Source organism: Flavicella sp. (genome assembly GCF_037132785.1).
Lineage (GTDB): Bacteria > Bacteroidota > Bacteroidia > Flavobacteriales > Flavobacteriaceae > Flavicella.
On record NZ_JBAHZZ010000071.1, the window covers coordinates 1 to 44,855 of the forward strand.

General features: G+C 32.9%; 25 protein-coding genes and 1 pseudogene. 23 read left to right on the forward strand and 3 right to left on the reverse strand.

Going from position 1 to position 44,855, the window contains the following annotated elements:
- Nucleotides 1–477: 477 nt before the first annotated feature.
- From V5787_RS04580 to V5787_RS04690, 23 genes and pseudogenes are all read left to right on the forward strand, one after another.
- Nucleotides 478–606 (forward strand): annotated as a pseudogene (locus tag V5787_RS04580) (IS1595 family transposase); the annotation flags it as partial.
- Nucleotides 607–719: 113 nt separating this feature from the next.
- Nucleotides 720–2,300, forward strand: a complete 1,581-nt coding sequence (locus V5787_RS04585; protein ID WP_336892092.1) for a sulfatase — start codon at nt 720–722, stop codon at nt 2,298–2,300.
- A gap of 194 nt (nt 2,301–2,494) precedes the next feature.
- Nucleotides 2,495–4,021: a sulfatase-like hydrolase/transferase gene (locus V5787_RS04590; protein ID WP_336892093.1), complete on the forward strand. Its 1,527-nt coding sequence runs from the start codon at nt 2,495–2,497 to the stop codon at nt 4,019–4,021.
- 12 nt (nt 4,022–4,033) lie between these two features.
- On the forward strand, nt 4,034–5,638 hold the full coding sequence (locus V5787_RS04595) for an alpha-L-fucosidase (RefSeq protein ID WP_336892094.1): 1,605 nt from the start codon (nt 4,034–4,036) through the stop codon (nt 5,636–5,638).
- A 13-nt stretch (nt 5,639–5,651) separates the two neighbouring features.
- A complete protein-coding gene (locus V5787_RS04600; RefSeq protein WP_336892095.1) occupies nt 5,652–7,046 on the forward strand; it encodes a hypothetical protein in 1,395 nt (464 codons plus the stop codon).
- A 63-nt stretch (nt 7,047–7,109) separates the two neighbouring features.
- Nucleotides 7,110–9,701 carry a glycoside hydrolase family 3 C-terminal domain-containing protein gene (locus V5787_RS04605; protein ID WP_336892096.1) on the forward strand — a complete coding sequence of 864 codons (2,592 nt, stop codon included), beginning with the start codon at nt 7,110–7,112 and terminating at the stop codon, nt 9,699–9,701.
- A gap of 398 nt (nt 9,702–10,099) precedes the next feature.
- Entirely contained in the window at nt 10,100–11,884 is a 1,785-nt protein-coding gene (locus tag V5787_RS04610; RefSeq protein WP_336892097.1) for an arylsulfatase, read from the forward strand.
- 33 nt (nt 11,885–11,917) lie between these two features.
- A complete protein-coding gene (locus tag V5787_RS04615) occupies nt 11,918–14,221 on the forward strand; it encodes a glycoside hydrolase family 95 protein (protein WP_336892098.1) in 2,304 nt (767 codons plus the stop codon).
- 10 nt (nt 14,222–14,231) lie between these two features.
- Nucleotides 14,232–15,602, forward strand: coding sequence for a sulfatase (locus V5787_RS04620; protein WP_336892099.1), 1,371 nt, complete (start codon nt 14,232–14,234; stop codon nt 15,600–15,602).
- Nucleotides 15,603–15,622: 20 nt separating this feature from the next.
- Nucleotides 15,623–18,310: a glycoside hydrolase family 3 N-terminal domain-containing protein gene (locus V5787_RS04625; protein WP_336892100.1), complete on the forward strand. Its 2,688-nt coding sequence runs from the start codon at nt 15,623–15,625 to the stop codon at nt 18,308–18,310.
- A gap of 6 nt (nt 18,311–18,316) precedes the next feature.
- A complete protein-coding gene (locus V5787_RS04630; protein ID WP_336892101.1) occupies nt 18,317–19,750 on the forward strand; it encodes a hypothetical protein in 1,434 nt (477 codons plus the stop codon).
- A 12-nt stretch (nt 19,751–19,762) separates the two neighbouring features.
- A complete protein-coding gene (locus V5787_RS04635) occupies nt 19,763–20,548 on the forward strand; it encodes an SGNH/GDSL hydrolase family protein (protein WP_336892102.1) in 786 nt (261 codons plus the stop codon).
- Between the two features lie 2 nt (nt 20,549–20,550).
- The gene (locus V5787_RS04640; RefSeq protein WP_336892103.1) at nt 20,551–22,407 is read left to right on the forward strand and encodes a family 20 glycosylhydrolase; all 1,857 of its coding nucleotides are present in this window, start codon (nt 20,551–20,553) and stop codon (nt 22,405–22,407) included.
- The gene (locus V5787_RS04645; RefSeq protein ID WP_336892104.1) at nt 22,404–23,897 is read left to right on the forward strand and encodes an arylsulfatase; all 1,494 of its coding nucleotides are present in this window, start codon (nt 22,404–22,406) and stop codon (nt 23,895–23,897) included. The genes V5787_RS04640 and V5787_RS04645 overlap by 4 nt, the downstream gene beginning before the upstream one ends.
- A gap of 27 nt (nt 23,898–23,924) precedes the next feature.
- The gene (locus V5787_RS04650) at nt 23,925–26,240 is read left to right on the forward strand and encodes a GH92 family glycosyl hydrolase (RefSeq protein WP_336892105.1); all 2,316 of its coding nucleotides are present in this window, start codon (nt 23,925–23,927) and stop codon (nt 26,238–26,240) included.
- Nucleotides 26,241–26,280: 40 nt separating this feature from the next.
- Complete coding sequence (locus tag V5787_RS04655) at nt 26,281–27,582, forward strand: alpha-L-fucosidase (RefSeq protein ID WP_336892106.1); 1,302 nt, start codon at nt 26,281–26,283, stop codon at nt 27,580–27,582.
- A gap of 11 nt (nt 27,583–27,593) precedes the next feature.
- Nucleotides 27,594–30,056, forward strand: a complete 2,463-nt coding sequence (locus V5787_RS04660) for a prolyl oligopeptidase family serine peptidase (protein ID WP_336892107.1) — start codon at nt 27,594–27,596, stop codon at nt 30,054–30,056.
- Nucleotides 30,057–30,067: 11 nt separating this feature from the next.
- Complete coding sequence (locus V5787_RS04665; RefSeq protein WP_336892108.1) at nt 30,068–32,368, forward strand: family 20 glycosylhydrolase; 2,301 nt, start codon at nt 30,068–30,070, stop codon at nt 32,366–32,368.
- A 235-nt stretch (nt 32,369–32,603) separates the two neighbouring features.
- Nucleotides 32,604–34,829, forward strand: a complete 2,226-nt coding sequence (locus tag V5787_RS04670; protein ID WP_336892109.1) for a GH92 family glycosyl hydrolase — start codon at nt 32,604–32,606, stop codon at nt 34,827–34,829.
- A 115-nt stretch (nt 34,830–34,944) separates the two neighbouring features.
- Nucleotides 34,945–37,179 carry an alpha-L-rhamnosidase C-terminal domain-containing protein gene (locus V5787_RS04675; protein ID WP_336892110.1) on the forward strand — a complete coding sequence of 745 codons (2,235 nt, stop codon included), beginning with the start codon at nt 34,945–34,947 and terminating at the stop codon, nt 37,177–37,179.
- Between the two features lie 70 nt (nt 37,180–37,249).
- Nucleotides 37,250–38,569, forward strand: a complete 1,320-nt coding sequence (fucP, locus tag V5787_RS04680) for an L-fucose:H+ symporter permease (RefSeq protein WP_336892111.1) — start codon at nt 37,250–37,252, stop codon at nt 38,567–38,569.
- A 104-nt stretch (nt 38,570–38,673) separates the two neighbouring features.
- Complete coding sequence (locus V5787_RS04685) at nt 38,674–40,989, forward strand: GH92 family glycosyl hydrolase (protein WP_336892112.1); 2,316 nt, start codon at nt 38,674–38,676, stop codon at nt 40,987–40,989.
- Between the two features lie 25 nt (nt 40,990–41,014).
- Complete coding sequence (locus V5787_RS04690) at nt 41,015–42,505, forward strand: alpha-L-fucosidase (protein WP_336892113.1); 1,491 nt, start codon at nt 41,015–41,017, stop codon at nt 42,503–42,505.
- A 1,010-nt stretch (nt 42,506–43,515) separates the two neighbouring features.
- Here the strand turns inward: V5787_RS04690 and rpiB are convergent.
- The 3 genes from rpiB to V5787_RS04705 form a co-directional block, all read right to left on the reverse strand.
- Nucleotides 43,516–43,947 carry a ribose 5-phosphate isomerase B gene (rpiB, locus tag V5787_RS04695; RefSeq protein WP_336892114.1) on the reverse strand — a complete coding sequence of 144 codons (432 nt, stop codon included), beginning with the start codon at nt 43,945–43,947 and terminating at the stop codon, nt 43,516–43,518.
- Nucleotides 43,948–44,171: 224 nt separating this feature from the next.
- The gene (locus V5787_RS04700) at nt 44,172–44,675 is read right to left on the reverse strand and encodes a transposase (RefSeq protein WP_336892115.1); all 504 of its coding nucleotides are present in this window, start codon (nt 44,673–44,675) and stop codon (nt 44,172–44,174) included.
- On the reverse strand, nt 44,653–44,855 hold a 203-nt coding region (locus V5787_RS04705), incomplete at its 5' end, for a transposase (protein WP_336892116.1). The genes V5787_RS04705 and V5787_RS04700, both read right to left, overlap by 23 nt.

The window sequence follows — 44,855 nt, forward strand, 5'->3', positions numbered from 1 at the left end:
TTTTGACTTGGTCAATGACGAATAATTTGTGCTCAAAAGTGTGTTTTTGATACTTGATTTTTGAACAGACTTGATTGTGTGTTTTCAGAAGTGACTAATTTAATTGTTTAAATTTTAGTCAACCTATTTCAGGAAAGTACATACTTGTTTTGTGTTTTCGAAGGTTCGCATATGAATATAATTCAATAATTTTTCGGTTTTCACCCCGTTGTGCATTTACAATTCTTAGTAAATATTACAATAAGTAACGAACGTCTTCTCAAACACGTTGTTGGTCGAACAAATTTCATTTCATTTAGTTTTATTATGAAATTTGAGTTAATTTTTTTTTTTATCTTGCTGTAGTTTTTCAGTATATAAACGTTATTAATTTAGTCCTTTAAATTTCCATAAATCAAAAGTTTATAAATATTGATTTATGGAAATTTAAAGGACTAGATAAACTTTATATAAGAACGGCTAATTATACTGCTTGTAAAAGCATATTTAGCCAAAATAAAAAGGCAAGAAGGATTTACTTGCATTAAATGTGGACATATCAAAGGTTGTGAAAAGTCAGGATATAGACACCATTGTTATGGTTGTCAACACGTAGAAAGTAAATCAAAATAAAATAAACAGGCGCTAAGCATGTAGCTCAAAAACTTTAATTAATATTTTGTTTTACTATGAAAACCAAAAGGAGAATAACAAAATTGATTTTATCAAGCCGAAGCTTGATGATTTATTTGTTTATAGTAACTTTTACGTTGTTTTATGCTTGTAAAAGTGATAATGACGAGCAAACTAAAAGACCGAATATTTTATTTATAATGAGTGATGATCATGCTTATCAGGCTATTAGTGCCTATGGACATGGTTTAAACAATACTCCAAATATTGATAGAATAGCCAATGAAGGAGCTGTTTTTAATAGGGGTTTTGTTACAAATTCTATTTGTGCACCTAGTAGAGCGGTAATGTTAACAGGTAAGCACAGTCATATTAATGGAAAGGTAGATAATATTAGACCTTATAATTGGGATCAAGAAAATTTCGCAAAAGCTTTGCGGAAATCGGGTTATCAAACTGCATTGGTTGGTAAAATTCATTTAGATGGTTTGCCTCAAGGTTTTGATTATTCTAATGTGCTTCCAGGTCAAGGGCATTACTACTATCCTGATTTTATTGAGAATGGAGTTGAAAAAACATATCCAGGTTATGTTACTCAAATAACCACTGATATTGCTTTAGATTGGTTGGAAAACAAAAGAGAAAAAGACAAACCATTTTTATTGTTATATCATCAAAAAGCACCACATAGAACATGGATGCCAGAAGAAAAATATTTTCACCTGTTTGACGATATAAATTTTGAACCACCATTGAGTTTCTTTGATGATTTTAAAGGAAGACCAGCGGCTTCTAAACATGAAATGGGAATCTATAAAGACATGGATTTGGTGTATGATTTAAAAATGTTGGACAAAGAAGGTGACATCAAAACGAGATATAGAGATGCTTTTGAAACCAAGCAATACTCGAGAATGGATTCCGCTCAAAAAGCTGTATGGGATGCATACTACGATCCTATTATAGCGGACTTTAAATCTAAGAACCTACAAGGAAAAGAACTTGCTCTCTGGAAATATAATAGGTATATGAAGGATTATTTACGTACTGTACAATCTGTAGATGATGGAGTAGGTGAAGTTTTAGATTATTTAAAGGAAAATGGATTAGAAGAGAACACGATCGTTGTGTATACTTCTGATCAAGGGTTTTATTTAGGAGAACATGGTTGGTTTGATAAACGATTTATGTATGAAGAATCTTTTAGAACACCATTATTAGTAAAATATCCCAAAGAAATTAAAGCAGGTACAGTCATAAATAATTTAGTCCAAAATTTAGATTTTGCACCAACATTTTTAGATTATGCGGGTATTGATATACCTAAACAAATACAAGGAAAGTCTTTTCGAGAATTAGTAAGTGGTGAAACGAGTGAATGGAGAGATGCTATTTATTATAGCTATTACGAATTCCCTGGAGAGCACCACGTAAAACGTCATTACGGGGTAAGAACAGATCGATATAAACTAATTCATTTTTATTATGATATTGATACCTGGGAATTATATGACTTAGATAAGGACCCTTCTGAATTGATGAATGTTTATAAGGATGCTTCCTACTCAAAAGTAAGAAAACATATGCATGAACAATTGAAGATTATTAGGAATAAATATGGTGATAGTGACAAATTGAATAAAAAACATTTAAAGCGTTTTTTAGACGAAAAGGGAATTAATAAATAACACACAATTAAGAAATGAAAAAAAGTTTCTAATTTTCACAGGAGAAAATCAATTATTTGGAAGAACCTGAAACATATTTTAGCACAAGATTGCAATGGTTTAATGAAACCAAATATACTGTGTTTATTAGTTTAGGCTTGTGTAGTTAGCTAGGAGGTATATACAAATTCAATTAAATAAAAAAGATCAAAAAGATGTTTAATAAAAATAAATTTTTACCCTTTAATAGTTTATGTGCGTTTATCTTATTAATTACTTTAGTTGGGTGTCAAAATGTAAAGAAAAATAAACAACAAAAACCCAATATTTTATTTCTATTTACCGATGATCAGCGAGCGGGTGCTATTGGAGCGTTGAATGTCTACGATGTTAAAACGCCCAATATGGACAAATTGGTTGATAATGGAACAACATTTACAAATGCTTATATATTAGGAGCAACAACAGCAGCAGTATGTTCACCAAGTAGAGCAATGCTTATGACAGGAAGGCATTATTTCAATATAGAGCCTAATGTGTATGCACAATTTGCTTTTCCTCTGGAAGAACGAGGAAAGAGTGATTTGTTAACCTTTCCTGAGTATTTTAGAGCGAATGGATATACGACGTTTGCAACAGGAAAACAACACAATGGTAAAGATTGGGTGGAACGTGGATTTAAACACGTGAAATCTGCATTCTTAGGAGGAATGACAACACATTTTGGAACTAAAGTTAAAGATTATTCTGCAGAAACTGGCTGGTCCAAACCGTATCAACAAAAAGAAAAATTTAGTAGTGAAGTGTTTGCAGATGCAGCTATAGGTTTTTTAGAATCCTATAAAGGTGAAAATCCGTTTTTAATGTATGTTGCTTTTACAGCACCGCACGATCCAAGAACAGCACCTCAGGAATTTCATGATCAATACCCAGTAAATGAAATAGAATTACCTAAAAACTTTATGCCAGAACATCCTTTTAATATTGCTGATGATAGAATTAGAGATGAAGTTTTAGCTCCTTTTCCAAGGACAGAAGCTATCATTAAAAAAGAAATTTCAGATTATTATGCAATGATAACAGCTACCGATGCTCAAATTGGTCGTGTTTTAAAGGCTCTGAAAGATTCTGGTCAAGAGAAAAATACGATAATTGTGTTAGCAGGAGATAATGGATTAGCAGTTGGGCAACATGGATTATTAGGGAAACAAAATGTTTATGAGCATAGTGTTGGTATACCCTTGGTAATATGTGGTCCGGATGTTCCAAAAAACGTAAAAACAGAAGCTTTAGCTTATTTGCATGATGTGTTTCCTACACTTTGTGGTTTAACAGGTTTAGAGATACCAAAATCTGTACAAACTATAGATTTAACCCCCGTAATTAAAGGAGAAAAACAAGAGGTAAGAAATAGTATGATGTATGCGTATAATTCTTGGCCTGGAGATATGTTAGTTAAAAGAAGAAAGCACAATCCAGGAGGTGGACACAGGGCTGTTAGAAAAGGAGATTATAAATTAATAATAAGTGCTAAACACGATGTGTTTACTTACCAATTGTTTGACGTAAAAAAGGATCCTTGGGAATTAATCAATTTAATTGATGATGAAGATTATGCAGACCTTAAAGAGGATTTAAAGATTGAATTAAAAAAATTGATCAAACAGGCTGGAGATACTGCAGATTTAGATAAAAAAGAATTTGGATTGTTTGATGATCTTGAGGCTTTCAGATTTAATTAAAATTTTTATAGAATGAAGTGTTTTAGAAGTTTTTGTTTTTTGATTTTCATAGCTGTAACAAATACAATTTTAGCTCAAGAAAAAGAATTGTCTTGGGACGAGCTTGCTAGTCAGTATGAGTGTCCAGAATGGTTTAGAGACGCTAAGTTTGGTGTTTGGTTTCATTGGGGGCCGCAGGCTGTTCCTGAACAAGGTGGAGGTTGGTATGCACGTCATATGTATATGCAAGATGTAGGTCGTCAAAAATTCGGTAAAATGGCAAATGCTTACCATTTACAAACGTATGGACACCCATCAGAATTTGGTTTTAAAGATGTTATTAATTCTTGGAAAGTAGAAAATTTTGACGCAGAAGCTTTGGTTCGATTTTCAAAGAAAAACGGAGCAAAGTATATTGTGGCATTAGCAAATCATCACGATCATTTTGATTTATTTGATTCTTCTTATCACCCTTGGAACTCAGTAAATATAGGTCCTAAAATAGATATTATAGGAGCGTTTTCTAAAGCCGCAAGAAACGAAAATTTAAAATTTGGTGTTACCTCTCATGATAATCGTCATTTAAGTTGGTGGAAACCTGCTTTTGGAGCTGATAAAGAAGGAAAGTATAAAGGAGTTCCTTATGATGGACATTTAACTAAAGAAGACGGTAAAGGTAAATGGTGGGAAGGTTTAGATCCTGCGGATTTGTATGGTCCAATTCCTGAAAAAAGAACGCCTGAAATTGTAGAAAAGATTAAAGAAAATTGGGAATTACGTCATTTAGAATTGGTAAATAAATACAAACCAGATATTTTATATTACGACGGTTTTAATTTTGCTTACGGAGAGCATGGAAAAGCTGTAAGCGCGAGAATGTATAATAACAGTTTAAAAGAAAACGGTAAAATTGAAGCTGTAATGTTGCTAAAAGCTCCTGTAGAAGGTACTGTTACCGAAGTTGAAAGTGGTGGTAGTAATACCCTTAGAGCGAAACCTTGGCAGTCAGAAATAACCTTTACAGATTGGTTTTATAAAAAAGATAAACATCTAACGCATAATGCAAGAACCATTTTAGAAATGTTGATTGAAGCGGTTAGTAAAAATGGAAATTTATTATTGAACATAGAATTAAAACCAGACGGAAGTATTCCAGGTGAGTTAGAGGTTATCATTAATAACGTAGGTGATTGGTTAAAAATAAACGGAGAGGCTATTTATAAAACTAGGCCATGGAAAGTTTATGGAGATGGTAAAAGTGTTCGTGGAGAAGTCGAAACGGGTATAATTGGTGAAATTAGAAATGCGGGTAATGATATCGCTAGAAAAACCAAAAAAGGAGAACACTACAATCAACGCACTACAGCTTCACCGTTATTTTCAGCAGATGAAGTTAGATTTACTACCAAAGGAGATGATTTTTACATTATTGTAATGAATCCAACAGAAGGCGAATTCACTATTCCTTCATTTGGGAAATCAAGTGATGTAAACCCAGGTAAATTGAAAGCTTTAACTCAGTTATATGATGGTAGAAAAATAAAATTCAAACAATCCAAAGAGAAGTTAATTATTAATATGCCTGAAGTAAATGGGAGGAGTTATCCAGTGGTACTTAAAGCAAATTTTATTAATTGAAAATATTTAATATATGAAGAAAATTGTTTTTGTTGTAGGAGTTGTTTTCATGATGATATTATCTGTCAATGCTCAAAATGAAGCGAAGGTGTATTATGTTGAGCTGATTGATGGAAAAAAAATTGAGTCAAACCCGATAAAACAAATAGAAGGGAAATCAACAAAAGAAGGAATATTAGTACGATTATATCCTGATATTACTTTTCAAACCATTGAAGGCGTTGGTGGAGCTTTTAACGAAATAGGTGGCGAAGCGCTAATGTCGTTGGATAAAGAACAGCAAAATGAAATAATGAAAAATCTATTTGGTAAAAATACCGCAAATTTTTCATTATGTAGAACAGCTATTGGAGCAAGTGATTTTGGAATAGATGCTTATAGCTATAGTGAAGTTTCTGATGATTTTAAAATGAAGAACTTTTCTGTGCAAAGGGAAGAAAAAAGTGTAATACCATACATACAACTCGCATATAAATACAACCCAGAAATGTCTTTGTTTGCATCACCTTGGAGTCCTCCAGGCTGGATGAAAGAATCGGGACTTATGGATAAGGGAGCTAGTAATCCGTCTAAAAATGTTTTAAAAGATGATTCTGAAATTTATAATGCTTATGCCTTGTATTTTTCTAAATATGTGGAAGCTTATGCAAAAGAAGGAATAGATGTAAATAGAATTGTGATACAAAATGAACAGGACCTATCTACCAAATATCCTTCGTGTAATATGCCTCCAGAGCAAATGGGAAAATTTGTTATCAACTATTTACGTCCTCGATTCAAAAAAGAGAATACAACAACAGAAATTTGGGCAGGTTCTTTTCGAACGGCAAAGCGGCTTGATGGGTTAGAATTTGTTACAAATGAGAAATGGAGAGAGGCTGTTGATGGTGTTGGAATTCAATATATCAACTCAAGACAAATAGAGAATATGCAGGCTGTTTTTCCCGAAATTAAATTTTTACATACGGAAGGAAATTGTTTTGGCGGAGAAAACAGTGTCAATCAAGCATTCTCGCGCTTTGATGAAGTTGCTTCGTATATCAATCACGGAGTCCCTAACTTCTGTTATTGGAATATGATTTTGAATGAAACAGGAACAAGTGGCTGGGGATGGAAACAAAACTGTCTGATTAATATTGATCGAGAGAACAAAACCGTCACCTACAACCCTGATTATGCTGCTATGTCTCTTTTTGGGAGATTCATGCAGGCTGGAATGAAAAGAATTGCGTCTGCTTCGTGGTACAACGGAACCATAACCTTAGCAGATGACAAGAACGTATATTTATTCATCAAGAATGATTCTGAAAGTGTTAAAACATTCGATATTTGGTTGAAAGATAATCATATTAAAGCAGTTGATATACCCGCACAAACTCTTTCGGTCGTAGTAGTAAATTACAATTAGAATAAAACAAAATATTGATAAGTAACTTAGCAAAAAAAAGGAAAATACATGATAAGCTTTAAAATGAAATTCTCTAAATTATCCATTCTGATTTTATCGGCTATATTGTCTATGAATATCAATGCCCAACAAAAGAGTTTACCTTATCAAAATCATAAATTATCGATAGATAAAAGAGTAAATGATTTGGTGTCGAGAATGACTTTGGATGAAAAAGTAGGACAGATGATGAATGACGCACCTTCAATTCCTCGGTTGAATATTCCAGCACATGAGTATTGGAATGAATGTTTACATGGAGTTGCTCGTGCAGGTAAAGCAACTGTTTTTCCTCAGGCTATTGGTTTGGCAGCTACTTGGGATACCGATTTGATTTATCGCTCAGCAGTGGTTATTTCCGATGAAGCGAGAGCGAAACATCACGAAGCTTTACGTAATAATTCTTTTGAGAGGTATGAGGGACTTACTTATTGGACTCCAAATGTAAATATTTTTCGTGATCCTCGTTGGGGACGTGGACAGGAAACCTATGGAGAAGATCCTTATTTGACAGCTCGGATGGGTGTTAATTTTGTTAAAGGGATGCAGGGTAACGATCCAAAATATTTAAAATTAGTTGCAACACCAAAGCACTTTGCTGTTCATAGTGGTCCAGAACCAGAAAGACATTTTTTTGATGCCACGACTACTAAACGAGATTTGTATGACACCTACCTGCCTGCATTTGAAGCCTGTGTTGTAGAAGGTAAAGCCTATTCTGTGATGGCGGCTTATAATAGATATATGGGGAAACCTTGTTGTGCCAGTCATGAATTATTAGATGATATTTTGCGTAACGATTGGGGATTTGAAGGATATGTGGTTTCAGATTGTAATGCGATTAGAGATATTCATGATTATCATAATTATGTAGATTCTAAAGAAGAAGCTGCCGCAGTGGCTGTTAAGGCAGGGTGCGATTTAAATTGTGGTTCACGGTATACATATTTGATAAATGCTGTTGCTATCGGAGATATTACCGAAAATGAAATTGATGTGTCTTTAAAAAGAATTTTCAAAGCACGTTTTAAGTTAGGGATGTTCGATCCTTCTGATATTGTGCCTTATGCAAGTATTCCTATGAGTGTGGTTAGTTCAAAGAAACACAGAGATTTAGCATTAGAGACTGCTCAAAAATCTATTGTTTTGCTAAAAAACAAAAACAATATTCTACCTCTTAAAAAAGATATAAAGTCTATTGCTGTTATTGGACCAAATGCAAATGAATTGGGTGTGCTTTTAGGAAACTATAACGGTTTTCCTTCTCGGTATTTTACCCCTTTAGTAGGGATCAATAATAAGGTTTCAAAAAATACAGAGCTGTATTATGAAGCAGGTTGTGAGTTGATTTCTGAAGAACCAGCAATGTCATTAATTCCTGCAAAATTTTTGAGCTTTGGAAATAAAAAAGGATTACAAGCAACATACTATAATAATCTAGATTTATCAGGAAAACCCATTGTTACAAGAGTTGAAGAAGTAATAAATTCTAATTGGAATGCAAATCCTGTTAAAGGATTAGATGAAGCTAAATTTTCAGTAGAATATACCGGAGAAATAAAAGTAGATGTTTCAGGAGAGTATGCCTTAGGTCTTCATAGTGTTAATGGTTATAAATTAATTATTGATAATAAAGTATTAATTGACAATAAGGATAAACCTAAGCGAAGTGTTTTAAAGGAAACAGTATTCCTGAAGAAAGGGAAATCATATCAAGTTTTAATTCAACACTTTCATAAAGGTTATCCTGCGAAACTAAAATTTTTATGGTCTTCACCTGATAAAACATCTTTTGAAAAGGCAATTGCATTGGCTAAAAAATCTGAAGTTGTAATTTTTGTTGGAGGTATATCTCCAGGAGTAGAAGGAGAGCAGATGCCTGTTAATTCTGTTGGGTTTAATGGTGGTGATAAAACAAATATTGAATTGCCACAGATTCAAAAAGAATTAATTAAAGCACTACACGCTACAGGTACTCCAGTTGTTTTAGTTTTGTTAAACGGAAGTGCTCTAGCTGTTAATTGGGAAAATGAAAATCTTCCAGCGATTATTGAAGCATGGTACCCCGGAGAGCTCGGTGGTAATGCTATTGCGGATGTATTGTTTGGTGATTATAACCCTTCTGGGAAATTGCCAGTTACATTTTACAAATCAGTAAAAGAATTATCTCCTTTTGTTAATTATAGTATGAAAGGTAGAACTTATAGATACTTTGAAGGAGAAGCATTGTACCCTTTTGGATATGGTCTAAGCTATACTAAATTTAGCTACGGAAAGTTAAAATTATCGAAGGTGAAAATGGAGTCAACAGATTCTTGTAGGATATCAGTAGAAGTAACCAATACAGGGGGATATGTTGGAGATGAAGTGGTGCAATTGTATATAGAAGATATTGAAAGTTCGGTAATTAGACCTCTAAAAAGTCTAAGAGGAATAAAAAGAATTACTTTAAAACCTAATGAATCACAAGTTGTACATTTTGAGATATCTCCAAAAGATCTATCGTTTTTTAATATTGAACAGCATAAAAAAGTAGTAGAACCAGGAGTTTTTGAAATTGGAATTGGTTCTGCTTCAGATGATTACAAAACAATCGAGCTAGAAATAACAAATTAAAGAAATAACAATGATCATTGTCAAACCCATTATTAAAATACAATATTCATGCTTCTTATTACTTCTATTTTTAAGTGTGTTCAGTTGTAAAAATAAGACAGAAGAAAAAAGTAAAGAAAGCAGTCCGAAAAGGCCTAATATTCTGTATATAATGCCCGATGATCATACATCACAGGCTTGGGGTTTTTATGATTTAAAAAAGTTCTAAATGAGATGCGAAATGCTTATAATGATTAAAATTATCAAGATATAATTAACAAATCAAAGCTGAAACCTTAAAGCAGCTCGAACTATTAGGAGATACAGGTTTAGAGAATAATGTAGGATTACAAATTATTGAAGATTATAGAAATAGTTAAATAGGAGACTAATAATAGATGATGCATATGAAGTTATTTATGAATGATACAAAAAGAATATCGATGTTAAACTTAAGTCTGTTTATTACCATTTTAGGTTTGGTCTCATGTGAAGAAAAAGTCGATTTGACTATAGAAAAACCGAATGTAATATTAATTATTACAGATGATCAAGGTTTTGGAGATATTGGGTATTATGGAAACCCAAATATAAAAACTCCTGTTTTAGATAGTCTTGCACGTAAAAGTGTTCGGTTTGATGAGTTTTTGGTTTCTCCAGTCTGTGCTCCTACAAGAGCCTCAATAATGACAGGCAAACATGCTATGAGTGTTGGAGTTCATGATACATATAGAGGAGGAGCTACCATGGCTGGTTCTGAAATAACGATAGCAGAATTACTTCAAAAATCGAATTATAAAACAGGCATGATTGGTAAGTGGCATTTAGGAGACAATTATCCTATGCGACCTCAAGACCAGGGTTTTGATTATACATTAAACCATTTGTCTGGTGGTATTGGTCAATACGGTGATTGGCCTAATACCTTAAAAAAAGATAGTAGTTATTTTAATCCTGTTTTATGGAAAAATGGTAAACAATATCAAAGTAAAGGCTATTGTACAGATGTTTTTACAGAAGCTGCTATAGAATTTGTTGAAGAAAACAAAAAAGATCCATTCTTTTTGTACTTGTCATTTAATGCGCCACATGCACCTTTGCAATTGCCAAAGGAATATTATGATATGTATAAAGATATAGATCCCGATGCTGGGTTTGATAAAGATGGAAGACCATTTCCGAATGTAACTCCGCATAGTAAAGAGAATGCAAGAAAGGTATATGGGATGATTTCAAATATAGATGATAATCTCGGTTTGCTTTTTCAAAAATTAAAAGAGCTTAAATTAGATGAAAATACCTTAGTCATTTTTATGACAGATAATGGCCCTCAACACCCTAGGTATGTTGGAGGAATGCGAGGAAAAAAGGGATCTGTTTTTCAAGGGGGAGTTAGGGTGCCTAGTTTTTGGTGCTTTCCAAAGAAATTTAAAAATCCTAGAGATATAATGAATCCTGCACATCATTACGACATTCTTCCAACTTTGGCAGAATTTTGTGGAGTCGAATTACCAAAATATTTAAATATAGAAGGGAGAAGTTTATTGCCATTATTAACAAACAAAACAAAAGAATTACCAGAAAAATTTATTCATAGATATTGGCATAGAAGTAGTCCTGTAAAATATAAAAATGTTTCGACTAGAAAAGGAAATTTAAAACTAGTAGGAAGAGGAAAAGACTCTATGGGTCAAGATCAATTCGAATTGTTTGATCTAAGCCAAGACCCGTATGAGCAAAATGATATTTCTGAAAAAAACAAACAAAAAACGCAAGATTTAAAAATAGAGATGGATTGTTGGTTAGACAAAATGATGGCAGAGGAACATATTATCAACTCACCTAGACCAATTATCGGAACCTCTTTTGAAAACCCTGTAATGTTAAATCAAAATGATGGCTTGTTTGTAAAAGATGAGCATCTAAAAAAAGAGTTGATTTATTGGGATGTTTTAGTAAGTAAAACAAAAACATATACGATAACTATACATTTGGATAGTCGTTTAAATACGGATGGAAAATTAGAATTAATTCTAGGAAATCAAACCAAGGTGTTAAATTTTAAAGGAAATAATCAGACATATTTAAGCATAAAAGATATTGAAATTCAAGAAGGGAAATTAACTATAATGCCTAAGATATTTATTAATAGAAACAATAAAATGCAGTATAAATATCCTTTTTATATTGAAATAGAAGGATAAAATAATATGTTTACGCAAAATTTAAATAAAGAAATGGATAAATTTAAAATTAAGAATTATCTGCAAATTTTTTGTTTTTTAGCTCTTCAAGGAGTTTATGGACAAGAAAGAATGCAATTGTTTTATCAATCACCAGCAGAAAAATGGACAGAAGCATTACCTATTGGTAACGGAAGTTTGGGAGCAATGGTTTATGGTACAGTTTCACAAGAGCATATTCAATTTAACGAAGAAACGCTTTGGAGAGGGAAACCACATGATTACGCACATAAAGGAGCGAGTAAATACCTTGCTGAAATAAGACAATTACTAGCAGATGGAAAACAAATAGAAGCTCAAGAATTAGCTAATAAAGAGTTTATGAGCGATCCATTAAGACAAATACACTATCAGCCTTTTGGAGATTTGTATATGCATTTTAATGGGCATGAAAATTATACAAACTATTCTAGATCTTTAGATTTAGAAAAGGCTATTAGTACAGTAGCTTATAACGTGGATGAGGTTGCTTTTAAGAGAGAGGTTTTTTCAAGTTATCCAGATCAGGTTATAGCTATTAATATTACTGCTAGTCAATTAAAAGCATTAAATTTTGAGGTTTGGTTGGATGCTATTCATGAACAGAAACAAGTTAAATCGGATAAAAACTCGCAAACCTTAGAAGTAAAAGTAAAGGATGGAGTGTTAAAAGGTATTTCTACCATAAAAGTAAAAACAGATGGTATTGTTAGTACTGAAAATGGAAAGCTAAAAATCATTAATGCCTCTACTGCAACTATCTATTTAGCTGCAGCAACGAATTATATAGATTTTAAAGATGTTTCTGGGCAACCTTCTCAAATTGTAACTACGACTTTAAAAAAAGTTAAAAACAAAAAATATAAAAATTTAAAAAAGAAACACGTTAAAGATTATCAATCTTTATATAATAGGTTTCAAATAGATTTTACAGATAACGGAAAATCTGCATTAGCAACGAGCGAAAGAATTTTTGAATTTTGGAAAAAGGCAGACGATCCACAATTAATAGCCTTGTATGTTCAGTACGCACGTTATTTAATGATTTCTAGTAGCAGGCCAGGAACAAAACCACCGACATTACAAGGTCTTTGGAATGATAAAATTAAACCACCATGGTTTAGTAGTTATACGACTAATATCAATTTAGAAATGAATTACTGGGCTGTAGAGGTTGCGAACCTAAGTGAATTGCACGAACCTTTATTTGATTTTATTAAAGATGTTTCGCAAACAGGTAAAATTGTAGCGAAAGAACATTATGATGCAAACGGTTGGGTGGTACATCACAACGTTGATATATGGAGAGGTGCTGCTCCAGTAAATAATGCCAATCATGGAATATGGCTTTCGGGTGGCGCATGGCTTTCTTCTCATATATGGGAACATTATTTATTTACAAAAGATGAAAAATTTTTAAAAGACAATTATTCTTTAATAAAGAATGCTGCGCTGTTTTATACAGAATTTCTTATGGAAGATCCTAAAACGGGTTATTTAATTAGTACGCCTTCTAATTCTCCAGAAATAGGAGGAATGGTTGCCGGACCTACAATGGATCATCAAATAATTAGAGCTTTATTTAAAAGTGTTGTTGAAGCTTCAGAAATTTTAGAGTTAGATAAAGAGTTCTCTGAAAAACTTCAAAAGATGATTCCTAGAATAGCTCCAAATAAAATTGGACAATTTGGGCAATTACAAGAATGGCTAGAAGATAAAGATAATCCAGAATCACATCACAGACATGTTTCTCATCTGTGGAGTGTATATCCAGGAAGTGAAATTAATTATGTGGAGACACCAGAGCTTATGAAAGCAGCCAAACAATCCTTGGAATATCGTGGGGATAATGGTACGGGATGGAGTTTGGCTTGGAAAGTGAATTTCTGGGCGCGTTTTAAAAATGGTAACAGAGCCTATAAGTTATTAGGTAATTTATTAAGTCCTGCAGAGATTCCAGATCGAAAAAATAAAGGAGGCTCTTACCCTAACTTATTCGATGCACATCCACCTTTTCAAATTGATGGAAATTTTGGCGCCGCAGCAGGAATTATAGAAATGTTAATTCAAAGTCATTTGGAGACTATAGAGTTATTACCTGCGTTACCAGATGCTTTGCCTAACGGAAGTGTTTCTGGTGTTTGCGCAAGAGGAGGATTTGAATTAAGTTTTAAATGGAAAAATTCAGCTTTACAAGAAGTTGAAGTTGTATCTAAAAAGGGAGGGATATGTAAATTAACGTATAATAATATAGATATAGTATTTGATACAAAGAGTGGTAAAAAATACAATTTTGATGCCAAGCTTCAAGCAAAATAAATTAAAACATATGAAATTTAATAATTTTTTTTTAATCAATTCAATAATTGCTTTTTTGTGTTGTACTATGTGTTTAGTAGCGCAAAAAAATTCGAGCCCTAATATTATTATCTTTTTTACTGACGATCAAGGTTATCAAGATGTTGGAGTTTTTGGCTCTCCACTAATTCAGACTCCAAATTTGGATCAAATGGCTGAAAATGGAATAAAATTTACAGATTTTTATTCTGCGTCATCAGTATGTTCACCATCAAGAGCTGCGTTATTAACGGGGTCATACCCTCCACGAGTAGGTGTGCCTAAAGTGTTGTGGCCTAATTCGCCAGGAGGTTTGTCTAATGAAGAATTGACTATTGCTGATATGTTGAAAACGAAAAATTATGCTACAGCCTGCATAGGAAAGTGGCATTTAGGGGATCAACCTGAATATTTACCATCTGCTCAGGGTTTTGATGAGTATTATGGAATTCCTTTTAGTAATGATATGTCGGTAAATCCAAATTCTAAAGTTTCTGAAAATATTGTTTTTAGAGAAGGAATGACGATTGACAGTCTTCGTCAAAAAAAATGGAGAGGGAGAAAAGTTCCATTAATGAAACAAGATGAGGTGGTAGAATACCCAGTAGATCAAACGACACTAACAAAACGCTATACAGAAAGTGCCGTAGAATTTATTACCAATAATAAAGACAAAGCCTTCTTTTTATACTTGGCGCACTCTATGCCTCATATTCCACTTTATGCATCTCCAGAATTTAAAGGAAAAAGTAAGCGTGGTTTATATGGAGATGTTATTGAAGAGATAGATTGGAGTATGGGACAAATATTAAAAACATTAGAGTCTCTAGGCTTAGACGATAATACTCTTGTCATCTTTACTTCAGACAATGGTCCATGGAAATTAGATAATGGAGAAGGCGGGAGTGCTTTGCCTTTGAGAGGATACAAATTTGAAACATTAGAAGGAGGTATGCGAGTACCGATGATTGCTCAATGGAAAGGTGAGATTAAAGCAGGAAGTGTTACAAGTGAAGTAGCCTCTACAATAGATCTTTTACCTACCATAGCCTATTTAACTGGAGCAAAAGTTTCTGAAAAACCTATCGACGGTAAAAACATTTGGAAATTACTATCAGGGTCTAATAGAGCAAAATCACCACATAATAAAGATGGATTTTATTATTACAAAGAATCAACTCTTGAAGCGGTGAGAAAAGGCGATTGGAAATTAAGAATTATTAATGAAAAAATTGCTTTGTACAATCTTAAAAATGATATATCTGAAAGTACAAATGTAGCTGATCAATATCCTAAAAAAGTAAAGAAATTACGTAAGATGATGGACGAATTTGATGCAGATTTAAAAGAAAATCAACACTAATTTTAATTAAGAAAATTTACATGATGAATTTAAGTCACATAAAAGATATAGCAAAAGGTTTAACGGTGGTTTTGATAATTACAAGCACACTAGCCTTTGTAGAAAAAAAAGATCCACCGTATAAAAACGCTAAACTACCTGTAGATGAACGTGTAAACGATTTATTGGGAAGAATGACATTGGAAGAAAAATTCTGGCAAATGTTTATGATTCCAGGAGATTTAAGCATTGGAAAAGAGAAGCTTAAGCACGGTATTTTTGGTTTCCAAATATCTTCAAAAGGAAAGAATGATAATGCTGCAGAGCAAATTATGGATTATGGTTCTACCGGTAGTGCCAAACAGATGGCAGAACAAATAAACGAAATTCAACGCTATTTTTTAGAAGAATCTCGTTTAGGAATACCTATTATTCCATTTAATGAAGCACTACATGGCTTAGCTCGTGATGGAGCTACAGTATATCCTCAAGCAATTGCCTTAGCAGCTACTTGGGATACTGCTTTAGTGGGTAATGTAGCAAAAGCAATAACTAAAGAAACTAAAACTAGAGGTATCCGTCAAATTCTTTCTCCCGTATTAAATATAGCACGAGATGTTCGTTGGGGGCGTACAGAAGAAACCTATGGAGAAGATCCTTATTTAACAACACAGATGGCGGTTTCTTTTATAAGTGCTTTTGAAAAAGAAGGTATTATCACAACACCTAAACATTTTGTTGCCAATGTTGGTGCAGGAGGTAGAGATAGTTATCCTATAAGTTATAACGAACGTTTATTAGAAGAAATATATTTTCCAGCATTTAAAGCTGTGTTTCAAAAAGCGGGAGCAAGATCTGTAATGACATCTTATAATTCTGTTGATGGTACACCTTGTACTTCTAACGAATGGTTATTACGTACAAAATTAAAAGAAGAATGGGGTTTTGATGGTTTTGTAATATCTGATGCTGGAGCAACAGGAGGTGCAAATGTATTGCATTTTACGGCGAAAGATTATGCGGAAGCAACGGAAGATGCTGTAGAAGCTGGTTTAGATGTAATGTTTCAAACCAATTATAATCACAAACCATTGTTTTGGAAAGCTTACGAAGATGGAATGGTAGATATTAAAGCCATCGATGATGCTGTAAGAAGAATATTAAAAGCAAAATTCGAATTGGGTTTATTCGAAGATCCATATGTAGATGCAGAGGAAGCTGCTTTGTGGAATGGTCATAAAGATCACAGAGAATTGGCGAGAATTGCAGCTTCTAAATCGATGGTTCTATTAAAAAACGAAAATAAGGTTTTGCCATTAAGTATATCAAAAAAAATAGCACTTATCGGTTATGATGCAAAAGCAGGACGACTAGGAGGCTACAGTGGTCCAGGAAACGATATTGTTTCTATGTATGACGGTATTATTAATAAAATAGGAAAAGAGAACGTGAACTATGCTTCGGGTGTTTCGTTTAAAGAAGAAACGCATAAAGTTATTAGTTCCGAATATTTATCTACTAGCAATAATGGTACAGTTGAAAAAGGTTTAAAGGCTGATTATTATGACAATATTACTCTTAGTGGAGAACCAAAAGTAGAACGTATTGACAAGAAAATTCAATTTGGTTGGACACTTTTTTCTCCTCATGAGGATTTACCATACGATTGGTTTTCTGTTAGATGGACAGGCAAGTTAAAAGCGCCAAAATCTGGAATGTTTAATATAGGAATAGAAGGTAACGATGGATATAGATTGTATTTGGATGGTACATTGATTATTGATAATTGGAAAAAACAATCTTATAATACATTATTAAAACCATTTGTATTTAAAGAAGGAAAATCATATGATATTAAAATAGAATTTTTTGAATCTGCAGGAAATGCAAAATTTAAATTAATATGGGATTTTGATATTGATAACAATTGGAAAAATCAAATAGCAGCTGCGGTTAAAACGGCTCAAAAAAGTGATGTTGCAATAGTGGTAGCGGGAATTCATGAAGGAGAATTTAGAGATCGTGCCTTATTGGCTTTACCTGGACATCAGGAAGCCTTAATTAAAGCCGTAGCGGCTACTGGTACACCTGTTGTAGTTGTGCTTGTTGGTGGTAGTGCTATTACTATGGCAAATTGGAAGCAAGATGTAAATGGTGTTTTAATGGCTTGGTATTCTGGTGAAAATGGTGGAAATGGTTTAGCAGATATCTTATTTGGAGATGCAAATCCAGCAGCACGATTACCAATAACTTTCCCTGTAGATGAAGCCCAGTGTCCATTGTATTATAATAACAAACCAACAGGAAGAGGAGATAATTACCATAATCTAACGGGGCAACCATTATTTCCTTTTGGATTTGGATTGAGTTATACCGATTTTGAATATTCTAATTTAAAATTCAGCAATAATAATATAGCCAAAGATGAAACGATAGAAATATCATGTACAGTAAAAAATATTGGAAAAATTGATGGAGATGAAGTGGTTCAATTGTATATCAGAGATGAGTTAGCTTCAGTAGTTAGACCTATAAAAGAGCTGAAAGGCTTTAAAAGAATATCTATAAAGGCAGGGAGCCAAGAGCAAGTAAGTTTTAAATTAGGACCAGAAGAACTCTCGATGTTAGATAAAGATTTAAAAAGATTGGTAGAGTCAGGAGATTTTAGAATAATGATCGGGGCATCTTCTAAGGATATTCGATTAAGAGGAATATTAAACGTAAAGTAATAAATTATGAAATCAATAAAATTAATAGCAATACTGTTTTTAGCTATTTGTTACGCATGTAACGAAAAACCTACCACAAAAGTAACTTGGGTAAGTTCTACTAGTACGAGTCTTTGGGAGAATAAGGTGTACAAAAAATCTCAAGAAAATAATCTTGTAGATGTGAATATTACCATCGATATCAATAAAAAACAACAAACTATTACTGGTTTTGGAGGTTGTTTTAACGAATTAGGGTGGGACGCTTTAGGTATGGTAACTCCTGAAGAAAAACAACAAATATTAAACGATTTATTTGATAAAGAAGAAGGCTGTAAATTTAATATTTGTAGAATGCCAATTGGAGCAAACGATTATGCGGTTGACTGGTACAGTCATAACGAAACTGCGGAAGATTTTGAAATGGCTAACTTTTCTATTGATAGAGATAAGAAACGTTTAATTCCTTATATTAAAGAAGCACAAAAAATAAATCCTGATATAGAGGTTTGGGCTTCTCCTTGGTGCCCGCCATCTTGGATGAAACACAGTAAACACTACGCTTGTAAATCAAACTCTAAGTTTAACGATTTGCCTTTAGAGTGGAGTTCTACAGAAGAGCTGGTTTCTCGTTTTATAATGAAACCAGAATATTTACAAGCGTATGCATTATATTTTTCGAAATTTATAAAAGCATATAGTTCTGAAGGAATAAATATCAGCTCGGTACATGTGCAAAATGAACCAAATTCTGCACAAAATTTTCCTTCTTGTGTTTGGAAGCCTCAAGATTTAGGGGTATTTATTGCAGATTATTTAGGTCCACAGTTTAAAAAAAGCAATATAGATGCTGAGATATGGTTAGGAACTGTAGAGCGTCCTCAAATTGAGCGAGTAAACGATGTTTTAGACTATAAAAACACAAAGGATTATGTAAAAGGAATTGGTTTTCAATGGGCTGGAAAAGGAGCTATTGAAGCAGTCCATGCAAAATATCCTGAGATGCAACTTATGCAAACAGAAACTGAGTGTGGTGATGGATCTAATGACTGGAAAGCTGCAGAGCATACGTTTGAACTTATGAAACATTATTTTGAAAATGGTGCAAATTCATATATGTATTGGAATATGGTTTTAGATGAAACAGGAAAAAGCCAATGGGGTTGGAAACAAAATTCTATGATTTCAATTGATAGCAAAACAAAAAAGATTGTTTATAATCCAGAGTTTTATTTAATGAAACATGTAAGTGCCTTTGTTGCTCCAGGTTCTGTGAAATTAGAAGTTGATGGAGATGATAAGGATACAATTATATTTTTCGACAATACGGCAAACGAAGTAATTGTTCTGGCTTATAATTCAAAGGATGAAGATTGTATGTTGAACTTGAATGTTGGTGATACGGCTGTAAATGCTCGTTTAACTGCTAAATCATTCAATACATTGACAATTAGTTTGTAATAATATGAGCATATGAATAGAAGAGAATTCGTAAAATACTTGGGAGCTACCTCTATTTATATAGGAGCGGTTTCATGTGCATCCACAGGAGTTTTTAGAAAAAAACATAATGAAGAAATATGTAGAGAAGCATGGAAATCGATTGCGAATAAAGGGGAAGCTTTTAATTACGTAACTCCAGATAAGAGTTTGCCAAATGTTTTTATTTATGGAGACTCAATTTCAATTGGGTATACATCAACTGTCAGAGAGCGTCTTTTGGGTAAAGCAAATGTGTTTCGATTTTATAAAAATGGACAATCAAGTGATAAGTTCATCTCTTTCATGGATAAAATGAAGAAAACTATGTTCCAACCCTATTTAAAAGAGGGATGGAAATTTGATTGGGATGTGATTCATTTTAATGTGGGTTTACATGATTTAAAGTATGTAAAAAAAGGAAAGCTTGATAAAATAAATGGGAAGCAAGTGAATAGAATAGAGGTGTACAAAACAAACATAGATAAGATTTGTATTTATTTAATGCAAGAGTTTCCTAAAGCTAAATTGATTTTTGCAACAACAACTGCTGTTCCTGAAGGGGCTAAAGGGAGATTTGTAGGAGATAGTATAAAATATAATAAAGCAGCAAGAGAGGTTTTAACCAAGTATCCTTCAATTGGAGTTAACGATTTATATGGTTTTACCAAGTCAAATTCATCTGATTGGTATATAAAGCAGGGTAATGTTCATTACAATAGTTTAGGAAAATTAAACCAAGGAAAGCAAGTGGAAAAAGTAATCGCTGAAAATTTATAATTATGAAGAGAGTATTATTAATAATATTAATTTTTCTTGTATCTAGTACGGGAAAGGCTCAAATAGGAGAAATGTTTTTTATTCCTCAACCAGAATCTGTAGTAATCAATCAAGGTGACTTTAAGCTTAGCAAAAGCACACAAGTTTTTATTCCTAGAAAGTATTATGCGGATTTTAAAAATATTGTAAAATCTACTTTAACAAATGATATAGGATTAAATATTTCTGTAAAAAAAGGACGGGTAAAAGTAAAATCAAATTATATAGTTTTTGAAAAATCTAACGATGCTGCTATAAAATCTGAGGGGTATATATTAGAAATCACTACTGAAAAGATTAGGATAAAGGCTAAAGATTATGCTGGAATGTTCAATGGTTTTCAAACCTTAAGGCAAACCATTCCTGTTGGAACAGTTCAAGGAACTTCTATACCAAGTATGGTTGTTCAAGACAATCCTAGGTTTAACTGGAGAGGAGTTATGCTAGATGTGTCTCGTCATTTTCAATCAAAGGAGTTTGTATTAAAGCAAATAGATGTTTTGGCAGCTTATAAAATTAATAAATTTCATTTGCATCTAACCGATGATCAAGGTTGGAGAATCGAAATTAAAAAATATCCTAACTTAACTAAAAAAGGAGCTTGGAGAGCTGAAAGGACTGATGTAACTTGGTGGGAAAGAGAAAAAGCTAGAGCTGATGAACCTAAAACTATAGGTGGTTTTTATACGCAAGAAGATATTAAAGAAATTATTGAATATGCAAGAGTTAGAAACGTAGAAATTATTCCTGAAATTGATGTTCCTGCTCATAGTAAAGCATTGATTGCTTCGTATCCACATTTATTTTGTTACGATGGAGAATCAGATGCCAATTTTGAAGTAGCAGTTGGAGGAAAAGCTCCAGACAATGCACTGTGTGCAGGAAAAGAAACAACCTATGAGTTTTTAGAGGATGTAATTAAAGAAGTAGCGGCATTATTCCCTTCAAAATATTTGCATATTGGTGGTGATGAGTGTAACAAAGGAAATTGGAAAAAATGTCCACATTGTCAAAAAGTAAAAACTGAAAATGGATTAAAAGATGAAGAAGAACTTCAAAGTTTTTTTATTCAAAAAGTAAATAAAATAGTGCTTGCTCAAAATAAAACCATGATTGGTTGGGATGAGATTTTAAGTGGTAAAGGAGCAAAAGGAGCAACGATTATGGCTTGGAGAAGAGGGAAACATACACCCGAAATTGATGCGCCACGAGCTGGTTATCCTACAATAATGACTTCATACGTTTATTCTTACATCAGTCAGGTTCAAGGTCCGTCATTTATGGAGCCAGAAGGACCCAAAGTAGTTTTGCCTTTATCTAAAGTATATAACCATGAACCAATTCCATCAGAATTGACCAAAGAAGAGGCGGGCAGAGTTTTAGGAAATCAAACTTGTTTGTGGGCAGAATTTACTCCTACACCAGAACATTTCGAATATATGTTATACCCAAGAACTTTAGCCAGTGCAGAGGTTTCTTGGAGTGATCCAAAAGTTAAAAGTTGGGAGCGTTTTCAAAATGCTTTAGAAACATCTCATTTTAAAAGGTTAGAAAGAGATCATGTAAACTTTGCAAAAAGTATGTACAGTGTTTATCCCGCATTTGCGATAAACCAATTGCATAACGAGGCGATTGTGTATTTAGAAACGGAAGCTGTTGGGTATGAAATCTACTACACACTAGACGGTAATGAACCAACAACCAATGCATTAAAATACCAAGGAAATTTTAAAACAGTTCCTAAAACACTTTTAAAAGCGGGCTTGTTTACGAAAAACGGAAAATTATTAGGCGAAATAACTGAACTAAGATTAAAATGAAAATAATTAAAATTATATGCGTTTTTCTTCTGTTAGCAAGTTGTTTAACAGCGAAAAAACAGACTAAGGTCGACAAGAAAATTGAGCAACCTAATATAGTCTATATCATTTGTGATGATTTAGGCTATGGTGATATTCAGTTTTTAAATCCTGAAAAAGGAAAAATTTTGACTCCTAAAGTTGACCAATTGGCAAAAGAAGCGATGAGTTTTACGGATGCACACACCAGCTCATCGGTATGTACTCCTTCTAGATACAGTATTTTAACAGGGCGTTATGCATGGCGTACTAAATTACAAAAAGGTGTATTAAGTGGAGGAGATGAACTAGAACCTTTAATAGCTAAAGATCGTTTAACAGTTCCAGTATTGCTAAAAGGGGTAGGTTATAATACAGCTGCTATTGGTAAATGGCACCTCGGTTTTAAGTTTGTAGATGACCACGGAAAGGCTCTTCAAATTTATGACGATAAAAAAGTCATTGGACCACCCATTGGAGCAACTGTTCCAGATGGTCCTATAACACGAGGATTTGACTCTTATATTGGTTTTCATCATTCTAGAGTTATGAAAACAATTATTGAAAATGATAAAGTAATAGCCAAAATGGCTCCTGTAAAAATGCTTCAATTTTTAGCAGATCATACCGAAAGATATATAGAAAAGGCAGCAAATAAAAAAGAACCGTTTTTTTTGTATCTAGCACTTAATTCTCCTCACAGTCCAGTAGTTCCTTCTGAAAAATGGCAAGGAAAAAGCGGAATGGGAGCTTATGCTGATTTTGTAATGGAAACAGATGATGTTGTAGGTCGTGTTTTATCTGCGCTTAAAAAAAATGACATTGAAGACAATACGATTGTGTTTTTTACTAGTGATAATGGATGTTCTTATCCGGCATCAAAAGCTCAAAAGTTAGAGGATAAGTACGGGCATTTTGTTAGTGGAGATTTTAGAGGTGCCAAATCTGATATTTGGGAAGGTGGACATAGAGTTCCTTTTATTGTGAAATGGCCGGGGAAAATAGAGGCGAATTCTACAAGTGATCAATTGATTTGTTTATCGAATTTAATGGCTACTTGTGCAGATGTTGTAGGAGTTGATATTCCTCAAACAGCAGGAGAAGATTCGTATAGTATACTTCCTATTTTAAAAGATAAAAACGCAAAAAGCGATCATGAATTTGTTATACATCATTCAATACATGGAAAGTTTTCTGTTAGAAATTCGGAATGGAAATTAGAGTTTACACCTGGTTCTGGCGGATGGTCTAGACCTAATGATAAAAATGCAAGAAAAAAAGGGCTTCCAAAAATTCAGTTGTATAATATGAAAAAGGATAAGGAAGAAACAACAAATTTGTACAAAAGTGAGCCTTTAGTGGTAAAGGGATTAACGGCGAAATTACAAGAAATTGTAAATAATGGAAGATCAACATTAGGTGAAAATCAAGAAAATGATGTTGAGATAGATATTTTTAAGGAAGGATTATAAAAACAGAAATACGTATAAATGAGAATCATGAAAAAACATATAATTAATATTATTACGGTTGCGTTGGTAACTATGATGTTAGCTTCCTGCTCTTCTTCTAAAAAAGAAGAATTAGCAGAAAAGGAACCTGTAGATTATATAGATCCCATAATTGGAGCAATTACCTATGGGAAAAAGTCTAAGGATGCCCATGGGTTTGGAAAAACATTTCCTGGAGCTGCAACACCTTTTGGGTTGGTTCAGTTAAGTCCAGATACATTTACTGGAGGAGATAATGGTTCTGGGTATTCGTATGAGCATCCAACATTAGAAGGATTTAGTTTTACACATATGAGTGGAGTTGGTTGGTTTGGTGATTTAGGTAACTTTTTAGTGACACCAACAACAGGGAAATTGCAAACCAATAGAGGTGTACCTAAAAATCCGGAAAGTGGGTATCGTTCTCGGTTTACGCATGATACGGAAACTACAGAAGCTGGTTATTACTCAGTTACCTTAGATGATTATGGAGTAAAAGCAGAATTAACTGCTGCTGCGAGATCTGGAATTATTAGATTTACATTTCCGGAGAATGATAGTTCTAGAGTTCAGATAGATTTATCTCGTAGAGTAGGTGGAACTTCTACAGAACAGTATATAAAAATAGAAAATGAAAACACCATTTCAGGTTGGATGAAATGTCCTCCCGAAGGTGGTGGATGGGGAGCTGGTGCTGGGAAAGCAGATTATACCTTATATTTTTATTGTCAGTTTAGTAAGCCCTTAAAAGAGTATGGTATTTGGAGTGCAGATATTCCGGATGTTCCTAGAAAAATGCGGTTTATAAGAAGAGAGAATTACCAATTGGCAGTGAAAAACGCTAAAATTATTACAGACAAAAAGGAATTTCAAGGCAAACACTTAGGCTTTTACACAAACTTTAAAACTAAAAAAGATGAACAGGTAATTGTTAAAAGTGGTATTTCATTTGTGAGTGTAGCAGGAGCAAAAGAAAATTTAGAGCACGATATAGCTCATTGGGATTTTGATAAGACAAGAAACCAAGCACGTAAACTTTGGAATAATGCCTTAAAAACGATTAAGGTTACGGGGAGTGGAGAAGACGAAAAAACTATTTTTTATACAGCCATGTATCATACCATGATCGATCCACGTACGTTTTCTGATGTAAACGGAAATTATATAGGAGCAGATAAAAAAGTACATCAAGCGAAAGATTTTACGTATCGTACAATTTTTAGTGGCTGGGATGTGTTTCGTTCGCAATTTCCGTTGCAAACAATTATAAATCCTACATTGGTTAATGATGAAATTAACTCATTACTTCAAATGGCAGAATTAAGTGGGCGTAATTATTTACCACGTTGGGAAATGCTAAATTCTTATTCGGGTTGTATGGTAGGAAACCCAGCTGTTTCTGTAATTGTAGATGCTTATCAAAAAGGAATTCGAAATTATGATATAGACAAAGCCTTTACCTATTCAAAAAACACCGTAGATCGCACTGGAAATGGCGATTTAGGGTATTCTCATAAACATATATCAAAAACCTTAGAATATGCGTATTCCGATTGGGCTTTAGCAACTTTGGCAAACTCACTTGGTAAAAAAGAAATTGCCGAAGAGTATTTTAGGAAAAGTAAAAATTACACTAATATTTGGAATGATGAGGTCAATTGGTTTAGAGCTAAAGATAGTACAGGAACTTGGCTGCCCTGGAAAGGTAAAGCAGTTCATGGACAAGGCTGTATTGAAAGTAACCCATACCAACAAGGTTGGTTTGTTCCCCATGATATTGAAGGATTGAAAGAATTAATGGGAGGAGAAGAAGCATTTAAAAATGAACTAATCTCATTTTTTGACAAAACTCCTAAAGATTTTCTTTGGAATAATTATTACAATCATCCAAACGAACCTGTACATCATGTGCCTTTTATGTTAAACGAAGCGGGAGTACCTCACTTAACTCAAAGAATAACACGTACTATTTGTAGTGATGCTTATGGTATTGGCGCTTATGGGTTGTGTGGTAACGAAGATGTTGGACAAATGTCTGCATGGTATGTGTTGGCTTCTATAGGAATACATCCAATCTCTCCAGGAGATAATAAATACCAAATTACAAGTCCTGTTTTTAACAGGATTAAAATCAATTTAGATGGGACTTATTACAAAGGAAAAACTTTTGAAATTATTGCAAATAACAATTCGAAAGAAAATATTTACATCCAATCTATAAAATTAAACGGAAAATTATTGAATCGTTATTGGATTAGTCATCAGGAAATTACACAAGGTGGTGTCTTAGAAATGGAAATGGGACCAGAACCAAAGATTCATTAATCAAAAAAAATAAATTATAATTAATATTAAAGAAAGAGAAATGAAAAAAATAACACTTATATGTTTGTTGAGTTTGTTCGTATTTGGTGTAGATGCTCAAAAATATTACGATTATTCTATGCCTGAATACACTCCAACTGAAGGGAATTTAGAAGCACGAGAAGCCTTTCAGGACATGAAATTTGGTATGTTTATTCACTGGGGTATTTACAGCGTTTTAGCAGATGGAGAATGGGTGATGCTTATAAAGAAAGTAAAAGCAGATAATTATGAAAGACTAGCAGATTTTTTTAATCCGCAAGAATTTAATGCCGAGGAGTGGGTTCAATTGGCCAAATCTGCAGGGATGAAATACATTACGATTACATCTCGTCACCATGATAGCTTTAGTATGTTTGATACTGATGCAAGTGATTTTAATATTGTTGATGCAACTCCATACGGAAAAGATCCATTAAAAGAATTAGCAGAAGCATGTAAAAAAGAAGGAATTAAATTAAATTTCTACTATTCTTTATTAGACTGGAGGCGTGATGATTATAAAAACGGTAAAAAAGGTGATGAAGAAGCTTGGAATAACTATATAACATTTATGAAAAAACAACTTACGGAACTACTTACTAATTATGGTGAAATAGGTTGTATTTGGTTTGATGGTCATTGGGATAGAAAAGAAGCGAATTGGCATTACGACGAAATTTACTCTTTAATTCATGAGTTAAGTCCAAATACATTAATTGCAAACAATCACCATATTCAACCAATACCAGGGGATGATATTCAAACTTTTGAAAGAGATTTACCAGGAGAAAACCATGGAGGTTTTAATAAAGGCGTTGAAGTGAGTCAATTGCCTTTAGAGTCTTGTGCAACAATGGCTGGTAAATGGGGGTATAGTATTTATGATAAAAAGTTCAAAAGCACTAAAAAACTTATCCAGTTTTTGGTAAATGCGGCTGGTAAAAATGGTAATTTATTATTGAATGTAGGTCCAATGCCAAACGGTAAAATTCAACCAGAATTTGTTCAAACTTTAAAAGAAATAGGAGAGTGGACAAGCAAATATGGAGAAAGTATTTACGGAACAAGAGGTAATGTAGTAAAAGCACAAACATGGGGAACTCTAACAAAAAAGGACAAAACACTTTATGTTCACGTTTTAAAAACGCTTGATGAACCTTATGTGTTTATATCTGGTCTTAAGAGTAAAGTTAGATCTGCTAGATCTTTTGATGGTAAAACTAAAATAAAATTTAAGCAGGTTAAGGAGGGTGTTTTCTTATATCCAGGAAAGGAATTTGATACTTCAATTGATGGTATTATCAAGTTAAAAATTAAATAATTCATATTAGAATGAAGTGTAAGGTTAGATTTTTATTAATAATCTCTTTTTTTAGTTTACAACTAAATGCTCAGGGTATAATTACTTTTAAAGAAGGTTTGGTAGTTGGAGCTACACAACGTGGCACGCGCTCGGTTGTTTTTACAGATCCCGTACTATATAAGTTTATTATTAATAAAGCTATAGAGCCTATTGAAAAGGATTCAGTTGGATTAGGAAGAGATGGTGAAGTACAGCGTTGGGAAAAAATAGAGGTTAACGAAAAAGGTGTTTTTAAAAGCAGAAAATTAAGAGGTGGTTATTTGTATATTACTTATAATGCAGCAGAAGCTGGAATTAAAATATTTTCGATTTCGGGACATAGTGAAGTGTATATAAATAGAGTTCCTCGTGGGGGAGATGTGTATAATAAACACCTTACATTTCATCCCGTTGAGTTAAAAAAAGGAAAGAACATCTTCTTTATAAAAGGAGGTAGAGGTGAAGTTTCTATAAAGTTATTACCTGTAGAAAAGGAAATTTCGTTTCTAAAAAGAGACATGACGATTCCTGATTTTTTAACAACGGAAACAGATACCAAGGTAGGGTCTATTCGTATTTTGAATAGTTCAACAAAAACAGTCAAAAATCTTAAGATTGTTGCTGAGAGCAATGGGCAGAAAACAGAGACGAACATTTCATCTATTATTCCATTGTCTATGAGAAAAGTACCGTATTATGTACAAGATGTTTTTACAAAAAAAGATACAGTACGTGTAAAAATTCAGTTGTTTCAAGGTTCAGAATTGATAGACGAATCATCGGTATTGTATAAAGTAAAAACACCAGAGCAATTTTATTCAAGAACTTTTATTTCTGATATTGATGGGAGTGTTCAGTACTTTTCTGTAAAGGAAGGAAATATAAAAGAGGGAGAACAACCTGCTATGTTTCTTTCTTTACACGGGGCTAGTGTAGAAGCTAGAAGACAAGCTGCTGAATACAAAGCCAAGGATTGGGGACATGTAATAGCTCCTACAAATCGTAGAGATTTTGGTTTTGACTGGGAAGATTGGGGACGTTGGGATGCTATGGAAGTACAAGAAATTGCTGAAAAAATGTATCAAACAAATCCTAAAAGGACTTATTTAACAGGACATTCTATGGGAGGTCATGGTACGTGGCAAGTAGGAGTAACGTTTCCTAATAAATGGGCTGCTATAGCGCCTATTTCAGGTTGGTATTCTCTATTTTCTTATGGGAATAAGACAAAAACAGACAAGCCTTCTCCTATAGAGAATATGATGGCTAGTGCCAGTCATTCTAGTCATACTCTGAAATTGTCAAAAAATTATTTGCATCATGGAGTATATATTCAGCATGGTGATGCAGATGATGTTGTACCTGTAGATGAAGCTAGGTTTATGCGTTCACATTTAGGCGAATTTCATCCCGATTTTGCGTATTTAGAATACGAAGATAAAAAACATTGGTTTGGTATAGATTTTAAGACCATTTTTGATTATTTCAAATGGCATACTATTCCAAATAATACTGATGTTAAAAATTTCGAGTTTCGTACTGCAAGTCCAGGAGTGTCTTCAGAAAGTAGATATATCACACTTTATCAGAAAGACAAACAGAATGATTTTTGTGGTATAAAGGTGAGTCAGAATGTTAGAACTGAAAAACAGATAAAGAAAAATGAAACTCTAAAAAAGAGAAGTATTACGATTAAAACAGAAAATTTAAAAAAATTTAAGGTCGATTTAAAACACTGCATCGCATCTGATTCTATTGAAATACAAATTGACACTAATTCTTTTAATGACTTAGCTTCTTATAAAGGAAAAGAAGTTTGGTTTGAAAAAGGAAATAATTCATGGGAGTTGTCAAAAAAGCCATCGAATACCTTTGAAAAAAACCCATTGAGATATGGTAATTTTAAAGAAGCTTTTAAAAACAATATGGTTTTTGTATATGCTACAAAAGGAACAAAAAGTGAAAACGAATGGTCCTTCAATAAAGCACGTTTTGATGCCGAAACTTTTTATTATAGAGGTAATGGTTCTATCGATATTATTCCAGATAAAGATTTTTCTCTTAAAAAATTTAAAGATAGATCTGTGATTCTTTACGGAAATGCATCCACCAATGCAGCTTGGGAATCGTTACTTTCTAAAAGTCCTATTCAGGTAAAACGAGGTGAAGTAAGGGTTGGTAAAAAAACAGTAAAAGGAAATGATTTAGGAGTGTATTTTACGTACCCAAGAAAAGATAGTAAAACAGCTTCAATAGGAGTTGTTTCAGGCACAGGTACTTTAGGCTTTAATGCCGTGATGCCAAACAGTTATTTTAGGTCTGGAGCGAGTATACCAGATATGATGATCTTAAGCCCTTCAGTCTATAATAAGGGTATAGAAGAAGTCAAGGCAGCAGGTTATTTTGGAAATGATTGGACTGTGGAAAATGGAAATATTGAATGGAAAAACTAAGAAATTAATAAATGAATAAATATAGTATTTTACTTGTTGTAGCAACACTTTTTGTGGCCTGCTTAAATCCGAAACCTACATTTAAACAGGAAGATATTTCTGTCATTCCTAAGCCATTAATGTTAGAGTTAAAGGAAAGTTCTTTTCAATTTAAAGCAGGTACAAACATTGTAATTCAAGATAAAAGTCAAGAAAAGGCAGCAAATTATCTTATTGGATTATTTAAAGAATCTGCAGGGTATACTTTTGATATTTTAGAAGAAAAAACAAATAGGGGGGTTGTTTTTAATAATGTTGAAGGGCTAAAGTCAGAAGCATATCAATTAGAAATTACTCCGAGTCAAATTGTAATAAAAGCATCAGATGAAGGAGGGTTTTTTAATGCCGTTCAAACTATACGTCAATTATTACCTTCCAAAATAGAAAGTAAAGAGCTAACAAATACCAAATGGTTTGTGCCTTGTGTTATTGTTGAAGACGAACCACGTTTTAGTTGGAGAGGTATGCATATGGACTTTAGTCGTCATTTTTTTAGTATAGATGAAGTGAAATCTTTTTTAGATTATATGGCACTTTATAAGTTAAATACCTACCATATGCATTTAACAGACGATCAAGGGTGGCGAATAGAAATAAAAAAGTATCCTTTATTAACAGAAAAAGGAGCGTGGAGAATTCCAAACAATCAAGATACAATTTGTATGGATAGAGCGATAGAAAATAAACTCTATATGATTGATGAATCTAATTTTAAAAACATTGATGGCAAACGCATGTATGGTGGTTTTTATACTCAAGAAGAGATAAAAGAAATTATAGCCTATGCAGATGCAAGAAATATAACTGTAATACCAGAAATTGATATGCCTGGACATTTAAAATCGGCCATAGACAACTATCCGTTTTTATCTTGTAATGAAGAATCAGGTTGGGATACCGTATTTACGTATCCCGCTTGTTTAGGAAAAGAGACAACTTATGAGTTTATGAAAAATATTTTGGCAGAGGTTGTCGAATTATTTCCTTCAAAATATATCCATATTGGAGGAGATGAAGTTAATATTTCCTCGTGGAAAGTATGCCCACATTGTCAAAATGAAATAAAGACAAATGATTTAAAAGATGAGCATGAATTACAATCGTATTTTAATAGAGATATAGAACATTTTTTACAGTCCAAAGGAAAACAATTAATGGGTTGGGACGAAATTGTTACGGGAGGTTTGACCAAAGACGCATCTATTATGTGGTGGAGAGGATGGAGGCCAGAAGCACCTAAAACGGCTGCTAAAAACGGAAATGATATAGTTATAACAACTACAGATGCTTATTATTTTGACTATCTAAACGAAGGAAATTCGTTAGAGAGAATCTATAATTACGAACCTGTTCCAGAAAGTTTTACTGCCGAAGAGACAAAACAAGTTTTAGGATTGCAAGCAAACCTTTGGACTGAACGTATTCCAAGTTTTAAGCGATTACAGTATCAAACTTTTCCAAGAATGTTAGCAATATCTGAAAATGGATGGGCACCAGGAGAAAATAAAAATTTTGAGGCATTTAATAAAAGAGTTGAAAAACAATATAACAGATTAGATGAATTAGATGTGTATTATTACATTCCTGCTGTTGAGGGTCTTAAAAAAGAAATTGCTTTTGTTGATAAAACTAACGTTGCATTAGAATTAGCGTATCCGTTAGAAGGGGTTGAGATTTATTATTCTTTAGATGGAAGTGTGCCAACCAAAGAGACTATAAAATACGTAGCTCCTTTTATGGTAAACGATACGGTTATAATCAAAGCTAGAGCTTATTTAGACGATAAATTTAATGATATAAAAACGACAAAGGTTATTCGTAAAAAATATCTAAAGGCGTCTTCTGAAAATCCTAGGACTAAAGGTTTAAAAAGATGGATAACGAAAGGGAAGTTTAAAAAAGTAGAAGACATTAAAACTCCAACAAATGCCAATTTTACGCAAGTAGATAGCATTACTTTAGGAGATTTTAAAAACCAAAAGAACTTTTCATTGATTTATCAAGGATATTTTAAAGCTGAGAAGGATGGAGTTTATGAGTTTGAAACACGTTCTGATGGTGGTGATTTGTTATTTATAGGTGATGAGTTGGTAGTAGATAATGGAGGGTACCACGGGCCAAGAAAACGATATGGAAAAGTAGCTCTAAAAAAGGGATGGCATCCCATAACAATACATTATAAACCAAGTGAAAACCCAAGAATGATTTATGTTTGGTATGCTTTACAAGGCGAAGAATTAAAACCAATAAATAGTTCGGTTACAGGTTTTTAATTGATAAAAAAAATAGTGATTAGGAACTTGAATATGAAGGAATTGAATTTAGATAATAGTGTCTCATATAGATGTTATAATAAACTTGCAGAAAAAGAGATTGCAATAGCAGGTATTATACGCGTGAATGTGAAAGGAATAATGCACAGCGTAAAGTGAATAAATTAAGAAATAATCAAAAAGGAATTTTTTATAATATTAAATACCAGTTCGGTAGATTAAAGCTAAAAATAAAATGAAGCATTACAATTGTTTATTATTACTACTATTATCTTTAGGGTTTTTTTCATGCAAAACAGAAAAGAACCTAGAAACTAATGCTAAAAAAAAGTTAACCAGTTACGTAAATAATTTTACAGGAACAGATGGGCCTGGAAATACTTATCCAGGGGCGGTTTTACCCTTTGGAATGGTTCAGTTAAGTCCAGATAATGGACTCCCAGGATGGGATAGAATAGCAGGATATTTTTATCCAGATTCAACCATAGCGGGATTTAGCCATACACACCTTTCGGGTACTGGGGCAGGAGATATGTACGATTTATTAGTAATGCCTTTAAATAGTAGGTTTGCCGAAAACCTGACTCCAGAAGGCAGGTATAGACCTTATTCGAAATTTTCTCATGAGAAGGAAAGTGCAAGTCCAGGTTATTATTCTGTGGATTTATTAAGTTCTGGAATTAAAGCAGAACTAACAACAACTGCACGAGTAGGATTTCACCAATATACATTTCCTAAAGATGAAAAAAGTCAAATTATACTCGATTTAGGTTATAGTTTAAACTGGGACGCTCCGGTGGATACAAATATTACGGTTGAAGATGCTCAAACAATTTCTGGATATAGAAAATCTAAAGGCTGGGCAAGCGATCAACGTGTGTATTTTGTGATGAAATTTTCTAAGCCTATTGATATAGTACAATTATTTGAAAATACAAAGGAAAAAAAGGCAAGCAGTGTTCAAGGTAAGTTTACACGTATTGTAGCCAACTATAAAACGTTTGACGATGAAAAAATATTGGTAAAAGTAGCTTTGTCTTCTGCAAGTATAGAAGGTGCACGTAAAAATTTAAGAGCAGAATTGCCAGATTGGAATTTCGAAGAGACTGTAGCAGCTGCCGAAACAATTTGGGAGAAATACCTTTCTAAAATAAAAATTAAAGGAACAGAGGCTCAAAAAGAATTGTTTTATACCAATTTGTACCATGTTTTTTTAACTCCGTCACTACATAGTGATGTTGATGGAGCTTATAAAGGAGCAGATGGCGAAACACACATTGCAAAAGGCTATAATAAGTATGAGACTTTTTCTCTTTGGGATACTTTTAGAGCGACACATCCGTTATATACAATTTTGGCTACCAAAGAAACCGAGGATATGGTAAAATCATTTTTATCCCATTATGACCAAACTGGTTTGTTGCCTGTATGGTCTTTGGCAGGGAATGAAACTAATATGATGATCGGTTACCATGCTGTTCCTGTTATTGTAGATGCGTATTTTAAAGGTATTCCTATGGATGCTAAAAAGGCATTAGAAGCCTGTGTTATTTCTGCAACAGATAAAGGAAGACAAATAGATACATATATGGAATTAGGTTATGTTCCTACAGGTGGAAGTCATGAAAATTGGTCTGTGTCTAAAACATTAGAATATGCATATGACGATTGGTGTATCTCGCGATTAGCTGGTGCATTAGGAGAAGAGGAGGTTAGTAATACTTTTTCAAAAAGAGCTAATAATTGGAAAAATATTTATGACGAATCATCTACATTTTTTAGACCTAAAGATGAGCAAGGTGTTTTTACATCACCATTTTCCGCAAAAGATTATACCAAAGAATTTTGCGAAAGTAACGCATGGCAATATTTCTGGTTTGTACCGCATGATATCGAGGGTTTAATTGACACGTTGGGGAAAGAAGAATTTGGGGTTAAATTAGACTCTATGTTTACCTATTATCCAAAATCAGAAGATAAATTACCTATTTTTAGTACAGGTATGATAGGTCAATATGCTCACGGAAATGAGCCAAGTCATCATGTTTCTTATTTGTATAATAAAATAGGGAAGCCATGGAAAACTCAGGAGATGGTACGTAAAATATTAGATACACAATACAGTACCAACCCTGATGGTTATTGTGGAAATGAAGATTGTGGGCAAATGTCAGCATGGTTGGTGTTTTCTTCTATGGGGATGTATCCAATCAATCCAGCACAAGGGTCTTATAGTTTGACATCACCTCTTTATGAAGAAGCTATAATTCAACTAGAAAACGGAAAACAATTTGTTATAAGTACAGAAAATCAATCGAAATCAAATTGTTATATACAATCTATTACCTTAAATGGTAAAGCCCATAACAAGTTAACGATAGATCATAAGCAAATCACGGAAGGAGGGGAACTTCATTTTGTGTTAGGACCTAAGCCTCAAAAAGAATTAGGTAAAAATTAAAAATAATATCTTGAGGATGTTTTTCTAAAGAAAACGAATAGTATTACTGAAATTATACAATAAATAGATATGTAAATTTTGAATGTGATCAAATTAATTTTATCAAAGAAAACGAATGAAATCAATAAGACTTAAACAATTTAACGTAAGCTATAAGCTGATTGTGTGTTTTATATGGAGTTGTTTGCTGTTGGTTGTCGGTTGTAAATCTAAATACAGTAATAGTATAAACGAAAGGTTTCCTCTAGGTTTATCAATAGAATTTATAAGACAGCCTGAAGATGTTTTAATTGTAGATTCAAAGCCAAAATTTGCATGGGAAGTTCCTACGGACATAGTTGAGCAATCGGCATATCAAATACTAGTTGCTTCATCAACAAAAAACTGTAATGATACAAGTGTAGATGTGTGGAATTCTAATAAAGTGCTAAATTCTCAATCCATTAATATTGAGTTTAATGGAAAACCCTTAGAAGTAGGGAAAACCTATTTTTGGAAGGTGAAAATTTGGGATAAAAAGGATCACTCTAGTTCGTATTCTAAAATACAGTCTTTTACACTTGGTAAAAAGGCTAATGGAATAACAACAGCTAATAAATTCCAAATAGAAAAGATCAAACCAATTCGATTTATACAAAAAGAAGACAATTCTTATTTTATTGATTTTGGGAAAGCAGCATTTTCGAGCTTGCAGTTTCATTATAAAGCAATTACCAACGACACGTTAATTGTTCATATAGGGGAGCAATTAACAAATAATACCATAAATAAAAAACCTAAAGGAAGTATAAGGTATCAAAAAATAAAAGTGCCTGTATATCCGGATATTCAGGTTTATAATCTGAAAATAAAACCAAATAAGCGAAATACAAAACCTGTTGCTATAGCTTTGCAGGACTCTTTCCCAGTATTGTTGCCTTTTAGATATGTTGAAATTGAAAACGCAAAAGGCGATTTAGAATTACAAGATTTTACTCAAATAGCCTATTTTAGTTATTGGGAAGATGATTCAAGTTATTTTAATAGTTCTGATAGTATTTTAAATAAAGTTTGGGATCTGTGTAAATACTCTATCAAAGCAACAACTTTTGCTGGTTTGTATGTTGATGGAGATAGAGAGCGCATTCCGTACGAAGCCGATGCTTATTTAAATCAATTAAGCCATTATACAACCGATAGGGAATATGCAATAGCCAGACAGACTATTGAATATTTTATGGAAAACCCTACATGGCCAACAGAATGGCAACTTCATGTGGCACTTATGTTTTATGCAGATTATATGTATACAGGAAACACGGAACTTATTGATAAATATTATGAAGAATTAAAAAACAAGACTTTATATGAATTGAGAAGAGAAGATGGATTGATAAGTTCTACTAAGGCAACTCCAGAGTTTATGAAAAAACTGGGTTTTAATTCGCCCAAAACAAAACTTAAAGATATTGTAGATTGGCCACCCGCACAAAAAGATACGGGATGGAAATTAGCAACAGAAGAAGGAGAACGAGATGGTTTTGTTTTTAAGCCTATAAATACAGTGGTAAATTGTTTTTATTATAAAAACCTTTTAATAATGATGGAATTTTCTGAGGTTTTAGGAAAGGCAGAAGACTTTCGTTTTTTTAAGGATTTATCCACTCAAGTAAAAATTTCTATAAATACGAAGTTATTCGATTCCCAAAGAGGAGTATATGTTGACGGAGAAGGAACTATGCATGCCTCATTGCATTCAAATATGTTGGCTTTAGCTTTTGATATTGTACCTGAAAAGTATATGAAATCTGTTGTTGAATTTGTAAAATCTAGAGGTATGGCTTGTAGTGTTTACGGAGCACAGTATCTATTGGAAGCCATGTTTAAGGCAAATGAAAGCCAGTATGCCTTAGAGTTATTAACGGCTAAACATGACAGAAGTTGGTATAATATGATCAAAATAGGCTCTACAATGACGCTAGAAGCTTGGGATATAAAATATAAACCTAATTTAGATTGGAATCATGCGTGGGGAGCAGCTCCAGCTAATATTATACCGAGATATTTATGGGGTATTCAACCAAAAACACCAGGGTATTCAATTGCTTTAATAAAACCTTTGTTAGGGGATTTGACTTCAAGTTCAATTGTAGTTCCAACATTAAAGGGGAAAATAAAAGGAGCGTATATTGTACAGGGAAATGATAGTGTAGAATACACTATTGAAATACCTGCTAACATAAAAGCTGAATTTGATATTAAAGATTTGTTTAAAGCGGAGATTATTCATAATGGAAAAATAATAACGAATAAATTATCTCATATAATTTTAATTTCAGGTAAGCATACGATCACTATTGTCTTAAAATAGTTAACTTTACGGCAATATTATAAAAGAAACAAAACTAGAATAAACTATATTTTAAAAAATAAATTATAACATGAAAAAAGCACCAGTAGTTTCAAAAAAAATGTTAATCCCATTTATCTTAGTAGCTTCATTATTTGCCCTATGGGGGTTTGCGAATGCAGTTACAGACCCCATGGTAAATGCGTTTAAGAAAGTATTGGAGTTGTCTAATACGCAGGCATCTTGGGTTCAAATGGCTTTTTATGGAGGGTATTTTTGTATGGCTTTACCAGCAGCTATGTTTATGCGTAAGTATTCTTATAAAGTGGGTGTATTAATAGGCTTAGGCTTGTATGCGGCAGGAGCTTTATTATTTTACCCAGCAGCAATAACAGAACAATTTTGGTTTTTTTGTTTAGGTCTTTATGTTTTAACCTTTGGTTTGGCTTTTTTAGAAACTGCAGCAAACCCATATATTTTAGCCATGGGAACAAAAGAAACGGCAACACAAAGATTAAATTTGGCTCAGTCAGTTAATCCAATTGGATTAATAGCAGGACTATTAGCCGCTAAGTATTTCGTGTACGACAGGTTGCAATCTGATGGGATAGAGGATTTTGGAGCGTTAAGTGAGGCGGAAAGAACAATGATTAGAGTTGCGGATTTGGCGGTGATTCGTGATCCTTATGTGGTTTTAGGATTGGTAATATTAATTGTATTTGTATTGTTCTTGGTTAATAAAATGCCACAGTCTAAAGAAGATGGAGAGATGCCTAGTTTAGGTGTTACTTTTTCAAAATTGTTAAGCAATCGTAAATATGTTCTTGGATTAGTTGCTCAAATATTATATGTAGGAGCACAAATTATGACATGGACTTATATTTATCAATATGCTGAGGCAATTGATTTAGCAAATGAAGGTATTATAGGTTATGAAAAAATAGACGTGTTTGCTTATCAGTTTATTGCTTTTATTTTATTTACTGTTGGACGTATTATTGGGACAGCAATGTTACGAGTTGTGAGTTCAGGTAAATTATTAATGATCTTTGCTATTTTTGCGGGGACTTTTGTTTTAGGGACTATGTTTATTCAAGGTATAGTAGGTTTGTATTGCTTAGTTGGAATTTCATTTAGTATGTCTTCAATGTTCCCTACAATTTATGGTATTGCATTAAATGATTTAACAGAAGAACAATCAAAAGTTGGTTCAGCAGGATTAGTGATGGCTATCGTTGGAGGTGCTTTATTACCTATGTTACAAGGAATGATTATCGATGCTGGAGGTAGTGGTGTTGCAGATATTAGAATTTTAGGGGTGCCTGAAGTAAGCTTTTCTTTTATTTTACCATTTTTATGCTTTTTATATATAATTTGGTTTGGATTTATTATTAATAAAAAACATGAATAAGTTGTCTCTACGAAAAATAGAGATATTCTTCCCAAATTGGACGAAAGCGCAGATGTTTTCATTGAGAAAATAATGATTTTATAAATGAATAATTTTACAATACGATGATCAAAAAGGTGATATTATTACTCACTATTTCAGTTTTCGTTTCATGCGAAAACGAACAAAAAATCAATTCTTTTTATGAAGAAACAACCGACAACCTAGTAGCTTATGTAAACCCTTTGATGGGAACAGATTCTAGTTTCGATTTGTCTAACGGGAATACTTACCCCGCAATTGCTACCCCTTGGGGAATGAATTTCTGGACACCCATGACTTCAAAAATGGGTGATGGATGGACGTACAAATACGATGAAAACAAAATTAGAGGAATCAAACAAACCCATCAGCCGAGTCCTTGGATTAATGACTATGCCGCTTTTTCTCTTATGGCGACTACTGGTAAGTTGAAATTTCAAGAAGACGAACGTGCTTCATGGTTTTCACATAAGGCAGAAACTGTAAAACCCCATCATTATAAAGTGTATTTGGCGAGTTACGATATTACAGCAGAAGTTACTCCTACTGTGCGTGCAGCACATTTTAAATTCACTTTTCCGAAATCGGACGAATCTTATATTATGCTTGATGCTTTTTTTAAAGGTTCTATGGTGAAAATTATTCCGGAAGAACGAAAAATAATTGGCTATTGTAGAAATAATAGTGGAGGGGTTCCTGAGAATTTTCACAATTATTTTGAAGCTCAATTTGATAAAGATTTTGAATTAAATCACACTTGGGGAGATGATTGGAAATTAGTAGAAAATTCTACAGATAATGAAGGGAATCATGTAGGTGCTATTATTGGTTTTAAAACAAAAAAAGGAGAAGTAATTCATGTTAAAGTAGCATCTTCATTTATAAGTCCCGAACAAGCCTCTCTAAATTTAAATAGAGAAATTGGCTCTGATACTTTTAATCAAACCAAACAAAAAGCAAAAGACAGTTGGGAAAAAGAGTTGGGTAGAATTAAAGTTCAGGGAAAAAATATTGACCATATTAAAACTTTTTATTCGTGTTTGTATCGCGTTTTATTATTTCCAAGAAAATTTTATGAGTATGACAAAAACAATGAAGTAGTTCATTACAGTCCTTATAACGGAAAAGTACTTCCTGGATATATGTTTACAGATAACGGCTTCTGGGATACTTTTAGAGCGGTATTTCCTTTCTTTAATATGATGTATCCTGAATTGAATAGCCAAATTATGGAAGGGCTTGTAAATACTTATAAAGAATCTGGCTGGTTGCCTGAATGGGCAAGTCCTGGACATCGAGATTGTATGATCGGATCAAATTCAGCACCTATTATTTCTGATGCTTTTTTAAAAGGTGTTGAAAATATTGATGTGCAGACATTAATGGAAGCCATGTTAAAAAACGCTACTGTTTCTGAAGGAAGACCTGTAAATTCGACAGGTAGGGCTGGATTAGAATATTACAACACTTTAGGCTATGTGCCATATGACGTTAATATAAATGAAAATGCTGCAAGAACTTTAGAGTATGCATATGCCGATTTCACCATTGCAAAAATGGCAGAAAAATTAGGTAAAATAGATATAGCGAAGAAATTCTATAAACAATCTCTAAACTATAAAAACCTGTTCGATCCTTCTACAAATCTCATGCGTGGAAAAAATAAAAACGGGCAATTTCAAACCCCTTTTAATCCACTAAAATGGGGAGATGCATTTACAGAAGGAAATAGTTTACACTATACTTGGTCTGTTTTGCACGATATTCAAGGACTCATTGATTTAATGGGAGGGAAAGAAAATTTTTCAAATAAATTAGATCATGTTTTTGAAATGCCTCCAGAATTTGACGCTTCCTATTACGGGTTTACAATTCATGAGATTCGGGAAATGCAAATTGTGAATATGGGAAATTATGCACATGGAAATCAGCCGATACAGCATATGATTTACCTCTATAATTATGCTCAAAAACCGTATAAAGCACAAGAAAAAATCAGAGAAGTACTCACAAGACTTTATAGTGCAACTCCTGATGGGTATTGTGGAGATGAAGACAACGGGCAAACTTCTGCGTGGTATGTCTTTAGTTCTTTAGGCTTTTATCCTGTAACTCCAGGAGTTAATCAGTATGTAATTGGAAGTCCCTTGTTTGATAAAGCAACACTTAAATTGCAAAACGGAAACACTTTTACGATTACAGCTAAAAATAATACTAAATCAAATCCATACATTCAATCCACAGCTCTAAATGGAAAATCATATTCCAACAATTATATTGAATTTGATGCAATTCAAAATGGAGGTGATTTTAAGTTTGAACTAGGGAATTCTCCAAACAAAAATTGGGGAAGTAAATTAGATAACGTACCTTATTCTTTGAGTACAGAAAACCAATAAACCAATAAATACCGATATTTAAATTATGAAAAATTTATTAAAATTTTTAGTTGTTATGTTACTAACATCTAATCAAGTTATCGCACAAGCCATTTACGAAGATGAAAGGTATGTTGCAGAAACAGACCCTCTTGTTTTGAAAAAAATAGATGAATGGCAGGATAAAAAATTTGGATTATTGATGCATTGGGGGACATATAGTCAATGGGGAATTGTTGAATCTTGGTCTCTGTGTCCCGAGGATTATGGTTGGTGTAAAAGAACGAAGGGAACAAACCCAGAAAATTATAATGTCTATAAAAAAGAATATGAAGATTTAAAAAAGACATTCAATCCAATAAAATTTAATCCTGAAAAATGGTCAAAAGCTGCTAAAAAAGCGGGAATGAAGTATATGATTTTCACAACGAAGCATCATGATGGATTTAGCATGTTTGATTCTAAATATACAGATTACAAGGTTACTGATCCAGATTGTGCATTTAGTTCAAATCCTAAGGCCAATATTACTGATGAAGTTTTTAAAGCATTCAGAAAAGAAGATATGTGGATTGGTGCTTATTTTTCAAAACCAGATTGGAACCATGAAAATTATTGGAGTCCGAATTATCCCCCTTTTGATAGGAATGTGAATTACGATCCTGATTTACATCCCGAAAAGTGGCAAAAATATGTTGATTTTACCCATAACCAAATTATGGAGTTACTTACAGATTATGGAGATATTGATATATTATGGCTAGACGGTGGATGGGTAGAAAAAATGGATCAATTAAAGATTGATGAGTTTTATGGGAAAAAATTTTCAGAGGTTAAAACAGGGTCAGGATTTATCAAACACAGAGTTATTAGTCAAGATATAAAAATGGACGAATTAGTTGTAAAAGCTCGAAAAAAACAACCTGGATTAATTGTTGTTGATAGAGCAGTCTATGGTAAAAATCAAAATTATCTCACTCCAGAAAACCGTGTTCCAGAAAAGACGCTACCATACCCATGGGAATCTTGTATAATTGCTGGTGGAGGTTGGTCCTATACTCCAGATGCAATATACATGAGTGGTAGGCAAGGCATTCATACTTTGGTAGATGTTGTAGCTAAAGGCGGGAATTTACTCTTAAATATTGCCCCAGGTCCTGATGGAACATGGCAACAAGGAGCCTACGATTTGTTAAACGAATATTCATTATGGATGGATGTTAACAACACGGCTATATACAATACTAAACCCATTAGCCCTTTTAAAGAAAATAATATCTGTTTTACACAAAATAAAGAAGGATCTGTTTTTGCTATATACTTAGTAAATGAAAATGATACAACTATTCCGAAAGAAATAACAGTAACAGCTATTAATCCTTCAAGAGGAGCAAAAATTAATTTGTTAGGCTCTAATATTAATTTGAAATGGGAAAAACTTGAGAACGGATTTAAAGTGATTATTCCTGAGAGTCTAAGAAAAAATCCACCCTCAAATTATGCCTGTGCATTTAAAATATCTAAAGTAAATAATTGAATTATTGTTTAAAATGTAGTACACGTTTTAAGACGAAAGTAGTTGTAGAAAGGTTTAAGGTGAGATGACCTTACAAGAACTAAATATTATACCAAATGAATTTCAGAGTGGTTGATAATAAATTTGAATTATTTTTTTCTTTAGATGAAATATAAAGGAAATAGAAACTAATTTAATCAATCATTCTGATGTTTATTACTCAATACTTTGAAATAAGAGTTTTAAGAAAAGCTGAAATAGTTTCATGTTAAATTCTGATCAAGGATCTTGATATACAAGTAACCTTTACATTGAGAGATAGGATAAACAGAAGATTAAGATATCGATTAATTGCAGAGAAGTGAGCTTTTGAAAATATTATGAACGCTTCTGGGAGGTCTCTAAATTATGAATAAACCTATTTGAATCTTCCGGATATTGAAATATATGCCAATCCATACAGAAATATATACAATATTATATCGATGAAAGAAGACATACGGAATTGGAAAATGACACTCCTAATTCTAAGTTTAATTTACATAAATATGCAGTATATAAATTACGTCATTTAAATGTTGAAATTGTATTAATCGTCCAAAAAGGGAGGAGTGCTATTTGTGTTGCTTCAAGAAGTTACTGCTATAATAATTTAAGACCGTTGCGTAATGCTCTTTTCAGTTTTAGATTTCAATTTTGACTTTTTAAATCTAAAATTTATATTTTTTTTTCTTATTTTCATTGTTTATGTTAGTTATGGATCTATTTTTTGGTTCATTTTCCTTTAGTTTTTAGAATTAGCGGCAATTATCCTTGGACTTCTATATAAATTGTAACAAATAGCTTCCATCAGATTTTGAGTATGCATTTTTTCCATACCTCTGTACCTTGCAACTCCACCTTTAAACCTCCATTCAATAACTCCAAATTATTCAAGATAAATTGAACAATAGACCTCGGAAAATCATCAACTATAAAACACCCAAAGAAATGATGAATCTTGAACTTAAAATTGTTGATTATTAAAGACACTAGCTACAAGCTATTTTATCAACCCTGTTTTGATGACGCCCTCCTTCAAATTCTGTATTTAAAAAAGTCTCCACCATTGCGGTCGCTTGTGGTATAGAGGTATAACGAGCAGGAATACACAATACATTCGCATCGTTATGTTGTTTGATCAACTCAGCTATTTCTTTTGTCCAACACAAACCAGCTCTAACATTATGATATTTATTAGCTGTCATAGCAACTCCATTGGCACTACCGCAAATTAAAATACCTAAGTCTACGGATTTTGAATCAACAACAGATGCAACTTTATGTGCAAAATCAGGATAATCAACACTATCAAAACTATCGGTACCATAATTAATTACAGTAATCCCTTTCCTTTCTAATAATTCCATGATTGCTAATTTATAATCTGGACCAGCATGATCATTCCCTATTGCTATTGTCATTTTTTTAGTATAAATATTTGTTATTGCAAAAATACAATAAATGAAAGATAAATACTCATTTTTCTTTCCCGTTTGATAGTAATCCTTCCTTGAAATTTTATATACAAATTGCATGTTTTAATATTTTTAAACATTAGTGTCCGACTAAAATACGATTTCTATTAAAAGGGGTGTTTAAGGTCAAAAAACTGTTTATTTTTTGAATATCGTCAATAGCAAGGTGGCTAATGGAATAATTTAAGTTGAACATCGGTTGGTTTTGAGGAGATTTCTATCCATTGTTTATTTGGATTTTCAAGAAATTTAAAAAGATTGATATAGGTCATAAGATGGAATCTCATTACAGGCACCATATTTGAGTATGCCCATTTTCGTTTTACTTTTCGTTGTATAACTAGCATAATGAGTTGTGCGATTAATGCAGACCATATCTGAATTTCTATTTCATTTTGATTATCTCCAATGAAATATTTCAAAGAGAAGTTTTGTTTGAGTCTTTTAAACATTGTTTCAATCTGCCACCTATGTTTATAAATATCAGCTACTTGTTCTGGTGATATTTCTGTGTTGTTGATAATAAATTCATATACTTTTTCTTTTTCAGCACCCCAATAGGTTACACGTCTTATTTGTATGGATTTAGTATCTTTTTCCACCAAAATAAGTTCGTCTTTTAATACTGCATTACTTGTTTTATCTGCTAAATCAAATTCTTTTATAGACCGCATTATCTTTCTGACGAGTTACAAAGTAAATATCGTTTAGCGTCCACTCCAAATATTGTAAATAATCGTTGTAGGCTTTATCAAAAACAACAAAAGAATCTTTTTCTAAATTTAATTCTTTTAAAAAAGTATGATCGTGTGTGGCTGCACTACTAAAACGGACAAGACAAGGTACATCCTCTA

Coding starts and splice junctions, on each gene's coding strand:
- V5787_RS04585 (WP_336892092.1), top strand. CDS start 720: ATGATTTATTTGTTTATAGTAACTTTTACGTTGTTTTATGCTTGTAAA.
- V5787_RS04590 (WP_336892093.1), top strand. CDS start 2,495: ATGTTTAATAAAAATAAATTTTTACCCTTTAATAGTTTATGTGCGTTT.
- V5787_RS04595 (WP_336892094.1), top strand. CDS start 4,034: ATGAAGTGTTTTAGAAGTTTTTGTTTTTTGATTTTCATAGCTGTAACA.
- V5787_RS04600 (WP_336892095.1), top strand. CDS start 5,652: ATGAAGAAAATTGTTTTTGTTGTAGGAGTTGTTTTCATGATGATATTA.
- V5787_RS04605 (WP_336892096.1), top strand. CDS start 7,110: ATGAAATTCTCTAAATTATCCATTCTGATTTTATCGGCTATATTGTCT.
- V5787_RS04610 (WP_336892097.1), top strand. CDS start 10,100: ATGAATGATACAAAAAGAATATCGATGTTAAACTTAAGTCTGTTTATT.
- V5787_RS04615 (WP_336892098.1), top strand. CDS start 11,918: ATGGATAAATTTAAAATTAAGAATTATCTGCAAATTTTTTGTTTTTTA.
- V5787_RS04620 (WP_336892099.1), top strand. CDS start 14,232: ATGAAATTTAATAATTTTTTTTTAATCAATTCAATAATTGCTTTTTTG.
- V5787_RS04625 (WP_336892100.1), top strand. CDS start 15,623: ATGATGAATTTAAGTCACATAAAAGATATAGCAAAAGGTTTAACGGTG.
- V5787_RS04630 (WP_336892101.1), top strand. CDS start 18,317: ATGAAATCAATAAAATTAATAGCAATACTGTTTTTAGCTATTTGTTAC.
- V5787_RS04635 (WP_336892102.1), top strand. CDS start 19,763: ATGAATAGAAGAGAATTCGTAAAATACTTGGGAGCTACCTCTATTTAT.
- V5787_RS04640 (WP_336892103.1), top strand. CDS start 20,551: ATGAAGAGAGTATTATTAATAATATTAATTTTTCTTGTATCTAGTACG.
- V5787_RS04645 (WP_336892104.1), top strand. CDS start 22,404: ATGAAAATAATTAAAATTATATGCGTTTTTCTTCTGTTAGCAAGTTGT.
- V5787_RS04650 (WP_336892105.1), top strand. CDS start 23,925: ATGAAAAAACATATAATTAATATTATTACGGTTGCGTTGGTAACTATG.
- V5787_RS04655 (WP_336892106.1), top strand. CDS start 26,281: ATGAAAAAAATAACACTTATATGTTTGTTGAGTTTGTTCGTATTTGGT.
- V5787_RS04660 (WP_336892107.1), top strand. CDS start 27,594: ATGAAGTGTAAGGTTAGATTTTTATTAATAATCTCTTTTTTTAGTTTA.
- V5787_RS04665 (WP_336892108.1), top strand. CDS start 30,068: ATGAATAAATATAGTATTTTACTTGTTGTAGCAACACTTTTTGTGGCC.
- V5787_RS04670 (WP_336892109.1), top strand. CDS start 32,604: ATGAAGCATTACAATTGTTTATTATTACTACTATTATCTTTAGGGTTT.
- V5787_RS04675 (WP_336892110.1), top strand. CDS start 34,945: ATGAAATCAATAAGACTTAAACAATTTAACGTAAGCTATAAGCTGATT.
- fucP (WP_336892111.1), top strand. CDS start 37,250: ATGAAAAAAGCACCAGTAGTTTCAAAAAAAATGTTAATCCCATTTATC.
- V5787_RS04685 (WP_336892112.1), top strand. CDS start 38,674: ATGATCAAAAAGGTGATATTATTACTCACTATTTCAGTTTTCGTTTCA.
- V5787_RS04690 (WP_336892113.1), top strand. CDS start 41,015: ATGAAAAATTTATTAAAATTTTTAGTTGTTATGTTACTAACATCTAAT.
- rpiB (WP_336892114.1), bottom strand. CDS start 43,947: ATGACAATAGCAATAGGGAATGATCATGCTGGTCCAGATTATAAATTA.
- V5787_RS04700 (WP_336892115.1), bottom strand. CDS start 44,675: ATGCGGTCTATAAAAGAATTTGATTTAGCAGATAAAACAAGTAATGCA.